This window comes from Pseudomonas triclosanedens (assembly GCF_026686735.1).
GTDB lineage: Bacteria > Pseudomonadota > Gammaproteobacteria > Pseudomonadales > Pseudomonadaceae > Pseudomonas > Pseudomonas triclosanedens.
This window is the reverse complement of sequence record NZ_CP113432.1, coordinates 5,169,154-5,226,147: the sequence shown is the minus strand read 5'-3', so window position 1 is coordinate 5,226,147 and position 56,994 is coordinate 5,169,154. Positions and strand designations below refer to the sequence as shown.

50 protein-coding genes, 2 tRNA genes and 1 rRNA gene (1 of these 53 only partly in view) are annotated in these 56,994 nt (G+C 62.1%); 28 read left to right on the top strand and 25 right to left on the bottom strand.

From position 1 onward, the window contains the following. From infB to OU419_RS24170, 8 genes are all read left to right on the top strand, one after another. Positions 1-426: the 3' portion of a translation initiation factor IF-2 gene (gene infB / locus OU419_RS24205; protein WP_254472555.1), read on the top strand. Its footprint begins 2,097 nt before the window's first position; only the last 426 of its 2,523 coding nucleotides appear in the window; its start codon lies beyond the left edge, outside the window; its stop codon occupies positions 424-426. A 208-nt stretch (positions 427-634) separates the two neighbouring features. Then, positions 635-1,024 (top strand): 30S ribosome-binding factor RbfA, encoded by a 390-nt coding sequence (gene rbfA, locus OU419_RS24200; RefSeq protein WP_254472556.1) that lies wholly within the window; start codon positions 635-637, stop codon positions 1,022-1,024. A gap of 3 nt (positions 1,025-1,027) precedes the next feature. Beyond that, positions 1,028-1,942: a tRNA pseudouridine(55) synthase TruB gene (gene truB, locus OU419_RS24195; RefSeq protein ID WP_254472557.1), complete on the top strand. Its 915-nt coding sequence runs from the start codon at positions 1,028-1,030 to the stop codon at positions 1,940-1,942. Positions 1,943-2,040: 98 nt separating this feature from the next. After that, complete coding sequence (gene rpsO / locus OU419_RS24190; protein ID WP_017518939.1) at positions 2,041-2,310, top strand: 30S ribosomal protein S15; 270 nt, start codon at positions 2,041-2,043, stop codon at positions 2,308-2,310. Positions 2,311-2,479: 169 nt separating this feature from the next. Continuing rightward, on the top strand, positions 2,480-4,585 hold the full coding sequence (gene pnp / locus OU419_RS24185) for a polyribonucleotide nucleotidyltransferase (RefSeq protein ID WP_254472558.1): 2,106 nt from the start codon (positions 2,480-2,482) through the stop codon (positions 4,583-4,585). Positions 4,586-4,681: 96 nt separating this feature from the next. Further along, positions 4,682-6,097 (top strand): hypothetical protein, encoded by a 1,416-nt coding sequence (locus tag OU419_RS24180; RefSeq protein ID WP_254472559.1) that lies wholly within the window; start codon positions 4,682-4,684, stop codon positions 6,095-6,097. A 199-nt stretch (positions 6,098-6,296) separates the two neighbouring features. Next, a complete protein-coding gene (locus OU419_RS24175) occupies positions 6,297-6,647 on the top strand; it encodes a BON domain-containing protein (protein ID WP_254472560.1) in 351 nt (116 codons plus the stop codon). A gap of 25 nt (positions 6,648-6,672) precedes the next feature. Beyond that, on the top strand, positions 6,673-6,870 hold the full coding sequence (locus OU419_RS24170) for a CsbD family protein (RefSeq protein ID WP_254472561.1): 198 nt from the start codon (positions 6,673-6,675) through the stop codon (positions 6,868-6,870). 58 nt (positions 6,871-6,928) lie between these two features. On the opposite strand, the gene OU419_RS24165 is transcribed toward OU419_RS24170, so the two are convergent. From OU419_RS24165 to OU419_RS24130, 8 genes are all read right to left on the bottom strand, one after another. Beyond that, the gene (locus OU419_RS24165; protein WP_254472562.1) at positions 6,929-8,383 is read right to left on the bottom strand and encodes a rhomboid family intramembrane serine protease; all 1,455 of its coding nucleotides are present in this window, start codon (positions 8,381-8,383) and stop codon (positions 6,929-6,931) included. 57 nt (positions 8,384-8,440) lie between these two features. Further along, positions 8,441-8,740, bottom strand: coding sequence for a DUF2845 domain-containing protein (locus OU419_RS24160; protein WP_254472634.1), 300 nt, complete (start codon positions 8,738-8,740; stop codon positions 8,441-8,443). Between the two features lie 2 nt (positions 8,741-8,742). After that, complete coding sequence (locus tag OU419_RS24155; RefSeq protein WP_254472636.1) at positions 8,743-9,039, bottom strand: DUF2845 domain-containing protein; 297 nt, start codon at positions 9,037-9,039, stop codon at positions 8,743-8,745. Continuing rightward, entirely contained in the window at positions 9,039-12,152 is a 3,114-nt protein-coding gene (locus tag OU419_RS24150) for a DUF748 domain-containing protein (RefSeq protein WP_254472563.1), read from the bottom strand. The genes OU419_RS24155 and OU419_RS24150 overlap by 1 nt, the downstream gene beginning before the upstream one ends. Positions 12,153-12,250: 98 nt before the next feature. After that, positions 12,251-12,865: a response regulator transcription factor gene (locus tag OU419_RS24145; RefSeq protein ID WP_254472564.1), complete on the bottom strand. Its 615-nt coding sequence runs from the start codon at positions 12,863-12,865 to the stop codon at positions 12,251-12,253. 189 nt (positions 12,866-13,054) lie between these two features. Beyond that, positions 13,055-13,933, bottom strand: coding sequence for an oxygenase MpaB family protein (locus OU419_RS24140; RefSeq protein WP_254472565.1), 879 nt, complete (start codon positions 13,931-13,933; stop codon positions 13,055-13,057). An 83-nt stretch (positions 13,934-14,016) separates the two neighbouring features. After that, positions 14,017-15,954, bottom strand: a complete 1,938-nt coding sequence (acs, locus tag OU419_RS24135) for an acetate--CoA ligase (RefSeq protein WP_254472566.1) — start codon at positions 15,952-15,954, stop codon at positions 14,017-14,019. 61 nt (positions 15,955-16,015) lie between these two features. Next, positions 16,016-17,107 carry a DJ-1/PfpI family protein gene (locus OU419_RS24130; RefSeq protein ID WP_254472567.1) on the bottom strand — a complete coding sequence of 364 codons (1,092 nt, stop codon included), beginning with the start codon at positions 17,105-17,107 and terminating at the stop codon, positions 16,016-16,018. 99 nt (positions 17,108-17,206) lie between these two features. Here OU419_RS24130 and OU419_RS24125 point away from each other — a divergent pair, with 99 nt between their 5' ends. Continuing rightward, the gene (locus OU419_RS24125; protein ID WP_254472568.1) at positions 17,207-18,181 is read left to right on the top strand and encodes a GlxA family transcriptional regulator; all 975 of its coding nucleotides are present in this window, start codon (positions 17,207-17,209) and stop codon (positions 18,179-18,181) included. A 42-nt stretch (positions 18,182-18,223) separates the two neighbouring features. Here OU419_RS24125 and pgi read toward each other — a convergent pair whose 3' ends face one another. From pgi to dksA, 11 genes are all read right to left on the bottom strand, one after another. Further along, the gene (gene pgi / locus OU419_RS24120; protein ID WP_254472569.1) at positions 18,224-19,888 is read right to left on the bottom strand and encodes a glucose-6-phosphate isomerase; all 1,665 of its coding nucleotides are present in this window, start codon (positions 19,886-19,888) and stop codon (positions 18,224-18,226) included. An 87-nt stretch (positions 19,889-19,975) separates the two neighbouring features. Further along, entirely contained in the window at positions 19,976-20,356 is a 381-nt protein-coding gene (panD, locus tag OU419_RS24115; RefSeq protein ID WP_254472570.1) for an aspartate 1-decarboxylase, read from the bottom strand. 120 nt (positions 20,357-20,476) lie between these two features. Next, on the bottom strand, positions 20,477-21,328 hold the full coding sequence (panC, locus tag OU419_RS24110; protein WP_254472571.1) for a pantoate--beta-alanine ligase: 852 nt from the start codon (positions 21,326-21,328) through the stop codon (positions 20,477-20,479). Next, positions 21,325-22,125, bottom strand: coding sequence for a 3-methyl-2-oxobutanoate hydroxymethyltransferase (gene panB, locus OU419_RS24105; protein WP_254472572.1), 801 nt, complete (start codon positions 22,123-22,125; stop codon positions 21,325-21,327). The genes panC and panB overlap by 4 nt, the downstream gene beginning before the upstream one ends. Positions 22,126-22,269: 144 nt before the next feature. Further along, complete coding sequence (gene folK, locus OU419_RS24100) at positions 22,270-22,755, bottom strand: 2-amino-4-hydroxy-6-hydroxymethyldihydropteridine diphosphokinase (RefSeq protein ID WP_254472573.1); 486 nt, start codon at positions 22,753-22,755, stop codon at positions 22,270-22,272. Further along, entirely contained in the window at positions 22,752-24,158 is a 1,407-nt protein-coding gene (locus OU419_RS24095) for a polynucleotide adenylyltransferase PcnB (RefSeq protein WP_254472574.1), read from the bottom strand. Before OU419_RS24095 ends, folK begins: the two co-directional genes overlap by 4 nt. Positions 24,159-24,920: 762 nt before the next feature. Then, entirely contained in the window at positions 24,921-26,357 is a 1,437-nt protein-coding gene (locus tag OU419_RS24090) for a sigma-54-dependent transcriptional regulator (RefSeq protein WP_254472575.1), read from the bottom strand. 26 nt (positions 26,358-26,383) lie between these two features. Next, positions 26,384-29,335 (bottom strand): sensor histidine kinase, encoded by a 2,952-nt coding sequence (locus tag OU419_RS24085; protein ID WP_254472576.1) that lies wholly within the window; start codon positions 29,333-29,335, stop codon positions 26,384-26,386. Beyond that, positions 29,319-29,495, bottom strand: a complete 177-nt coding sequence (locus tag OU419_RS24080; RefSeq protein ID WP_015478907.1) for a hypothetical protein — start codon at positions 29,493-29,495, stop codon at positions 29,319-29,321. The genes OU419_RS24085 and OU419_RS24080 overlap by 17 nt, the downstream gene beginning before the upstream one ends. A gap of 85 nt (positions 29,496-29,580) precedes the next feature. Next, on the bottom strand, positions 29,581-30,468 hold the full coding sequence (gene gluQRS, locus OU419_RS24075; RefSeq protein WP_254472577.1) for a tRNA glutamyl-Q(34) synthetase GluQRS: 888 nt from the start codon (positions 30,466-30,468) through the stop codon (positions 29,581-29,583). 70 nt (positions 30,469-30,538) lie between these two features. Further along, positions 30,539-30,982 carry an RNA polymerase-binding protein DksA gene (gene dksA, locus OU419_RS24070; protein WP_015478905.1) on the bottom strand — a complete coding sequence of 148 codons (444 nt, stop codon included), beginning with the start codon at positions 30,980-30,982 and terminating at the stop codon, positions 30,539-30,541. Positions 30,983-31,316: 334 nt separating this feature from the next. Between dksA and OU419_RS24065 the strand changes: the two genes are divergently transcribed. Both OU419_RS24065 and sfsA read left to right on the top strand, forming a co-directional pair. After that, positions 31,317-32,489, top strand: coding sequence for a pyridoxal phosphate-dependent aminotransferase (locus OU419_RS24065; protein WP_254472578.1), 1,173 nt, complete (start codon positions 31,317-31,319; stop codon positions 32,487-32,489). After that, the gene (gene sfsA / locus OU419_RS24060; RefSeq protein ID WP_254472579.1) at positions 32,489-33,196 is read left to right on the top strand and encodes a DNA/RNA nuclease SfsA; all 708 of its coding nucleotides are present in this window, start codon (positions 32,489-32,491) and stop codon (positions 33,194-33,196) included. The genes OU419_RS24065 and sfsA overlap by 1 nt, the downstream gene beginning before the upstream one ends. Before the next feature lie 20 nt (positions 33,197-33,216). Here the strand turns inward: sfsA and OU419_RS24055 are convergent, their stop codons facing one another. Both OU419_RS24055 and OU419_RS24050 read right to left on the bottom strand, forming a co-directional pair. Continuing rightward, positions 33,217-33,546 (bottom strand): Rieske (2Fe-2S) protein, encoded by a 330-nt coding sequence (locus tag OU419_RS24055; protein ID WP_254472580.1) that lies wholly within the window; start codon positions 33,544-33,546, stop codon positions 33,217-33,219. 84 nt (positions 33,547-33,630) lie between these two features. Next, positions 33,631-35,841 carry a TonB-dependent hemoglobin/transferrin/lactoferrin family receptor gene (locus OU419_RS24050; protein ID WP_254472581.1) on the bottom strand — a complete coding sequence of 737 codons (2,211 nt, stop codon included), beginning with the start codon at positions 35,839-35,841 and terminating at the stop codon, positions 33,631-33,633. Positions 35,842-36,018: 177 nt separating this feature from the next. Here OU419_RS24050 and OU419_RS24045 point away from each other — a divergent pair, with 177 nt between their 5' ends. Genes OU419_RS24045 through OU419_RS24025 form a run of 5 tightly spaced genes read left to right on the top strand, consistent with a single transcriptional unit; the run spans position 36,019 to position 40,686 of the window. Then, positions 36,019-37,083, top strand: a complete 1,065-nt coding sequence (locus tag OU419_RS24045) for a hemin-degrading factor (RefSeq protein WP_254472582.1) — start codon at positions 36,019-36,021, stop codon at positions 37,081-37,083. Positions 37,084-37,092: 9 nt separating this feature from the next. Next, positions 37,093-37,986, top strand: coding sequence for a heme/hemin ABC transporter substrate-binding protein (locus OU419_RS24040; RefSeq protein WP_254472583.1), 894 nt, complete (start codon positions 37,093-37,095; stop codon positions 37,984-37,986). A gap of 50 nt (positions 37,987-38,036) precedes the next feature. Further along, positions 38,037-39,020, top strand: a complete 984-nt coding sequence (locus tag OU419_RS24035) for a FecCD family ABC transporter permease (RefSeq protein WP_254472638.1) — start codon at positions 38,037-38,039, stop codon at positions 39,018-39,020. Continuing rightward, entirely contained in the window at positions 39,020-39,787 is a 768-nt protein-coding gene (locus tag OU419_RS24030; RefSeq protein WP_254472584.1) for a heme ABC transporter ATP-binding protein, read from the top strand. The genes OU419_RS24035 and OU419_RS24030 overlap by 1 nt, the downstream gene beginning before the upstream one ends. A gap of 11 nt (positions 39,788-39,798) precedes the next feature. Continuing rightward, on the top strand, positions 39,799-40,686 hold the full coding sequence (locus OU419_RS24025) for a ChaN family lipoprotein (RefSeq protein ID WP_254472585.1): 888 nt from the start codon (positions 39,799-39,801) through the stop codon (positions 40,684-40,686). 520 nt (positions 40,687-41,206) lie between these two features. Here OU419_RS24025 and OU419_RS24020 read toward each other — a convergent pair. The 3 genes from OU419_RS24020 to OU419_RS24010 all read right to left on the bottom strand — a co-directional run bounded on the left by OU419_RS24020 (position 41,207) and on the right by OU419_RS24010 (position 44,146). Next, entirely contained in the window at positions 41,207-42,007 is an 801-nt protein-coding gene (locus OU419_RS24020; RefSeq protein ID WP_254472586.1) for a Crp/Fnr family transcriptional regulator, read from the bottom strand. Positions 42,008-42,111: 104 nt separating this feature from the next. Continuing rightward, the gene (locus OU419_RS24015) at positions 42,112-42,384 is read right to left on the bottom strand and encodes a TfoX/Sxy family protein (protein ID WP_254472587.1); all 273 of its coding nucleotides are present in this window, start codon (positions 42,382-42,384) and stop codon (positions 42,112-42,114) included. A 199-nt stretch (positions 42,385-42,583) separates the two neighbouring features. After that, the gene (locus tag OU419_RS24010) at positions 42,584-44,146 is read right to left on the bottom strand and encodes a bifunctional aminoglycoside phosphotransferase/ATP-binding protein (RefSeq protein ID WP_254472588.1); all 1,563 of its coding nucleotides are present in this window, start codon (positions 44,144-44,146) and stop codon (positions 42,584-42,586) included. Positions 44,147-44,350: 204 nt separating this feature from the next. On the opposite strand from OU419_RS24010, the gene mrcB reads away from it, so the two are divergent. From mrcB to OU419_RS23995, 3 genes are read left to right on the top strand one after another with little or no spacing between them, the layout of a single operon-like run. Next, positions 44,351-46,675, top strand: coding sequence for a penicillin-binding protein 1B (gene mrcB, locus OU419_RS24005; RefSeq protein WP_254472589.1), 2,325 nt, complete (start codon positions 44,351-44,353; stop codon positions 46,673-46,675). Between the two features lie 16 nt (positions 46,676-46,691). Continuing rightward, on the top strand, positions 46,692-47,471 hold the full coding sequence (locus tag OU419_RS24000) for a tetratricopeptide repeat protein (protein ID WP_254472590.1): 780 nt from the start codon (positions 46,692-46,694) through the stop codon (positions 47,469-47,471). Continuing rightward, positions 47,471-47,800, top strand: a complete 330-nt coding sequence (locus tag OU419_RS23995; RefSeq protein ID WP_254472591.1) for a YqcC family protein — start codon at positions 47,471-47,473, stop codon at positions 47,798-47,800. The genes OU419_RS24000 and OU419_RS23995 overlap by 1 nt, the downstream gene beginning before the upstream one ends. Positions 47,801-47,816: 16 nt before the next feature. Here the strand turns inward: OU419_RS23995 and OU419_RS23990 are convergent, their stop codons facing one another. Next, a complete protein-coding gene (locus tag OU419_RS23990) occupies positions 47,817-48,260 on the bottom strand; it encodes a DUF4124 domain-containing protein (RefSeq protein ID WP_254472592.1) in 444 nt (147 codons plus the stop codon). Positions 48,261-48,663: 403 nt separating this feature from the next. On the opposite strand from OU419_RS23990, the gene OU419_RS23985 reads away from it, so the two are divergent. The 9 genes from OU419_RS23985 (at position 48,664) to OU419_RS23945 (ending at position 56,925) form a co-directional block, all read left to right on the top strand. Further along, positions 48,664-50,394 carry an acetolactate synthase 3 large subunit gene (locus OU419_RS23985; RefSeq protein WP_254472593.1) on the top strand — a complete coding sequence of 577 codons (1,731 nt, stop codon included), beginning with the start codon at positions 48,664-48,666 and terminating at the stop codon, positions 50,392-50,394. Positions 50,395-50,396: 2 nt separating this feature from the next. Then, a complete protein-coding gene (ilvN, locus tag OU419_RS23980; RefSeq protein ID WP_254472597.1) occupies positions 50,397-50,888 on the top strand; it encodes an acetolactate synthase small subunit in 492 nt (163 codons plus the stop codon). Positions 50,889-50,931: 43 nt separating this feature from the next. Further along, entirely contained in the window at positions 50,932-51,948 is a 1,017-nt protein-coding gene (ilvC, locus tag OU419_RS23975; protein ID WP_254472599.1) for a ketol-acid reductoisomerase, read from the top strand. A gap of 151 nt (positions 51,949-52,099) precedes the next feature. Beyond that, entirely contained in the window at positions 52,100-52,921 is an 822-nt protein-coding gene (gene pssA, locus OU419_RS23970) for a CDP-diacylglycerol--serine O-phosphatidyltransferase (protein WP_254472601.1), read from the top strand. A gap of 57 nt (positions 52,922-52,978) precedes the next feature. Continuing rightward, positions 52,979-53,989 carry a protein-methionine-sulfoxide reductase catalytic subunit MsrP gene (gene msrP / locus OU419_RS23965; protein ID WP_254472603.1) on the top strand — a complete coding sequence of 337 codons (1,011 nt, stop codon included), beginning with the start codon at positions 52,979-52,981 and terminating at the stop codon, positions 53,987-53,989. Continuing rightward, the gene (gene msrQ, locus OU419_RS23960) at positions 53,989-54,597 is read left to right on the top strand and encodes a protein-methionine-sulfoxide reductase heme-binding subunit MsrQ (RefSeq protein WP_254472605.1); all 609 of its coding nucleotides are present in this window, start codon (positions 53,989-53,991) and stop codon (positions 54,595-54,597) included. The genes msrP and msrQ overlap by 1 nt, the downstream gene beginning before the upstream one ends. A gap of 546 nt (positions 54,598-55,143) precedes the next feature. Then, positions 55,144-56,679: ribosomal RNA gene (locus OU419_RS23955) — 16S ribosomal RNA — on the top strand. Between the two features lie 64 nt (positions 56,680-56,743). Further along, positions 56,744-56,820: transfer RNA gene (locus OU419_RS23950), tRNA-Ile, on the top strand. Between the two features lie 29 nt (positions 56,821-56,849). Further along, positions 56,850-56,925, top strand: a tRNA-Ala gene (locus tag OU419_RS23945). Positions 56,926-56,994: the final 69 nt, after the last annotated feature.

Below are 56,994 nucleotides of genomic sequence, written 5' to 3'. Positions count from 1 at the left end.
CGTGCCGACGCTGGTGCGCGCAAGATCGTCGAGGCCGAAGGCCTGGACATGCGTTACTACAACGTGATCTACGACATCATCGAAGACGTCAAGAAGGCCCTGACCGGCATGCTCGGCAGCGATGTTCGCGAGAATATCCTGGGTATCGCTGAAGTGCGTGACGTGTTCCGTTCGCCGAAGTTCGGCGCGGTCGCCGGCTGCATGGTCACCGAGGGTCTGGTGCATCGTAACCGCCCGATCCGTGTACTGCGCGACGATGTGGTCATCTTCGAGGGTGAGCTGGAATCCCTGCGTCGCTTCAAGGATGACGTCTCCGAAGTCCGTGCCGGCATGGAGTGCGGTATCGGTGTGAAGAGCTACAACGACGTCCGCGTCGGCGACAAGATCGAAGTATTCGAGAAAGTCGAAGTCGCTCGTACTCTGTAAGGGGTAGCGAGCGTGAACGCAGCGCCCGGGCCAGCTTTCCAGCTGTCCCGGGCGTTTGCCGCTTATACGGATTCACCTTTAGCTGTATGACCCGCTGGGAGTCTTGCCGTGCAGAAGCACAGTGTTGATTCCCCTGCTCGGTTATTCGCTCGAATTGGAGTCCGTATCAAATACCGGGGCCGGTGGCTCGGGTAAGCAGGTTAGGAAAATGGCCAAAGAGTACAGCCGTACCCAGCGTATCGGCGATCAGATGCAGCGCGAACTGGCGCTGCTGATCCAGCGCGAGATCAAGGATCCGCGCCTGGGTCTGGTAACTATCACCGGCGTGGACGTTGCACGCGATCTTTCCCATGCGAAGGTGTTCGTGACCGTGATGGGGCAGGATGACAACGCCGCGGTGGTGAAGCAGAACACTGACATTCTCAACGATGCAGCAGGCTTCCTGCGCATGCAGTTGGGCAAGGCGATGAAGCTGCGCACCGTCCCGCAATTGCACTTCAGCTATGACGCGAGCATTCGCCGTGGCGCGGAGCTGTCGGCCCTGATCGAGCGGGCGGTGGCGGAAGATCGCCGTCATGGCGGCGACTCCAAGGAGTAAGGCGTGGCCCAGGTGAAACGAATTCGCCGTGCGGTCAACGGCGTTCTGGTGCTCGACAAGCCTCGTGGCATGAGCTCCAACCAGGTCCTGCAGAAGGTCCGCTGGTTGCTCAACGCAGAGAAGGCTGGCCACACCGGCAGTCTCGATCCGCTGGCTACCGGGGTGCTGCCGTTGTGTTTCGGTGAAGCTACCAAGTTCTCCCAGTACCTGCTCGACGCCGACAAGGCGTACGAGACCGTGGCTCATCTGGGTGTCACGACTACCACCGGCGATGCCGAGGGCGAGGTGGTCGAGCAGCGTGATGTGACCGTCGGTCGGGAAGCGATCGAAGCCGTGCTGCCGCGCTTCCGTGGCGACATAGAGCAGGTGCCGCCAATGTATTCGGCACTGAAGAAGGATGGCCAGCCTTTGTACAAGCTGGCTCGTGCAGGAGAGGTAGTGGAGCGCGAGGCGCGTTCTGTTACTATTGCGCGCTTGGATTTGCTCGCCTTCGAGTCGCCCTGCGCGACACTGGCCGTTTCCTGCAGTAAGGGCACCTACGTTCGCACCTTGGTCGAAGACATCGGTCGCGAACTTGGATGCGGTGGCCATGTTGCCGCGCTGCGCCGGACACAGGCCGGCCCCTTCCAGTTGAGCCAGTCGGTGACGCTGGAGGAACTCGAGAAAGTTCACGCCGAGGGTGGCAATGAAGCCCTCGACCGCTTCCTGTTGCCAGTGGACGCTGGCCTGGAGCATTGGCCGCTGCTGCAGTTGTCTGAGCACAGTGCCTATTACTGGCTGCATGGTCAGCCGGTGCGCGCTCCCGAGCTGCCGAAATTCGGCATGCTGCGGGTGCAGGATCACGAAGGTCGTTTCATCGGTATCGGTGAAGTGACCGACGACGGGCGCCTGGCGCCGCGTCGACTGATTCGGTCTTAAGGCCGAAACCGAGGGTGGCTGTCAGCAGGCACGGTCACTCCTCTTATTATGAACACAGGGAGAAGTCCCTGGCCTGTTACCTCAGAGGAAGCCCCATCATGGCACTGAGCGTCCAAGAAAAAGCCCAGATCGTTAACGAGTACAAGCAAGCTGAAGGCGACACCGGTTCCCCGGAAGTGCAGGTTGCACTGCTGTCCGCCAACATCAACAAGCTGCAGGACCACTTCAAGGCCAACGGCAAAGACCACCACTCCCGTCGTGGCCTGATCCGTATGGTTAACCAGCGTCGTAAGCTGCTGGACTACCTGAAGAGCAAGGACACCTCTCGTTACAGCGCCCTGATCGGTCGCCTGGGCCTGCGTCGCTAAGACGGCAAGCCTGAAGTGGGAAGCTGGGAGTCCGGAGTCGATGAGCGGTGCATACCGCTCGTCGGCTCTGGCTCCCGGCTTTCTCGCTTCTACAGGGAATGAATTCGGGTCCGACTCCCGACATTTCCACGATTTCCCCCAAGGCAACTAAAGAGAAGGTAGATAAACCGTGAACCCGGTAATCAAGAAATTCCAGTTCGGTCAGTCGACCGTAACCCTCGAGACTGGCCGCATTGCCCGCCAAGCCACCGGTGCCGTTCTGGTCACCATGGACGACGTCACCGTGCTCTGCACTGTCGTCGGCGCCAAGCAGGCTGACCCGAGCAAGAGCTTCTTCCCGCTCTCCGTGCATTATCAGGAGAAGACCTACGCAGCCGGCCGCATCCCCGGTGGCTTCTTCAAGCGTGAAGGTCGTCCTTCCGAGAAGGAAACCCTGACTTCGCGCCTGATCGACCGCCCGATCCGCCCGCTGTTCCCGGAGGGCTTCATGAACGAAGTGCAGGTAGTCTGCACCGTCGTTTCCACCAACAAAAAGTCCGATCCGGACATCGCCGCGATGATCGGCACCTCCGCCGCCCTGGCGATTTCCGGCATTCCGTTCGCCGGCCCGATCGGTGCTGCCCGTGTGGGTTTCCACCCGGAAATCGGTTACATCCTCAACCCGACCTACGAGCAGCTGCAAAGCTCCAGCCTCGACATGGTCGTAGCCGGTACTTCTGACGCTGTGCTGATGGTTGAATCCGAAGCCGACGAGCTGACTGAAGACCAGATGCTGGGCGCTGTGCTGTATGCCCACGAAGAGTTCCAGGCCGTTATCCGCGCCGTGAGCGAACTGGCCGCCGAAGCTGGCAAGCCGACTTGGGAATGGACCGCTCCGGCCGAAAACACCGCACTGGTCAATGCCATCAAGGCCGAACTGGGCGAGGCCATCTCTCAGGCCTACACCATCACCATCAAGCAGGATCGCTACAACCGTCTGGGCGAACTGCGCGACCAGGCCATTGCCCTGTTCGCTGGTGAAGAAGAAGGCAAGTTCTCCGCTGGCGAAGTCAAAGATGTCTTCGGCCTGCTGGAATACCGAACCGTTCGCGAGAATATCGTCAACGGCAAGCCGCGTATCGATGGCCGCGACACCCGTACTGTCCGCCCGTTGAAGATCGAAGTCGGCGTACTGGGCAAGACGCACGGTTCCTCGCTGTTCACTCGTGGTGAAACCCAGGCTCTGGTCGTTGCCACCCTCGGCACCGCTCGTGACGCTCAACTGCTGGACACCCTGGAAGGCGAGCGCAAGGACGCCTTCATGCTGCACTACAACTTCCCGCCCTTCTCGGTAGGCGAGTGCGGCCGCATGGGTAGCCCGGGCCGTCGTGAAATCGGCCACGGCCGTCTGGCCCGTCGTGGCGTTGCCGCCATGCTGCCGTCGCAGGAAGAGTTCCCCTACACCATCCGCGTCGTTTCCGAGATCACCGAATCCAACGGCTCCAGCTCGATGGCTTCCGTGTGCGGCGCCTCCCTGGCTCTGATGGACGCCGGTGTGCCGGTTCGCGCTCCGGTCGCGGGCATCGCGATGGGTCTGGTGAAGGAAGGTGACAAGTTCGCCGTCCTGACCGACATCCTGGGTGACGAAGATCACCTGGGCGACATGGACTTCAAGGTCGCCGGTACCGACAAGGGCGTTACCGCCCTGCAGATGGACATCAAGATCAACGGCATCACCGAAGAGATCATGGAGATCGCCCTGGAGCAGGCTCTGGAAGCTCGCCTGAACATCCTCGGCCAGATGAACCAGGTCATTGCCAAGCCGCGCGCCGAGCTGTCGGAAAACGCGCCGACCATGATCCAGATGAAGATCGACACCGACAAGATCCGCGACGTCATCGGCAAGGGCGGCGCCACCATTCGCAGCATCTGCGAAGAGACCAAGGCCTCGATCGACATCGAGGATGATGGCAGCGTGAAGATCTACGGCGAAACCAAGGAAGCCGCCGAGGCCGCCAAGCAGCGTGTCCTGGGCATCACCGCGGAAGCCGAGATTGGCAAGATCTACGTCGGCAAGGTCGAGCGCATCGTTGACTTCGGTGCCTTCGTCAACATCCTGCCGGGCAAGGATGGTCTGGTGCACATCTCGCAGATCAGCGACAAGCGCATCGACAAGGTCACCGACGTTCTGCAGGAAGGCCAGGAAGTCAAAGTTCTGGTGCTGGATGTGGACAACCGTGGCCGCATCAAGCTGTCCATCAAGGACGTTGCCGCTGCTGAAGCCTCCGGCGTTTAAGCAACAGCAGAAAAGAGAGAGGGCCCCTTGCGGGCCCTCTTTTTTTGCCTTGAGAATGCCGCATTCGCCGATCTCGCCTCATGGATGCCACACGAGATGGACAAGCGTTTTTGCCACTATCACAGCGCCCGGCCCGCTACCTGGCAGTGCTTGCCCTGCGAGCGCCATTATGGGGATTGTTGCGTCCCGCTGAATGCCGATGCTCCGGACTACATTCCAGCCTGTCCTCTTTGCCGGGATAACCTGCGCTTTCTCGGCGCCGCCAACACCGCTCAACCGTTCTGGGAGCGCTTACCCAGTTTCTTCGCCTATGCCCTGCAGAGCGGCCCACTATCCTTTGCCGCGTTGCTGGCACTGGCCTGCGTTTTCATGCCCAGCGTGCTCGTGCTCTGGCTGCTGTTGTTCGCGGTCGCCACCAAATACCTGCATGGTGTGATCGAGGCGGCCAGTTTCGGCGGCCATGATGCCCCGAGTCTGATAGAAGCCTTTCGCCTGGACAGCCTGCAGGCGTTCTTCCAGCAGCTCGCGGTATTCATCATCGCGCTGGTTCTGCTCTGGCTGGCTGCGGACTTCCATAACGAAGCGATCTACTGGGCCGTCAACATCGCGATCATGCTGGCGCTGCCGGCGAGCATTATCCGTCTGTCGCTGGACAAGAGCCTCGGCTCCGCACTGAGCCCCGCGGAGATCGGGCAGGTCATGCGCGCGATGGGATGGCGCTACCTGATCCTCTGTGTATTCCTGTTCATCCTCTGGCAATCGCCGACCTACGTTGGCTGGTTCCTCTCCAATGGTCTGCCGCGAGTGGTGATGGTGCCGGTGGTAGCGTTCCTGAGCGGTTATTTCGGCGTGGTCATGTGCGCCATGATGGGATACGCAGTATTCCAGTATCAGGGCGAACTCGGTTATGTGATGGCCGGGGACGAGGGGCCGGCAGGGTTCGCCGCTCCCGAATGGCGCCGGCGCAAGGCGCTCGCCGAGGCGGAGGTCCGGGTCAAGGAAGGGCAGAGCGGCGTAGCGCTGGAGATTCTCCTGGAGGCGCTGCGCGAAGGCGCGCAGGATCTCAAGCTGAATGAGCGCTATCACCAATTGCTGTTCTCCGTGAACGCTCGAAGCGAATGCCTCAAGCACCTTCCGCATTACCTGCCCCTGGCTGCGCGACTGAACCCCCAATTGGCCGTCGCTGCGTTTCTCAATGCACGCCAATTGCAGGCGGATTACCTGCCGGACGACCCGGCTGTATGCGAGCGCATCGCCGAAACTCTCCTGGAGCGCCACAAGGCGCGGGAAGCCCTTGGCCTGCTGCGGAACCTGCACAAGCGCTTCCCCGACTATCCCGGTATCCCCCGGGCTTACCTGTTGGCGGCCAGGGGCTTCTCAGAGGAACTCGGGCAGGTCGAGCCAGCGAGGCAACTGCTGATGTTCATCCGCCAGCGATACCCGGCTTTCGAGCAGATGGGCGAGGTGGTGCAACTGGAAGCGGTGTTGGCCAGGCTCGGCAAAGGCGGCTGATCCAGCTCTTGCAAATTGCACGGTGCATAATGCCTGGCTGTGCAATCTGCATGTTCAGCGTTGTCCTGAAATTTTTATAACTCATTGTTTTTAATATGTTTTATTGAAATTAAAAAACTGGCACAGGGCTTGCGATATTCCTGATGAAACTGCCGCCAGGAACCGGTAGCAGCTTTCCAACAATTCAGGAGAAACCGTCATGAAACATCGCTTCAGCAAACTGGCCCTTGCCGCTGCCACCGCAACCGCCCTGAGCTTCTCGTTCGCCAATTCGGTGTTCGCCCAGCCGACGACGCTGGCTGCGAACGATACGGTCCAGAAGACCGAAGAGGCGGTTTCCGACACCTGGATCACCAGCAAGGTGAAGTCCATGCTGATCGCCAACAAGGACATCAGCGGCACCAATATCAAGGTCGAGACCAACAAGGGTGTGGTTTCGCTCTCCGGTGATGTGAAGACCGACGCCGAGCGCGAGTTGGCGATCAAGACCGCCGAAGGTATCAAGGGCGTGAAGGCTGTTTCCGCGGACGGTCTGAAGTCCGTCGAGTAAGTCTGGTGCGCCCAGGAGGATCGTTATGAATTCCGATGTTATCAGCGGCAAGTGGAAGCAACTGTCCGGCACTCTCAAGGAGAAGTGGGGGAAGCTGACTGACGACGACCTGCAGGCGGCGGACGGACATGCCGAGTATCTGGTCGGCAAGCTCCAGGAGCGCTATGGATGGACTCGTGAGCGTGCCGAGGAAGAAGTCCGGGAGTTCAGCCGCCGGCTGTAGCTGCTGTCACTGGGACGCTCAAGGCCCCGCCGGGCATGACTCGGCGGGGCCTCGTTGTTCATGGCGCCAGATGCTGCTGATAAACGGTGATCTGGCGTGTCGGCTCGGCGCCGGGGAAGTGTCGGTTGAGGAAGCGCGACATCTCGGCGACTGCGTGGTTTTCGCGGCGGGCTCCCAGGCGTTTGGCGAGCTGGAGAGTGAGTTGCGGCAATTGCTCGGGGAGTTGACCTGACTCTGCCAGCCTACGCCAGCAACCGAGGGCGCGCGCAGAGTCGTCCAGGGACAACAGTTTGCGGAGCAGGTGCAGCTGGATGGCCGGATGACACAATAGTCGCTGGCCGAGTGCGGCGCTTTCGTCGGCCAGCCGGCTGACCAGGCTATCGGCCTCCTGGCTGCGTGGCAGGGCGAAGAGCTGCTTGAGCACTGCGCTCATCAAGGTGCGGTCCTGGCGTGCGGTGGCCACGTTGTACAGGCATTCGATCAGCGCCAGGCGGCCCGGGTAGAGGGTAAGCAACTCGCAGCCGCGTGTCGCCGCCTGATCCAGCGCAAAGCGGCCAATCTGGTCGTTCAGGCCGTCCAGGGCGCGCTTGAACGCAGCGTCCGGGTCTTCCTTGTCGAGATATGCCCGGTCGACACGCAGGCGGCCGAAATGGCGTGGCATCCAGACAGCGACGAACCCCGATACCAGGCCGCCGATGTGGGCGTAGTAATTCACATGATCCGCGGCGCGGATCAGGCCGAAAAGCTCCTTGCCAAGCCACAGTGGCAATATCCATAACGCCGGGGCGCTGAAGTAGCCCAGTAACGGCCCCAGCCAGTAGAAGAAGCGGATACGACGCAGGCCATAGACGCCGATATACATCCCCATCAGCCCGGAAATGGCGCCGGACGCGCCGACGCCTGGCACCCAGGCCGGGTCCAGCAGCCACCAGAGCAGTCCCGAGCACAGACCGGACAGCAGGTACAGGCCAAGATACATCCAGCGTCCCAGGGCGATCTCCAGGGCGAAGCCGAAGACAAACAAGAACACCATGTTGCCGGCCAGGTGCCAGAAACTGCCGTGGAGGAACATCGAGCCGACCAGGCCCTCGACGGTGAAGCGCGCGGGCACGAAGCCGAAGCGCAGGCTGCTCAGTCGGTCACGTGCGCTCTCAGCCTTGGCGCGTGCTTCCTGCCAGGCTGCGTCCTGCTGGTAGGCCGGCAGGCTGCGCAGTTCATGGCCGAACTCGAGATCGCTGAGGATCGCCCATGCCAGTTGTGGGCGCGGCAGGCTCTCCACCGCCTCGCGCTGCCCTTGTTCGATACGTTCGCGGCTTTGCAGGGAGGCGCTGAACAGTGGGCGTTCGCGGCTCAGCAGGCTCTGAGCGAGATAGACATCCACCGCGTGCTCGCGGCGCTGGGTGTCTCCGCCCTGGTAGCCGAAGTAGATGAGGACATTAAGCACGATCAGCAGGAGCGTGACGACTGGAGGCTTTTTCCAGTCCAGCGGGTGTTCGGCGGGTACGATGATCATGAGCAACCGGTCCTTGGCGCGGAGATGCCGCAGACTAGCAGCGGCAGGGGAGGGATGTCAGTTGCTGCGTTTGCTCTGGATGGTGGTGAGGCGATTGCCTTCGAAACGGACGAAATAGAGCATGCCGTTCCACGGCCCGTAGATCCATTCCTCGACAGCCACCTCGCTGCGCTGTCCCCAGTCGCCGACCACCTGTCTGTAGCCGAGGAACGAACGATCAACCGGCTCGCCACAGCGGTCGAGCACTTCGCTGGTGAGATTGCCGGTGCTGATCAACTTGCTGTTGCAGCGCAGGCTTGCCGCTTCGGCCTGTCCGGCCAGCGGGATCAGCAGCGCCACCGTGACGAATGATCGGATACTCAATTGCGCTTGAACTCGATGCTTTTCAGCCGGTTGGCCTCGAAAGTGAGGATGTAGATAGTGCCGTTGCGCGGTCCGTAGACCCATTCCTCGACACGGTACTCGCGATGATCGTAATCGCTCAGGGTATAGCCGACCTCGTCACGATGTTCGGGTGGCCCGCATTTCTGCTCGACCTCCCACGCCCGGTCGCCGGCGCTTATCAGCGCGCTGCCGCAGCGCATGCTCTCTGCCTGCGCCACGGAGGCACAGAGCAGCAGCGCGCCGGTAATCACGGCTTTCATGGCTCGGCACATCATTCGCTGTCCAGGTGCAGTTGAGTCGCTACCTTGCCACCCTCCTCCGCTTCACCCAGGTTGACGTCGATCAGATAGACACGGTCGTCGCCCAGTCCGCCCTTGGATACCAGATAGTCCTTGATCTGGGTGGCCCGCTGCTGCCCGAGTTTGCGCAGCAGTAGCTGGCTGTCTTTCCAGGAGTCAAGCACTGCCTGGTGCAGCTTCTCGGTGCGCTCGTCCTTGCTCAGCTCTTTCCACTCATCCGGCGGCTGCTTCTTCAGACGGCTCCGATAGATTCCCTCCAGCAATGCCGGTTGCAGATTCTCCGGCACTTCGAGCTTGCTCGCATCGCTCGGTACCTTGTCGCCCCGGCGTTGCAGCATGCTGTAGTAGTTCTTGCGGAATTCCTCCTGCAGGCGCCTTTCAGCCAGCAGTGGGCCATCGCTGCTGGCGGCACTGACACCTTCGACTTCCAGCTTCAGTGCTGGCCGTTGCTTGAGGGCGTCGGCCAGCTTGTCCAGGTTGCCCTGGGCGGCGGAGTCCAGCTCGCTGGAACCGGGAGCGAACATCACGTTGCTCAGGTCCGGGCCTTCGCCTCCGGCGAGCCCTGCGATGAACTTGAAGGGCGCCTGAACCGCACGTACCACCAGGTTGCGCAGCGTTTGCCAGACGATCGGCATCACGCTGAACTGCGGGTTGTTCAGGTCGCCTTCGACCGGCAACTGGATGTCGATGTTGCCGTTGGCGTCCTTGAGCAGGGCGACCGCCAGCTTGACTGGCAGGTCGACGGCATCTGGGCTGTCGACCTTTTCGCCCAGTTGCAGGTGCTCCACCAGCACCTTGTTGTCGGCTTTCAACTTACCTTGGGTAATCTGGTAGTGCAGGTCCAGATTTAGCCGCCCTTTGCGGATGCGATAGCCGGCGAACTTGCCCGAGTAGGGGGTCAGGGTAGTCAGTTCGACGCGCTTGAAGCTGGTGGCGATGTCCAGCTTTTCCAGCGGCGAGAAGGGATTCAGGCTGCCCTTGATGGTGACCGGGGCGTATTTGTCGACCTTGCCTTTGATATCCACGGTGGCGGGCACAGGATTTCGGTTGTCGAGGGTGCCGATTTCCCCGCTCAACTGCTGGATGGCAGTCGCGAAGTCCGGGCGCAGGGTCAGGTCGGCGAAGTTCGCCGAGCCGTTGTTCACCTTCACGCCTCCGATATGGATACCCATCGGCTTGCCGCCGCCCGCGTTACTGCCACTGCTGGCCGACGAAGATGACGAGGCCGGCTGCGGGATGATCAGCTCGCTGACGTTGGTGGAGCGGTCCTCGTTGATGATGAAGCGCGCATACGGCTCTTCCAGCGAAACGCTCTGGATCGACAGGCTGTCGCCGTGGCGGTAGGCAAGGCCGTTCAGCGTGAGCTTGGTCCATTTGACGAAGTCGCGATTCTTCAGCGTGTCGAGAGTATGCAGTTGGGTCACTTGAGCACTGCCGTCGATGCCGAAGGCCAGTGGCTCGGTGTTCTTCAGGTCGACATTGAGATCGCTGGCGAGTAAGCCGCTGCGCAGTTCCAGGCGAATGAAGGGGTCGATATAGGACTGTGCGACGCGCAGGTCGATGTCGCGGGTGGCGACCTTCAGCTTGGCATTGATCGGCTGGAGATTGACCTGACCGCTGGCTTCGATCTGTCCGCGCTGCCCCAGGCCGGTCTTGAGCTTGAGCAGCAGGGGTGAGGTGCGCAGGCTATCGACGTTCTGCAGATCGAGGTCCAGCGGGCCAATTTCCAGCGCGACCGGCTTTGCTGGGGCGCGGTCCGCCAAGTGCGCCTTGTAGCCACGCAGTTGGGTATCGCGCAAGACCACGTGCCAGGCTTTTTCCGGCTCGGCCGGGGCGCTGGTTGCAGGAGCCGGCTCCTTGGCCGGAGTTTCACCGGCACCGGACTCCCGGTTCTTGGTGGCCGGCGCTTGTGCCCCTGTCTCTGCAGGCTCTGCGTTGGCAGGCGCCGGGGCAGCCTTGTCTGGCGAATTCTGCGTTGCGGCAGGTGAGGGTGTCTCCGGCTCGGAGGCGGCCTGCCGTTCGGCGGGCTCGGAGGTTGGCTGCGCCTGAGAAGCCTGCTCCTGCGGTCGCTTGAAAGGTTTGAAGTTGGCGAACAGCTTCTGCCAGTCGAGCTGGCCGTCCTTCTCACGCGCGGCCCATGCCTCAAGACCCTGGCTGCGAATCTGGCCGACCACGACTTCACGCTCGGCCAGGTCGAGCGTGGTATCGGCGACGTCGAGGCTTGCGAGGTTGGCCAGGGGCTTGCCGTCAGGGGACTTCAGGCTGAGGTCGTACAGGTTCACGGCAGCCTTGTCGAGCAGCAGTTGGGTGCCTTTGGAGAGATCCAGGCGATAATCCGAGGATACGCTCAGGGTTCCGCTCTCCAGGCTCAGCGGTGCGTTGTCGCGCACATAGGGCCACCACGCCTTGAGGGGGACGCCCTGGAGAGAGAGGCTGCCACTGGATGTGAGCGGTATCAGGCTGAGGTCACCCTGCCAGTCGAGCTTGCCACCATGCGGGCCGGTGGCAACCAGCGTCATCTGCGCGCCATCGTCCGGCAGCGTGCTGAGGTTGTGCAGTTCGAAACCCATCGGGTCGAACAGGAATTCCACAGGCTCGCTCGGACGTCGATCGAGGAAGTGCAGGCTTCCTCCGGCCAGGCGAATGCGGTCGATTCTCAGCGGGAAGGGCTGGCTGGGCTCAGCCTGCGCGGGGGCCGGCTGGCTGGGCGGCAGCTTGAATAGCTGCGTCAGGTTCAGCGTGCCGTTCTCGGCGAACAGCAACTCGGTGTGAGGCGCATCCAGCTCGATGTCGGCTAAGTGCAGGTGGCGCTTCCACAGGCTGTCGATTTCCAGATTGGCATACAGACGCTTGAAACGTACCTGCTCCTCTCCATCCTGGCCCAGATGCAGGCCCCAGAGGGTCAGTTCGAGGCTGAACGGGTTCAGCTCGATGCGCTCCAGCCGCGCCGGGATGCTGGCGTACTGCGCCAACTGCTGGTTGGCGACGCGCAGAGCGATGCCGGGAAGAATCAGGAAGCCCAGCAGGCAGTAGAAGAGGAATAGCAGCAACAGCGCGCCGATTGCGCGTTTCAGTCCTTTGGGCATGGCGGGTGTCGTTTCCGTCGTGACGTGCCATTGGAGTATGGCACGGCTGGGCGATTACGAACGCACGAATGCCCTAACGGGCCTTGTACGGTCGGAGATCAGTCATTCAGTCGATGGGTGCGGGCGAACTCCACCAGATCGACCACGCTTTCCAGATTGAGTTTCTCCAGGATCCTGGTTTTGTACGTGCTGACGGTCTTCTGGCTGAGGAACAGCTCTTCGGCGATCTCCTTGTTGCTCATGCCGCGTACCAGGCTGCGCAGGACCACCAGTTCGCGCGGGGTGAGGGCGGCGACAGGGTCGTTATGGCTGGTGACGTGGAGGGATTTCTCCGGGAAGCAACGATATCCGGCGACCAGCATGCGGGCGGCATTGAGGATGGCGTTGGTGTCCTTGTTCTTGCTCACGAAGCCGTGGGCGCCGGCGGCCTCGACTTTGCCGGAGAACAGGCGCTCATCCTGGGAGCTGAGCACCAGCAGACGGATGTTCTCGTCGAAGATATGGATGCGAGCGAGGAGGTCCAGGCCGTCCATGCCTGGGAGGTTGAGGTCGAGAATCACCAGGTCGGGACACTCCTTGCGTACGGCGTCCAGCCCACCATGACCGTCGGCAGCCTCGCGAACCACTTCGAATTGCGAATCCTGTTCGAGCAATGAGCGGATCGCCAAACGCATCGCTGGGTGATCTTCGATCAGCACGACACGCTTACTCATATTTCACTCCCAAGTCTGGTCACAGTCGGCGCGTAGACGTTGAAGATAGCTCAGATGTTCTGTCGATTACGGAATAATCCTAGAACCGCAACTAGAACCTTGCTCAAAGTCAACAATCGTTTTTTCGTTGCGATACGCGGGACTAAAGACTTGTCCGTTCAGATGATTTCTGCATATTCAGGTCTGAGATCACCGGAGCGGAGGCAACCCCATACGCCGTCGGGCGCGGTGCAGCGAGCCGTTGCGCACCGCCCAGCGCAGTAGCGGCACACTGCGTTTCACGCTGGCGCGGACCAGTTGGCGCTGCAGGCTGCCCAGGCTCAGGCCGAGCTGGTCGGCGGCCCATTCCGGCAGCAGGTCGATGCCGGCGCGCATCATCAGCACGCCGAACGGCTTGGCCAGGAAACTGGGGGCGGGGGCGTTGAACAGCACTTGCACGACTTCCCGGGTGCGTTCGTCATACAACAGTTGCGGGCGCATGTTCTGCAGGTAGTCGGCGACCTGGCGGCGCGAACGCGGCACATTGCGCGCGCCAAGGCGCTCGGCGATCAGGGCGATTTCGTCGTAGTAGCGATCCTGCTCGGCGCCGGACAGATCCGGATTCAGGTAGCGCAGGTGGGAGGCGAGAAAACTGCTGACTTCGGCCACGTGGACCCAGGTCAGCAAGTCCGGATCATTGGCTGAGTAGTGTGTGCCGTCGGGTAACGTGCCGTGCACACCATCGTGGATGCGCCGCACACGCTCGATCAGCTTTTCGGCGTCCCCCCGCGAGCCATAGGTGGTTGCGGAGATGAACTGCCCTGTGCGGCGCAGGCGGCCGAGCATGTCGGCGCGGAAGTTGGAGTGGTCCCATACGCCGCCCAGTGCGGCCGGGTGGAGCATCTGCAGCAGAAGGGCGCTGATACCGCCGATCAGCATCGAACTGAAGTCGCCGTGAACTTTCCAGCACGTCGAGTCCGGGCCGAAAAGACCGGGATCACCCTTGGGAGACTCGAAGTCGACTCCGCCCAGGGCGAGGCCGGTCAGGCTGAGCACCTGGCTTTCGATATGACGGCGAACGGTTTCCATTGCGGCGAGCAGGCCTCGGGGCAGGGACGGCAGATCTGGATCCTAAACCTAGCATCTTTGTGCCCGAGGCCTGAAGCGCGCAATCAGCGATTGAGGCGATTGTCGATCAGCCCCTGCACGACGCTCGGATCGGCCAGGGTCGAGGTGTCGCCCAGGTTATCCAGCTCGTCGCAGGCGATCTTGCGCAGGATGCGGCGCATGATCTTGCCCGAACGGGTCTTCGGCAGGGCGGGCGCCCATTGCAGCATTTCCGGCTTGGCGAAGCTGCCGATTTCCTTGCTCACCAGGGCCAGCAGCTCCTGCTTGAGTGCATCGCTGGGTTCGACGCCGTTCATCGGCGTGACGAAGGCGTAGATGCCCTGGCCCTTGAGGTCGTGCGGGTAGCCGACTACGGCGGCTTCCGCCACCGCATCGTGCAGCACCAGCGCACTTTCCACTTCTGCGGTACCGATGCGGTGGCCGGATACGTTGATCACATCGTCCACGCGACCGGTGATCCAGTAGTAGCCGTCTTCGTCACGGCGCGCGCCGTCCCCGGTGAAGTAGTAGCCGGGATAGGGTTTGAAATAGGTGTCGATCATCCGCTGGTGATCACCGTAGACACTGCGAATCTGGCTCGGCCAACTGGCCTTGATCGCCAGCACGCCGGAGCCGGGGCCATCGATTTCCTTGCCGCGCTCGTCGAGCAGCACTGGCTGCACGCCGAAGAACGGGCGTGTCGCCGAACCCGGCTTGAGCGCCGTGGCGCCTGGCAGCGGGGTAATCAGGATGCTGCCGGTCTCGGTCTGCCACCAGGTATCGACGATCGGGCAACGTTGCTCGCCGACCACGTGGTAGTACCATTCCCAGGCTTCCGGGTTGATCGGCTCGCCCACCGAGCCGAGCAGGCGCAGGCTGGCGCGGGATGTCTTGCGCACCGGCTCCTCGCCCTCGCGCATCAGCGCGCGGATGGCGGTGGGGGCGGTATAGAAGATGTTCACCTGATGCTTGTCGATGACCTGCCAGAAGCGCGAGGCGTCGGGGTAGTTGGGTACGCCTTCGAACATCAGGGTGGTAGCGCCGTTGGCCAGCGGGCCATAGACGATGTAGCTGTGTCCGGTTACCCAGCCGACGTCGGCGGTGCACCAGTAGATGTCGCCGTCGCGGTAGTCGAACACGTACTTGTGGGTCATCGCCGCGCCCAGCAGGTAGCCGCCGGTGGTGTGCAGAACGCCCTTGGGTTTGCCTGTGGAACCGGAGGTGTAGAGGATGAACAGCGGGTCTTCGGCATCCATCGGCACCGGTGCGCAGTCTTCGCTGACGCCGCGCAGCGCCTCGTGGTACCAGAGGTCGCGCCCTTCGACCCACGGAATATCGCCCTGGGTCCGCTCGACCACCACCACGGTCGATACGTCCGGGCAGTCCTGCAGTGCCTTTTCCACGTTCTTCTTCAGAGGGATGTACTTGCCGCCACGCACGCCCTCGTCGGCGGTGATCACGGTGCGGCAGTCGGCATCGAGAATGCGGTCGCGCAGCGCGTCGGGGGAGAACCCGCCGAACACCACCGAGTGGATCGCGCCGATGCGCGCGCAGGCGAGCATGGCATAGGCCGCTTCCGGGATCATCGGCATGTAGATGCAGACGCGGTCGCCTTTCTCCACGCCTCGGCTCTTGAGCACGTTGGCCAGGCGGCAGACATGGCTGTGCAGCTTGCGGTAGGTAATGTTCGCGGATTCCGCGGGGCTGTCGCCCTCCCAGATGATCGCTACCTGCTCGCTACGGGTTTCCAGATGGCGGTCGATGCAGTTGTAGGTGACGTTCAGTTGGCCGCCCTTGAACCAGGTGGCCTGGCCGCGAGCCAGGTCGCCGTGGTGGACGGAGGACCAGGGTTTGAACCAGTCGAGGAAGGCAGTGGCCTGTTCGCCCCAGAACGCATCGGGGTTTTCCACCGATTGCTGGTAGAGACGCAGGTAGGCGTCGTTGTCCAGGTAGGAGCGCTGGCGCGTCGCTTCCGGCACCGGATGAAGGCTGATCTCGTACATGGCGGATCCTTGTTGTTGTGAGCCCAGATGCCCACAAGGGTGCATCCAAGCCCAGGCAGGTTCAAGGGTTGTCCCTGTTGTTTCGACGCGCCTCGGGCTTGCTTCGTTCAGATGGCTGGTATTCCAGTTGGGCAGCGACCAGCTCTGCCGTCGCCAAGCCATAGCGCTCGCCGATACTCTGTATCGCTTCGTCCAGCGCGTCACTTGCGCTGGTGGCGTCGCCGGGCATTGGAGTCGCCGAGGAGTCCTGCACATCGGGCAGGAAGGTCAGCCCGTGGCGGCTGATGACCGGCCCTGCGGCGCTGGCGCTGACTTCGGTACGGAAACTGCGCGCCCAGGCATCGGTCTTCAGGGCGAGGACTGCTTCGTCCAGGCCGGGTTGCAGGGGGACGTCGAGCGTTTCATGGCGCCAGAAGGCCGCGTAATTGCCGGCGATGGTCATGTAGTCGCGGGCGCCGAAGGCGAACTGCCTGCTGTCGTGCCGGGGAGACCAGTCGGCCAGCCCGATAGCGCTGCCCAGCTCTGCGGCCCTTCCGGCACCGGCAATAGCTTCGACCACGGCCAGCGTTGCGGGAATCGCGGCGCTGACGCCGGAGGTAGTCATCACCTTGCCGTCTACCACGTAGCGGCGATTCTCCACCCAGCGAGTCTCGGGAAAGTCTTCCCGGCGTTGCTGCAGCGAGTACCAGTGGCCGGTCGCGCGTCGCCCGCGCAGTTGCCCGGCCTGCCCCAGCGCCAGCACCCCGTCACAGATGCCGACCAGGGTGGCGCCGTGTTTCGCCTGGCTTCTGATGAAGGCGAGCAGGCGAGGATCGTCGCTCTCATGCACTGCGGGCACTATCAGGTAGTCCGCCCCCTGTGGATAAAGCCGCTGGAATTCCTCCACCGTGGCCTGTGCGCGGATCGTCAGCGCCGGCATCAGGTGCAGCGGCCCGGCCTCGGTAGATAGTGCGACCACCTCGGCGATGCCGGCCTGGCTGAGAAGACCGAAAGGCACCAGATAGTCCACCAGCTCGGTCATGCGATTTTCTCCGACCACCGCGATTACCGGCTTGTCCCGGTCGAAGCGTGCCTGATAGGGCGGCAGGTGGTCGTTATCGGCCCACACCGGGGAATGGATGATCAGCAGGGTCAGCAGCAGAGGAGTTCGCATGGTCGGTCTCCGAGGGTGGAAGACCATCTTGAGCCTTGCGCGCCTGTCGCAAATGACAACAATCGGTGAATACCTGCCAAAGCCATTCGAGTATCGACCATGACGACGCATCGAGTTCTGCTAGTGATTTTTGCGGACTTTCAGCTACTGGATGCCACCGGCCCGGCCGAGGTTTTCGCGGCGGTGGCGGAGCACCTGCCGCTGCGGGGGGATCATGTGGGGTATCGGTTGCAGGCGGTTTCCCCGGATGGCGGGTTGATGCGCTCGAGCACCGGGCTCGAGCTGATGACCGAGGCGTTGCCGGAGCCGCCGTCGGTTGCCGGCTGCACAGTGCTGGTCGCCGGTGGATACGGGGTGCAGAAGGCAATGTCGCAGGGCGCGTTGGCACGTTGGCTTGCGGCGGTGGAGCCCCATGCGCTGCGTTGCGGAGCTATCTGCACAGGAGCCTTTCTGCTGGCGCAGGCCGGCTTGCTGGAGGGGCGGCCGGTGGTGACACATTGGCGTTACGCCGCGTTGTTGCAGCGGATGTTCCCCGGGCTGCGTGTTTTGGAGGATGCCTTGTTCGTGCGTGACGGGCGCATTTACAGCTCCGCCGGCGTTACGGCGGGTATGGACCTGAGCCTGAGCCTGGTGGAGGAGGATCACGGCCGGGAAGTATCGTTGCAGGTTGCCAAGGGTCTGGTGATGTACTTGCGACGTCCCGGCGGGCAGCGTCAGTTCAGTGCGGAGCTGCTGATGCAGCAGGCGCCGGAGGACGGGCCGCTGGAGCGCCTGGTGCGCTGGTTGAGGGAGCATCTGCACGAGCCGCTGGATGTCGAAGATATGGCCGCGTGGCTGGCGATTTCTCCCCGCACGCTGCACCGGCATTGTCAGGGCGCGCTGGGGATCACGCCGGCGAAACTGCTGTTGCAACTGCGGCTGGATGCGGCCTGTCGGCTACTGGAGGGAGGCGGCTCTTCGCTCAAGCGGGTCGCGCTGCAGAGCGGGTTTGCCAGCGAGTACAACCTGCGGCGCGCCTTCGTCCAGGTGCTGGGCGTTACGCCCGGAGAATATCGGCAGCGCTTCTGTCGATGAGAGCGGGACGGTTGCGTGGCCACGCAGCCGTCCCTGTTGGCATCAGCCGCGATGGCGTCCGCGGAAGAAGTCGATCAGGCCCTGCGTGGAGGCGTCTTCGGCGATGCTTTCCTCGCTGCCGACCAGGCGTCCGTAGACGGCCTTGCCCAGTTCCTTGCCCAGCTCCACGCCCCATTGGTCGAAGGCGTTGATGCCCCAGAGGATGCTCTGCACGTAAACCTTGTGCTCGTACATGGCGATCAGGGCGCCCAGGCGCCGCGCGCTGATGCGCTCGAGTACCAGGGTATTGCTCGGTCGGTTGCCAGGGATCACCTTGTGCGGCGCCAGGCGCTGCACTTCGGCCTCGTCCAGGCCTTTGGCACGCAGTTCGGCCTCGGCCTCTGCGCGGGTCTTGCCGACCATCAGCGCCTGGCTCTGCGACAGGCAGTTGGCGTACAGCCACTGGTGGTGGTCTGCGACCGGGTTGTAGCTGGATACCGGAACGATGAAGTCTGCCGGGATTAGGTGGGTGCCCTGGTGCAGCAACTGGTGGTAGGCGTGCTGGCCGTTGCAGCCGACGCCACCCCATATCACCGGGCCGGTACCTGCCGAGACCGGCGTGCCATCCTGGCGAACGCTCTTGCCGTTGGACTCCATATCCAGTTGCTGCAGGTGGTCGGTGATGTTTCGCAGATAATAGTCGTAGGGCAGGATCGCGTGACTGCGCGAGCCCCAGAAGTCGCCGTACCAGACACCGAGCAGGCCCAGCAGTACGGGGATGTTGCGGTCGAACGGCGCGGTGAGGAAATGCTGGTCCATGCTGTAAGCGCCGGAGAGCAGTTCCTTGAAGTTGTTGATGCCCACGGACATGGCGATCGGCAGACCGATGGCGGACCACAGTGAGTAGCGGCCACCGACCCAGTCCCACATCGGGAAGACATTCTCTTCGCGGATACCGAACGCAACCGCTGCTTCCTTGTTGCTGGAAACGGCGATGAAGTGGCGGTACAGCTCTTCTTCCTTGCCGCCCTGGGCCAGGTACCAGGCGCGCGCGGCCTGGGCGTTCTTCAGCGTTTCGAGGGTGCCGAAGGACTTGGACGAGACAATGAACAGAGTGGTCTCGGCGTTCAGGCGGCTGGTCAGCTCACGAAACTCGCTGCCGTCGATGTTCGCCAGATAGTGGCAACGCACACCCTTCTGGGCGAATGGCAACAGGGCCTCGGAAACGAGTTGCGGGCCGAGGAACGAGCCGCCGATGCCGATGTTCACCACATCGGTGATCGGCTTCTCGGTATAGCCGCGCCACAGACCGTTGTGCACGTAGCTGACCAGTTCGGTCATCTGGTGCAGTACGCGGTGAACTTCGGGCATCACGTCTTTGCCGTCCACCTTCACCTTGTCGCCGATGGGGCGGCGCAGCGCAGTGTGCAGCACCGGGCGGCGCTCGGAGGCGTTGATCACGTCACCCCGGAACATGGCCTGGATGGCCTCGCCCAACTGGGCTTCCTCGGCCAGCTTCACCAGCAGGTCGAGAGTGTCCTGGCGAATGAGGTTCTTCGAGTAGTCGAGGAACAGGCCACAGGCGCTGAGAGAGAAACGCTTGAATCGCTCCGGGTCCTGGGCGAATGCCTCACGCATGGTGAAGTTCTGCAGCTCCTGACGGTGGGCGGCCAATGCCTGCCAACTCGCCAGTCGGGTGGCGTCCAGCGGAGTGAGGTGGTGTTGCATGACGTACCTTCGGGTGTGACGTGCGTGTTTGAATGTGTGGCTCTCGACCTTGAAAGAAGCCCGGAGGTTCCGGGCTTTTTTCGGGGATCAGGCCAACTGGACCGGGATCGCGTTGCTGGTATGGCTGAGTTCGTTGCCGGGCGCCATGTACAGCATGCGAGGCTTGTAACCTTCCAGCTCGGCGGCGCTGAACTGAGCGTACGCGCAGATGATCACCCGGTCACCCACCTTGGCCTTGTGCGCGGCGGCGCCGTTGACGGAAATCATCCGCGAACCTTCTTCACCGCGAATGGCATAGGTGGTGAAGCGTTCGCCGTTGTCGACATTGTAGATCTGGATCTGTTCGTACTCGCGGATACCGGCGAGATCGAGCCACTCGCCATCGATGGCGCAGGAACCCTCATAGTCGAGCACGGCATGGGTAACTTCGGCGCGGTGCAATTTGGCTTTGAGCATGATGCTCTGCATGGACGTGGCTCCTCTTCTTCTGGTGCGGGAGTGCGGGGCGAGTATGCCCGAGCACCGAAAGTCGCTCAAGGCCGCGGCTGGCGCGGTCTCGAGGCGAATTTTCGGGTTTGGGGCAGGGAATTAGTCGATCTGGAAGGCGAGGTTGTCGATCAGGCGGGTGGTGCCGAGGAAGGCAGCGACCAGGATGACCAACTGATGGTTCTCTGCGCTGGCGGGGCGCAGGCCGGCTGATTCGCGTATTTCCAGGTAGTCGACGCGCAGGCCGGCCTGTTCGATCTGCTGGCGCCCCTGAGCGAGCAGCGCCTCGTAGTCGCGCGTCCCGCCGCGAACCTGCTCGGCGAGCTGCTTCAGCGTGCGGTAGAGCACCGGCGCGGTAGCACGCTGGTCGGCGCTCAGATAGCCGTTGCGCGAGGATAGCGCCAGGCCGTCGTCGGCGCGCACGGTGGGCTCGCCGAATACCTGGAGCGGCAGGTTGAGGTCGCGCACCAGCTTGCGGATCACCGCGAGTTGCTGGAAGTCCTTCTCGCCGAACAGGGCCATGTCCGGCTGCACCATGTTGAAAAGCTTGCAGACCACCGTCGCGACACCATCGAAATGGCCCGGACGGCTACCACCGCAGAGCCCTTCGGATACACCGGTAACGTGCAGGCGGGTCTGGCCGTCCATGCCGTCGGGGTACATCTCTTCCACGGTGGGAGCGAACAGCAGGTGGCAACCCGCTTCCAGCAGCTTCTGCTGATCAGCGGCGAGGGTGCGCGGATACTTGTCGAGGTCCTCGCGGGGACCGAACTGCAGCGGGTTGACGAAGATACTGGCGACCACGAAGTCGGCGCGCTGGCCGGCCTTGGTCACCAGGGCAGCGTGGCCGGCATGCAGGTTACCCATCGTCGGCACCAGCGCGATGCGCTTGCCTTCGCTGCGAGCGCGGGCGACGGCGGCACGCAGCTCGCGAACTGTCTTTACCGTGTTCATGACGAGAATCCGTGTTCCGGGCCGGGGAAGGTGCCGTCCTTGACCGCACGGACATAGGCGCTCATCGCCGAGGCGATGTCGGGCTGGCCTTCCATGAAGTTCTTCACGAACTTCGGCGAACGGCCGGTCAGCGACAGGCCGAGCATGTCGTGCATCACCAGTACCTGGCCGTCGGTGCCAGCGCCAGCGCCGATGCCAATCACCGGGATCTTCACCGCTTCGCTGATCTCCCTGGCAAGGGCCGACGGCACGCACTCCAGCAGCAGCATGGCTGCGCCGGCCTGCTCCAGGGCTATGGCGTCGGCGCGCAGTTGGCGGGCCTGGGATTCCTGGCGTCCCTGGACCTTGAAACCGCCAAACAGGTTGACCGATTGCGGGGTGAGGCCGAGGTGAGCGCATACCGGTATGCCCAGTTGGGCCAGGCGCACGATCGGCTCTGCGAGCCATGCGCCGCCTTCCAGCTTGACCATGTGGGCACCGGCCTGCATGACCTTCACCGAATCGCGCAGCAGCAGATCGAGGGAAGTGCCGGACTCGAACGGCAGGTCGGTGAGAATCAGGGAGCCCTTGTTGCCACGTTTCACTGCGGCGGTATGGTAGGCCATGTCATCGATGGTGACCGGGAGCGTGCTGTCGTGTCCTTGCAGCACCATGCCGAGGGAGTCACCGATCAGCAGCACTTCGGCACCGGCCAGGCTGGCGACGTGCGCGAAAGTGGCATCATAGGCAGTCAGCATTGCGATCTTTTCGCCGCTTTGCTTGAGACCTTGCAGGGTGGTCAGGGTGACATCAGGCATGAAAGTGTCCTCAGTTCTGCGCCGGGCAGGGGCAAACGGGCACCTATAGTCCGGATGGGGGGAGCCGAAGTCAATTGCAGGTGTTACCGGACTGTTACGGCGTTACTGCCAGTGCGCTCCACGCTACGGGAGCGCCCGGAAGGCTCAGGATAGCCGCTCGAGCCCGCTGAATGGGCAGGCAGCGAGCAGATCGGCGAGCGTCCGACCGTCGGGCAGCGTCAACGCCGGAGCCAGGTCCGCCAGCGGATAAAGCACGAAGGCGCGAGCATGCATGTGGTAGTGCGGTACGCGCAGGCGCGGTTCGTCGATCAGGCGCTCGCCGAACAGCAGGATGTCCAGATCCAGCGTTCGCGGGCCCCAGCGTTCGTCCTTGCGTACGCGGCCCTGTTCCAGTTCTATGACCTGCAGGGCGTCGAGCAGTGCCAGCGGTGCAAGGTCGGTGTCCAGGGCTGCCACGGCATTGACGTAGCGCGGCTGGTCCGGCGGCCCGAGCGGGTCGCTGGCATACAATGGAGACACACCGGCCAGCGTGGTGCCGGGCACCAGTTGCAGGGCCTTGAGCGCCGCTTCGAGCTGCTGGCGCGGCTCGGCCAGGTTGCTCCCCAGGCCGATATAGACGCGCTCGCTCATTCGTTACCGGTGCCTTCGCCACTGTTGCGCGGGCTGCGGCGGCGACGGTTGCTGCCACCGCGACGGCGTTTGCGCGGTGCACCGCTGCTTTCGTCCTGGCTGGAGAGGTTGCGGATCATGCCGCGGCGCTCGCCATCGCTGGCTTCCTGGTAGTCGGTCCACCAGTCGCCCAGGCCGCCGGTTTCCTCGCCGGCGCTTTCGCGCAGCAGGAGGAAATCGTAGCCAGCGCGGAAACGGGGATTTTCCAGCAGCAGGTCGGCTTTCTTGCCATGACGGCGTGGCAGGCGTTCCTGCATGTCCCAGATTTCGCGGATCGGGATGGTGAAGCGCTTGGGCACCGCGGTGCGCTTGCATTGTTCGATGATCAGCTCGTGGGCTGCTTCCTGCATCGCCGGGATCGGTGGCATGCCTCGGTCCTGCAGTTTCAGCACGCGGGCCGGCAGTGCGGGCCAGAGCAGCGCTGCGAACAGGAACGCGGGTGTTACCGGTTTGCCCTGGCGGATACGCGCATCGGTGTTGGCCAGGGCCTGGCGGATGAGCTTGCCGGCGTACTCCGGATTACGCGCCAGGGCTTCGGCGCTGGCTGGGAACAGCGGGGCGAACAGGCCGTAGTCGTTCAGCAGTTCGAAGGTGCGCTCGGCTTTGCCGCTCAGGAGTAGCTTGAGCACTTCGTCGAACAGGCGTGCCGAGGGGATTTCGTTGAGCAGGTGTGCCAGCCGACGGATAGGTGCGGCGCTGTGCTTCTCGATCTCGAAGTCCAGTTTGGCTGCGAAGCGAACTGCGCGAAGCATGCGCACCGGATCTTCCAGGTAACGCTGCTCGGGGTCGCCGATCAGGCGCACCAGGCGATTGCGGATGTCGTGCACGCCGTGGGCGTAGTCGAGGATGCGCTCGCCGGTTACGTCGAAATACAAGGCGTTGATGGTGAAGTCACGGCGCTGGGCGTCGTCTTCCAGGGTGCCGTAGACATTGTCGCGCAGGATGCGGCCGGCCTCGTTGCGGGAGGCGTGGGCGCTGTCGGTGTCATCGTCGCTGACCGGATGGTTGGCACGGAAGGTGGCGACCTCGATGATCTCGCGGCCGAAGTGAACGTGAACCAGCTTGAAACGGCGGCCAATCACTCGCGCGTTACGGAATTCGGCGCGAACCTGCTCTGGCGTAGCGCTGGTGGCGACATCGAAGTCTTTCGGCGCAATGCCCAGCAGCGGGTCGCGTACGCCGCCGCCGACGATGTATGCCTGGTAGCCGGCCTTCTGCAAACGCTCTACGACGCTCACCGCATTCCTGCTGAACTGATCCCGCCGCAGGGAGTGCTGCTGGTTGCCAAAAACTTCCGGAGTAGTGCGGACAGCGCGCTGGCGGCGCAGTGGGGATCGGATGGACTGGATCAGCTTTTTCAGCATGTGTGCACTATCGGAAATGAATGTATGGGGTGAAGAATGCAGGCGCCGGGCGCCCCTTGCGATGGGGGCTTCCGCGAGCAGATACCGGCTGTATTCTGCCGCCTGGAAACAAATGGCAGCAATTGAAGTGCCTTCTGCGCCGCGGCGATTCTAGCATCGTGGGGTGGGATGGTGAACGAACGAGGTGAAAAGGGACTTGCGGAGAGTGGTGCGGAGGATGTAGCGAAAGCTACTGGGGGAGCCGAAGCTCCCCCCCAAAAGTAGGTGCGTGCTTTGTTTTTATTATGATGCCGGGCTTGTTGTTTTTGTTTGTTGACCCGTCCCTCGAAGCCAGTTGCTTCGGGGAAGCTCCCAATAAGGGATCCAATAGCAAACGGATTGCTTTGGTCGCTGAGCAAGCGATGATCTTGCGATCCAACCAGTCCTCGTGCTGCCTTCAAGCAGTTTTATTCTTCTCTGACTGGTTGCGGGATTGCTCCCGACGGCTACTCTTCTCCAAAAGAATCAGTTAGCTGCGCCTCCGCGATTTTGTTTTTGTTGTGCTGGAGTCGTTTCGTCTTGTTCTTATTTTGAGTTTTCGTGCTTGTTATTGTTGTTGTGCCAATAACAAAGCAGATGCCGTGCCAACTTTTGCAAATCCTTATTTTTCAAGGGCTTGGCTGATTACGGGGTTGGCCGGCAGGCACAAAAAAGCCGGGCCTTCGTTACCGATGAACCCGGCTTTTGTTACGGAGGATGTCTCCGGTAACAATAGGAATATGCTTATGAGTCTGCGGAAGCGCCTGATTTTCTGCGCGGAATACCCAGGCGCTGGCGACGTTCCCACAGGCATTTGCGGCTGATACCCAGCTTGCGGGCCAGTTCGGTCTCGGTCATGTGGTCCTGATGCTCGAGGACGAAATGCTGGAAGTAATCCTCCAGTGACAGATCCTCGGTGGGCTCGTGGTTACTGGCGTTGCCGTTGGTCGGTCGTGCGTCGACCTCATCCACGAAGTCGTCTTCCAGATCATCCAGCTCGATGTCGATACCCAGCAGGTCGGCGGGAATCTCCTGACTCTCGCTGAGGATCACCGCACGCTCGATGGCATTCTCCAGTTCCCGCACGTTACCCGGCCACGGGTAGTGGCGAATGGCCTGTTCCGCGTCGTGGGAGAAGGTCAGTGCCTGGCGCCCCATCTGGGAGCACTGGCGCGCCAGGAAGGAGCGGGCAATTTCCATGACGTCCGCGCCACGCTCGCGCAGCGGCGGCAGTTTCAATGAGATGACGTGCAGGCGGTAATAAAGGTCTTCGCGGAACTGGCCGGTCTTGGCCAGCATCTTCAGATCGCGGTGGGTTGCAGCGATCAGGCGCACGTCGACCTTCTGCGACTGCACCGAGCCTACCCGGCGAATCTCGCCTTCCTGCAGCACGCGCAGCAGGCGCGCCTGGGCCTCGAGCGGCAGCTCGCCGATTTCGTCGAGGAACAGCGTTCCGCCGTCGGCGGCTTCCACCAGGCCTGCACGGCCTGCGCTGGCGCCCGTGAATGCGCCTTTCTCATGGCCGAACAGTTCGGATTCGATGAGGGTTTCCGGAATCGCGGCGCAGTTCACCGAGATCAGCGGCGCCTTGGTGCGCTTGGATAGATTGTGCAGCGCGCGGGCGACCAGTTCCTTGCCGGTACCGGACTCGCCCTGGATCAGTACATTGGAGTCGGTCGGCGCGACCTTGCGGATCTTGCTGTACAGCTCCTGCATAGGCGGGCAGGAACCGATGATGCCGATCTCGCCGTCGGCCGGGGCGGTGTTACCGCTGCTGCGTTCGGCCGCCTTGGCGTTACCGCGTGGCTCGGCCGGAGCGTTACGCGCTTCCTGGCGATCCTTGAGGATGCGTGCCACGGCCTGGAGCATCTCGTCGTGGTCGAATGGCTTGGCGATGTAGTCCACCGCGCCCATTTTCATCGAGTCCACCGCCGAGCGCAGGCTGGCGTAGCTGGTCATGATCAGCACCGGCGTGCCCTGCGCCAGCTTGATCAGCTCGGTGCCGGGGGCGCCAGGCAGGCGCAGGTCGCTGACGATCATGTCGAACGACGGGATGCTGTAGCGCTCCTGTGCCTCCTGCACCGAGCCAGCTTCGCTGACCTGGTACTGGTTCCGCTCGAGCAGCCGTCGCAGGGCGGAACGGATGATGGTTTCGTCTTCGACGATGAGGATATGTGCCATGTATTCAGCTCTCTCGACGTGCTCGTTTACTGCTCGGCCGTCGGGCCAGGATGCCGCGGCAAAGTGACGCTGATGCGGGTACCGCATTCGCGTTCGGGGTCAGCCGGGCTGTCTATGGTGATTTGCCCATAATGCTCTTCCACGATCGAATAGACCAGCGCGAGGCCGAGGCCGGTACCCTTGCCCGGGTCCTTGGTCGTGAAGAAGGGTTCGAACAGTCGATCGATGATCGACTTGGGAATGCCGCTACCTTCATCCTCGACGATCAGATCGACGGTCTGCTCGGACGCCTCGGTGCGCACTCGGATCGCGCCGTTGGGCGGCGAGGCGTCGCGGGCGTTGGAGAGCAGGTTGATCAGAACCTGGGCCAGGCGCTGGGGGTCGCCTTCGACCCAGTGGCCCGGATCGCACAGGTTGAAGAACTGCACGTCCACGCTGCGCCGGTTCAGTGACAGCAGGCCGATGGCTTCCTGCGCCACGTCGGCCAGGCACACCGGCTCGGCTGCAACCTGCTTGCCGCCGGCGTGGGCGAAGCTCATCAGCGACTGGACGATCCGCGACACGCGCTTGGTCTGTTCGAGTATCTGCCCGCTGATCTCTGTCAGTTCGCTGTCGCCTTCGCGCTCTTCCCGAAGGTTCTGCGCAAGGCAGGCGATGCCGGTGATAGGGTTGCCGATCTCATGGGCGACCCCGGCGGCGAGGCGGCCGATGGACGCCAGGCGTTCGGAGTGGATCAGCTTGTCTTCCAGCGACTGGGTTTCCGTGAGGTCTTCCACCAGCAGCACCAGGCCGCTGTTACCGGGGGCGAGGGGTTCTTCGATCGCTGCCTTGTGCAGGTTCAGCCAGCGGGTCTGGCCGTCGATGTTCAGGCGTTGCTTGTGCAGGTGTTCGTCTGGCGCGTCGATGAAGCCTTCCAGCAGTCCCTTCCAGGGATCGGGCAATGCGGCCAGCCGCGAGCCGACTACGCGCTGTGCACTAACGCCGGTCAGCTCTTCGATGGCGCGGTTCCACATGAGGATTTCCTGGTCCTTTGCCAGCGAGCACACGCCCATCGGCAGGTCCTGCAGGGTTTGCCGGTGGTAGCGGCGCAGGGTGTCGAGCTCTGCGGCGAGGCCGGTGAGGCGGGAGTGGTAGTCCTCCAGCCGGCTCTCGATGAAGTGGATGTCCTCGGTGACGTAGCTTTCGCTGCTGGCCTTGTAGGGCAGGAAGTTCTCCACCATATCCTGCGCCACGCTTGGCCCCATCAGGCCGGAGAGGTTGGCCTCGATGCGGTCGCGCAGACGACGCAAGGCATAGGGGCGGCGCTCGTCGAACGGCAGGTGCAGGTCGCGTAGCGCCTGTTCGACCTCGCGTTGCGCAGTCTTGGCGCCCAGCGGCTTGGCCAGTTGACTGGCGAACTCCTGAGGGGATACGGCGATCAGCTCGCGGCGTTGGGGGCGGCGCACATTGTCCACTGCGCAGGCTTCGGCGGCGCCTTTCTCTTCATCGCTGGCCTCTGTGAACAGCGACACCAGGGTAAACACCAGGACGTTGGCCGCTAGTGAGGCCAGGGCCGCAAGGTGCCAGGTGGTGTCGTCGAGGATGTACATGGAGTCGAACAGCGGCAGGTAGATGCTCTGCATGTTCGCCACCAGCGGAGTGAGCATGGTCGCTCCCCACACCAGCATGCCCGCCACCAGCCCGGCGATGAAACCGCGACGGTTCGCGGCCGGCCAGTACAGCACCGCCAGCGCGCCGGGGAGGAACTGTAGGGTCGCGACGAAGGAGACGATGCCCAGGTTGGACAGGTCCTGCTCGGCACCCAGCAGCAGATAGAAGGCATAGCCGGCCATGATGATCGCGGCGATCAGCGCGCGTCGCGTCCACTTCAGCCAGCGATAGATGTTGCCTTCCGCCGGCGGCTGGTAGAGCGGCAGCACGAGGTGGTTGAGTACCATGCCCGACAGCGCGAGGGTCATCACGATGATCAGGCCGCTGGCGGCGGAGATGCCGCCGATGAATGCGGTCAGCGCGAGCGCCGGGCTGTCCACCGAGATGCCCAGGCCGAGGGTGAAGTATTCCGGGTTGGTCGACGCTCCGAGGTGCAGGCCGGCCCAGAGGATCGGTGGCACCGCCAGACTCATCGGCAGCAGGAACAGCGGCAAGCCCCAACTGGCGCTGAGCAGCGAGCGCGGGTTGAGGTTCTCGGTGAAGGTCATGTGGTACATGTGCGGCATCACGATGGCCGCGGCGAAGAACACCAGCAGCAGCGTCCGCCACGGCCCCTCGGCCAGTGGCGTGTGCAGGGTGCTCAGCGCTTCCTGGTTCTGCAGCAGCCAGATTTCCAGGCCATCGGGCCCGCCGAACACGCCGTAGAGCGCGAATAGGCCGATGGAGCACAGGGCTACCAGCTTGACCAGCGACTCGAAGGCGATCGCCATCACCAGGCCTTCATGGCGTTCGCGGGTGGCGATGTGACGCGCGCCGAAGAGGATGGCGAACAGTGTGATCAGCGCGCAGAACGCCAATGCCGCTCGATTGGGTTCGGACTCGCGGGTGAGGATGCTGATCGAGTCGGTAACCGCCTGGATCTGCAGCGCCAGCATCGGCAGTACGCCGATCAGCATGAACAGCGTGGTCAGCGCGCCGGCCCAGGTGCTGCGGAAACGGAAGGCGAACAGGTCGGCCAGTGACGATAGCTGGTAGGCGCGGGTTATGCGCAGGATCGGGTAGAGCAGCACCGGCGCCAGCAGAAACGCACCGGAGACGCCCAGATAGATCGCCAGGAATCCGTAGCCGTACTGGTAGGCCAATCCAACTGTGCCGTAGAACGCCCAGGCACTGGCGTACACGCCCAGTGACAGGGTGTAGATCAGCGGGTGGCGCACTAGCCGGCGGGGCACGAAGCCGCGTTCGGTGATCCAGGCGACACCGAAGAGAACCATCAGGTAGGAGGCGCTGATCAGGATCAGCTGGGTAAGGCTAAAGCTCGTCAGCATCGCGCTGGCTCTGCAGGATGAAGGTGACGACGATCAGGATCAGCCACAGCAGGTACGGGCGGTACCAGGCGCCGTGGGGATCGATCCACCAGTCCATGATGGCCGGCGAGAACAGGTAGATGCCCACGACCAGGAGCAACACCAGTCGGTAGATGTACATGTCGTCTCTCTCGTTGTTCGGCGGGCAGGCTACAGGCTGGGCACAGTCGACGGCAAGCCGGGCGCCGAAGGGGCTTTGCGCAAGCTCAGAGGCGTGCGTCCTCCATTGTCAGCGTATGCGGAATGCGCGCGGCAGCCCAGTGCGCAATGCCCCAGCCGAGCACTTCGCATGGCGTGGCGCGGGCAAGCTCGGCGGGCGGCGTCTGCCCGAGCGCCCGGAGTGCGCGCACCAGCAGCGGTGCGGCCTGCTCCGGCTGGAGCGGTGGCGAGCGATAGGATTTGCCCAGCTTGTGGCCGTCGGGCTGAACGATCAGCGGTACGTGCAGGTAGCGCGGGGCGCGGACGCCGAGCAGTTCCTGCAGGTAGAGCTGGCGCGGCGTGTTGTCCAGCAGGTCGGCGCCGCGCACGATATCGGTAACACCCTGCCAGGCGTCGTCCAGCACCACCGCCAGTTGATAGGCGAACAGCCCGTCGCGGCGACGGATGATGAAGTCACCAACGTCCCGCCCCAGATGCTGGCGGAACTCGCCCTGCAGCCGGTCGTTGAAGGTGTATTCGAGCTCCGGCACGCGGATGCGGATGGCAACCTCGCCGTGCCAGTCGTGCTGGGCATTGCGGCAGGTGCCTGGATAGATGCCATTGCTGCCCTCGAGCTGCTTGCGCGAGCAGGTGCAGGCATAGGCCAGGCCGCTGCGCAGCCATTGCTCCACCTGGGCTGCGTAGGCCTCGCCACGATCGCTCTGACGCTCCACCGCGCCATCCCATTCGAAGCCATAGCGCTCCAGGGTCTGCAGGATCGCCGCCTGGGCGCCGGGCATTTCGCGTGGCGGATCGAGGTCTTCCATGCGCACCAGCCAGCGGCCCTTCACGGCGCGTGCATCGAGATAGGACGCGACCGCGGCCACCAGCGAACCGAAGTGCAGGTAGCCGCTGGGAGTGGGTGCGAAGCGACCGACGTAGCTGGAGGCGGGCATGGCTTGGCGTCTCTTTCTTGCACACAAACGAAACGGGGCGCCGCAGCGCCCCGTTCGGGATGAACCGGACTCAGGAGCCCAGTTGCTTTTCCTTGATTTCCGCCAGGGTCTTGCAATCGATGCAAAGAGTAGCGGTGGGGCGGGCTTCCAGACGGCGGATACCGATCTCGACGCCACAGGAATCGCACCAGCCGTAGTCGTTGTCTTCGATCAGTTGCAGGGTCTCGTCGATCTTCTTGATCAGCTTGCGCTCGCGGTCGCGGGCGCGCAGCTCGAGGCTGAACTCTTCTTCCTGGCTGGCGCGGTCGGCCGGGTCCGGGAAGTTGGCCGCTTCGTCCTGCATGTGATGCACGGTGCGGTCCACCTCTTCCATCAGCTCAACTTTCCATTTGTTGAGGATGGAGGTGAAGTGCGCGCGCATGCGATCGCTCATGTACTCCTCGCCCTTGGTTTCCTGGTAGGGCTCGAAGCCACGAATCAGTTGGCTGCTCTGTTGTTTTGCTTTGGTGGGCATGGATGACCGCCTCTCACTCTCGCTAATCCTCTCGCGGATGGTCCCTCTCCGGCACTGCCGGCCCCGCGCTCGCAAGCGGGCGAACTTACCAGAACGATAACCGTGATGCTACTCCCGGTTGTCGAGCCTGTTGTCGCACGCACATGACCTGGTGACCATCGGGTCGACTCGATGGCGCTGGCTATCGGGATTTCTGCAAACCTGGGCATGTTCGTTCGCATTTCGCGACCGAAACATACATTTTCCGGGGATGCCACTCCCTCTTCGGAGGCTCCCCTGCATCAATGGGTGGCCTGTTAGAATCGCCACCTTGTCGCAAAGTTCGGAAAAAATCATGGCTACTTCCTTCAGCGCCCGCAGTCGCGCCATCGAGCCCTTCCACGTCATGGCCCTGCTGGCGCGCGCCAACGAGTTGCAGGCGGCGGGCCACGACGTCATTCACCTGGAGATCGGCGAGCCGGATTTCACCACCGCGGCGCCGATCATCGCCGCGGGCCAGGCCGCGCTGGCCAACGGGCATACCCGATACACCGCGGCCCGTGGCGTACCGGCCCTGCGCGAAGCGATCGCCGGTTTCTATGCCGATCGCTATCGGCTGTCGATCGACCCGCAGCGCATCCTCATCACGCCTGGCGGCTCCGGCGCGCTGCTGCTGGCCAGCAGCCTGCTGGTGGATCCGGGCAAGCACTGGCTGCTGGCCGATCCGGGCTATCCGTGCAACCGCCACTTCCTGCGCCTGGTGGAAGGGGCTGCGCAACTGGTGCCGGTCGGGCCGGAGAGCCGCTACCAGCTCACGCCCGGCCTCATCGAGCGGTACTGGGATCATGACAGTGTAGGCGCTCTGGCGGCATCACCGGCGAATCCTACCGGTACGCTGTTGCACAAGGATGAACTTGCCGCGCTGTCCGCCGCGCTGAAGGCGCGTGGCGGTCACCTGGTGGTCGACGAGATTTACCACGGCCTGACTTACGGTACTGACGCTGCAAGCGTGCTGGAAGTGGACGATGATGCCTTTGTCCTCAACAGTTTCTCCAAGTATTTCGGCATGACCGGCTGGCGCCTGGGGTGGCTGGTGGCGCCGCTGGATGCCGTCGGTGAGCTGGAGAAGCTGGCACAGAACCTCTATATCAGTGCGCCAAGCATGGCGCAGTACGCCGCGCTGGCCTGCTTTGCGCCAGACACCCTGGCGATCCTCGAAGAGCGCCGCGCCGAATTCGCTCGCCGTCGCGACTACCTGCTGCCGGCCCTGCGCGAACTGGGCTTCCGTATCGCGGTGGAGCCGGAGGGTGCCTTCTATCTGTATGCGGACATCAGTGCCTTCGGTGGCGATGCCTACGCGTTCTGCCAGCATTTCATCGAGACCGAGCACGTCGCCTTCACGCCGGGCGTGGACTTCGGCCGCCACCAGGCCTCCCATCATGTGCGCTTCGCCTACACCCAGAGCGTCGAACGCCTGCAACAGGCGGTAGAGCGAATCGCCCGCGGCTTGAAGAGCTGGCATCCCTGATGCGTTTCGAGCCGGCACTGGAAGAAGCGCGCCTGATCAAACGTTACAAGCGTTTCCTCGCCGACATTGAAACCGCCAGCGGCGAGCGGCTGACCATCCACTGCCCGAATACCGGCTCGATGCTCAATTGCATGAGCGAAGGCTGCCGGGTGTGGTTCAGTCGCTCCGGCGACCCCAAACGCAAGCTGCCGGGCACCTGGGAACTGGTGGAAACGCCCCAGGGGCGGCTGGCCTGTGTGAATACCGGGCGGGCGAACCGGATCGTGGAAGAAGCGCTGTTGGCTGGAGTTGTAACGGAGTTGGCTGGCTTCGACGAGTTGCGCCGTGAAGTTGCCTACGGGCAGGAGAAGAGTCGTGCGGATTTCCGGCTGATGTATGCCGAGAGACCGGTCTATGTCGAAGTGAAGAGCGTAACCCTGGGCTTCGACGGTACGGCGGTCGCTGCCTTCCCGGACGCTGTCACCCTGCGTGGCGCCCGGCACCTGCGCGAGCTGGCTGCCCTGGCGCGCGAAGGCATGCGCGCGGTGCTGCTGTATGCGGTGAGCCTCTCGGGGATCGAGGCGGTGCGGCCGGCGAAGGAAATCGACCCAGGCTACGCCTCTGCCCTGGCCGAAGCGCATGAGGCGGGCGTCGAGGTGCTGGCGTACGGGGCCCGCATCGATACACGGGAAATCTGCCTGGCGCAGCCGCTGAAGGTACTTCTGTAGCAGAGCCTGGTGCTGTCGGGCTAGAGCTCGCCCGCCTCGTCCAGCCAGATACCCCGCTCGTCCTCATGGCACGGTAACGCATCCAGCGCATCGCCCAGGCAAGGCCCCTGGATACATTCGCCGGTTTCGATCAGGAACAGCGCGCCGTGGTGGCCACACTGCAACAGGCGGCCGCTGGCGTCGAGGAAGCGCTCGGCGTCGTAACCCAGCGGAATTTCCCGGTGCGGGCAACGGTTGCGATAGGCGAAGGCACGCCCTTGGCGGCGTACGACGAACAGATTCAGGCCTTCGGCCTCGAAGCCCCGGCTCTGGCCTTCGGCCAGTTCATCCGGGGAGCAGAGCAGGATCATCCGGGCTTCTCCATCCAGGGCGGGCATTATCCGCGCCCGGAGGGAGAAACCGGAAGAGGGTGCACATCCTTGTGCTGAAGAGGGTCAGATCTCCCAGATCAGGTTGGCCGCTGCATAACGGCCTGGCTGGGTGTAGCGATCCAGGCTGGGGCTGTTCTCGGTGAGGCCGCGCACATCGCCCCACTGCCAGTATTTCTTGTCGGTAAGGTTGAAGAGGCCGGCGTTGAGGGTAAGGCCGTCGGTGACCTTCACCCAGGCGCTCAGATCCAGCAGTCCGTAGCCGCCGGGTTTGTACTGGTTGGGGATTTCTGTGTCGTCGACGTTGTGCTTGGCCTGCACCAGGGTCCACGTCAGCTCGCTGCCGAATAGTCCGTTGGGTGAATCATACCCCAGACCGAATACTCCTTTGAGCGGATCGACACTATTGATCGGCTCGTCGGTTTCCTCATCCTTGCCCCTGGCGTATGACACCGCGCCGCGCAGAGAGGTGCCGTTGGGAAGGCCGAACGCCTGGTTCAGGTCGATGTCACCGCGCGCTTCGGCGCCGTGGATGGTGACCTTCTCGAGGTTGGTGTACTGATAGGTCAGGCGGTTGTTACCGGTAGGATCGCTGGGTAGTACCACCTGTTCGATGAAATCGTCGTAGCGGTTGTAGAACAGCGCTACGCCGAAGCTGCCCATGTCGTATTTGCCGCGCAGGCCGATCTCGTAGCTGTCGCTGGTTTCCGGTTTGAGATCGGTGTTGGCGATGGTCTGGTAGCCGACTGCGGAGTTGATGAACTCGCCGAAGATGTCGACCGGCTCCGGCGCGCGGAAGCCTGCGGCGTATTGAGCGTAGACGCTATGGTGATCGTCCAGGCGGTAGGTCGTACCGAACTTGGGCGACAGCGCGTGATCGCTGAAGTTGGACGGAGCCTTGTCCAGCGGGTTGCTGTTCAGGTAGCGCTGGCTGACCTCCGGTTTCATCTCATAGTAGTCGTAGCGCAGGCCGGGCAGCAGGGTCCAGCGGCCGATCTCGATGCTGTCCTGGATGAATGCGGCGTACTCGTGGGTGCTCGGGTCCGGGAAGTCACTGAGCGGGAAGGTTTCGCTACCGAAGCCAGGCGGTACCGGTTGGCCGCTGCTCTGGTAGGTCTCGCTGCCTTTGCGCAGGTCCTTGCTTTCCAGGCGCTTGAGGTCGAAGCCGTAGATCAGGTGGTGGCTGGTGCCGGCCAGCTCGAAATGCTTGTCCAATTGCGAGTTCAGACCCCAGAGGGTTTCTTCGTACTTCGAGTCGCGGGTGCGGTCGCGCAGGCGGCCGGCGCTGAAGCGCTCCTGGTAGGTCTTCTGGCGGATCTCGCTGTCCTGGTAATTGAGTTGCCACTGCATCTGGTCGGCGACTGCGCTATCGAGCAGGAAGCGGTGGGAGAGACTGATGCGTTCGCGGTCGGTGCCGTCTCTGGCGTCAGAGGTGCGCGTCGTGCCGGTGGTGCTGTATTCGTTGAGCAGGCGGGTGTCGGCGTTTTCGTTGTAGCGCTCGTAGGCCAGTTGCAGACGGCTGCCTTCGGCATAGTCCCAGCCGACCTTGGCCAGGAGGTTCTCGGTGTTGAAGTCCACCGGGTTGGCTTCGCCGCGCGCGCTGCCGATGCCGTTGCTGCCACCGAACGTCTCGGTCTCGTGGCCATCGCGGCGGCTGATGGTCAACAGTCCGTCCACCGGGCCCTGGCGGCCAGCGAAGGTGGCGCTTTTCAGCCAACTGTCATCGGAGCCGTCGAAGCCGGTCTTGAAGCGCGCGTAGTAATCCTTGCCGTCCTGCAGGTAATCAGCGGCGTCCTTAGTCATGAAACTCACGGCGCCGCCCAGTGCGTCACTGCCGTACAGCGAGCTCGCCGGGCCCCGAAGTATTTCAACTCGTTTCACAGTGTCCAGGTCGATGTAGTCGCGTCGTGCGTCCATGAACGGGCCGAAGGCGAAGGAGTTGGGCACCGCGACACCGTCCACCTGGGTCAGCACCCGGTTGCCGCCGATGCCGCGGATGGTGAAGCCGGACAGCCCGAAGCGGCTACCGCTGCCGCTCACCGAAACGCCCGGCTCATAGCGCACCAGTTGCTTGATGTCGTTGGCATTGTCGCGGTCGATGTCCTGCGCGGTCTGCACGGTCACGGTGCTCGGCACGGCATCGACGGGTTGTTCGCTACGGGTGGCTGAGACAGTGGTTTCTCCGAGGGAAATAGCGTTGTGCGCCAGCGCGAGAGAGGGGCTCAGCAATAGCAAGGCCAGCCATGAGCGGCGAGCGAAAGGCGGTGTGATCGACATGGGAGCACCTGTTTTTCTTGGGGATGGCACAAGGCCGTCTGGAAATTCGGCGCTGACCTTAATCCTCTATAAATCTAAATGCAAATTATTATCAAATAGATTTATTGAGTGTGTTATGGCACAGTTCGTCTATGCCGCACGATGCGGCCGGTTCCCTACCAAGTGAGGATTTCTGCGATGACTACCCCGAGCCCGACGTCTCTGCCGGCCCCTGAGCTTTACCGTGCCTGGCAGGCATTGCGCGCCGAGCAACCGCGCTTGCGTGCCCGCGACGCCGCAGAGCGCCTGGAAGTGAGCGAAGCCGAGCTGACCGCCAGCCGCCTGGGCGTGGATGCCGTTCGCCTGCGCCCCGATTGGTCAGCCCTGCTGCCGGCACTGGGCGAGCTCGGGACGATCATGGCGCTGACTCGCAATGAACACTGTGTCCATGAACGGAAGGGGCCGTACCAGGAAGTGACTGTGTCGGCCAACGGCCTGATGGGGCTGGTGGTTTCTGCGGATATCGACCTGCGCCTGTTCCTCTCCGGCTGGGGCAGTGTGTTTGCCATCAGCGAAGAAACCGCCCACGGTACTCAGCGCAGCATCCAGGTGTTCGATCGCCAGGGTACGGCGGTGCACAAGGTGTTTCTCACCGAGAACAGCGTTGTCGAAGCCTGGGCGCCTCTGGTCGAGCGCTTTCGCGCCGATGAGCAGAGTGATCGGCTCGACTTCCAGCCGGCTGCGCCCAAGGCGGTGCCGCTGGCCGACGAACAGATCGATGTGGCCGCCTTGCGCAGCGGTTGGGCCGCGCTGAAGGACACTCACCACTTCTTTGCCTTGCTGAAGAAGCACAAGGTCGAGCGCACCCAGGCCCTGCGCCTTGCTGGCCGCGATTGGGCCGAGCAACTGGATACCGCTGAACTGCCGCGCATGCTGGAGAAGGCAAGCGAGCGTCGTCTGCCGATCATGATTTTCGTCGGTAATGCCCACTGCATCCAGATTCACACCGGCACCGTGGATAATCTGAAGTGGCTGGACGACTGGTTCAACGTTCTCGATCCGCAATTCAACCTGCATCTGAAAACCTCCGGCGTGCGCGAACTGTGGCGAGTGCGCAAGCCCAGCAGTGATGGCGTGATCACCAGTTGGGAGGCCTTCGACGCTAATGGCGAGTTGGTGCTTCAGGCGTTCGGCGCGCGCAAACCAGGCGTGCCGGAACTGCAAGAGTGGCGCTCGCTCGCCGAATCCTTCCCAGCGCTCTGAGGACCGACCATGACTGCGCGTCCTCTGTTGATCGGCCTGTTCACCGGTCTGTGCCTGGCCGCCAGCAACCTGGCGGCGGAGACCCTGCCTAAGCGCTGGATCAGTGCCGGCGGTTCGCTCAGTGAGTGGGTGGTAGCCCTGGGGGGCGAGTCGCGCCTCGTCGGTGTCGATACCACCAGCCTGCATCCCGCTAGTCTCGCGGTGCTCCCAAGGATCGGTTACCAGCGCCAACTGGCTGCCGAGGGCATTCTTGCGCTGAAACCGGACATTCTGCTCGGCAGTGAGGAGATGGGGCCGCCGCCGGTGCTGCAGCAACTGCGCGCAGCCGGTGTGCGTATAGAGACGCTTTCGGCGAAGGCTGATGCGCAGACCGTACGGGACACCCTTCTGCGCCTGGGCAAGCTCCTGGGCGCCCCGGAGCAGGCGAAACAGATGGCAGAGCACTTCCAGTCGCGTATCGCCGTACAGCAAGCCCGGGTGACTAAGGCCCAGGCGACACAAGCCGCGCCGGGCGTGGTCCTGCTGGTCGGGCAGGCCGGTGGCAATCTGCTGGTGGCCGGCCAGGAAACCTCCGGCGACTGGATGCTCAGGCATGCCGGTGGGCGTAACCTGGCCGGCCACAAGGGATACAAGGCGCTGTCGAGCGAAGCGCTGACGGCACTGGACCCGCAGGTGATCGTGCTGGCTGATCGCAGCCTCGACGGCGATGCCGCGCGCACCGCACTGACTCGACAGAATCCCGCCCTGTCGGCGACTCGCGGAGTGCGCGAAGGGCGCGTGGTGATACTCGATCCGACCCTGCTGGTGGGGGGGCTCGGCCCCCGCGTGCCTGATGGGTTGGCCAGTCTGTCCCGCGCCTTTTATCCTTCCGCGCAAGCTTTGAACTCGGAAGGTCATCCTTGACTCGGATCGTTGCTGCTCGTCCGCTGTTCCTGTTCCTGGGTTTTCTCCTGCTGCTGGTGCTCTGGCTGTCCCTGGCTCTCGGGCCGGTGAGCCTGCCGCTGGGCGATACGCTGCGGGCGCTGGCTCGCCTCTGCGGTCTGCCGGTGTCCGGCGATGGGCTGGGGCAGGCCGAGCTGATCGTCGGCCAGATCCGCTTGCCGCGCACCCTGCTGGGTGTGGCGACCGGCGGGGTTCTGGCCTTGGCTGGTGTGGCCATGCAGGGATTGTTTCGCAATCCGCTGGCCGACCCCGGCCTGATCGGTGTCTCCAGCGGTGCCGCTCTTGGCGCGGCCATCGCCATCGTCTTCGGCGCGTCTATCGGCGGCCTGCCGGATGCCTTTGCGCCCTACCTGCTATCCGCCTGCGCATTCGCTGGCGGCCTGGCCGTCACAGCGTTGGTCTATCGGCTGGGACGGCACAACGGCCAGACCAGCGTGGCCACCATGCTGTTGGCGGGAATTGCACTCACCGCGCTGGCCGGGGCGCTGATCGGTCTGTTTACCTACCTGGCCGACGACGCCACGCTGCGCACCCTGACCTTCTGGAATCTTGGCAGCCTGAATGGCGCCAGCTATCCGCGGCTGTGGCCGCTTCTTCTGATCACGTTGCTGGTGGCTTCCTGGCTGCCGCGTCGGGTCGATGCACTGAATGCGTTGCTGCTGGGCGAGTCCGAGGCGCGTCACCTGGGCTTCGATGTCGAGCGGCTGAAGGTTGAGCTGATTCTCTGCACGGCGCTGGGTGTCGGGGCGGCGGTTGCCGCTGCGGGGATGATCGGCTTCATCGGTCTTGTGGTTCCGCACTTGCTGCGTCTGATCGTTGGGCCGGATCACCGGGTGTTGCTGCCTGCCTCGATGTTCGGCGGCGCTATCCTGCTCTTGCTGGCCGATCTCGTGGCGCGCCTGGCGCTGGCTCCGGCGGAGTTGCCGATAGGTATTGTCACCGCACTGATTGGTGCACCGTTCTTCCTTTTCCTGCTGATACGAGGGCGTTCCTGATGCTGACGGCAGACAACCTGCTGGTGAAGCGCGGTGCACAGATCGTCTTGCAGGAGGTCAGCTTGGCGTTGCAGCCGGGCGAGGTGCTCGGCGTACTGGGGCCTAACGGAGCGGGCAAGAGTACGCTGCTGGGGGCGCTCAATGGCGAGTTGACGCTGGCGGGTGGGGCGGTCCGACTCGATGGTCGTCCCCTGGCCGACTGGCAGGGCACGGAACGGGCGCGTCGGCTGGCGGTACTGCCCCAGTCGTCGACGCTCAACTTCGCCTTTACCGTCGAGTCGGTAGTGGGTTTTGGCCGCCTGCCCCACGAAAGCGGACGCCAGCGTGACCGAGAGATCATCGAGGCGGCGCTGGACGCTGCGGATGCCTCTCACCTGGTCGGGCGGAGTTATCTGGCGCTGTCGGGTGGCGAACGCCAGCGCGTGCATCTGGCGCGCGTGCTGGCGCAACTCTGGCCCGGTGGTGCGGAGCAGGTGCTGTTGCTGGACGAGCCGACCTCGGCGCTCGACCCATTGCATCAACACACCACGCTACAGGCCGTACGTGAGTTCGCCGATCATGGCGCGGCGGTGCTGGTGATCCTGCACGATCTGAATCTGGCCGCGCGCTATTGCGACAATCTGCTGCTATTGCACCAAGGGCGCCCGCACTTGCAAGGCGTGCCGGCTGAAGTGCTGCGTGCCGAACCATTGAAAGCGGTCTTCGGGCTGGAGGTGCTGGTTCAACAGCATCCAGAGCGCGGCCATCCGTTGATCATCGCGCGATGAGTGGAGTTCCTGTGAAGCACTTGCTGATTCCTCTATTGGCGTTTCTGGCTGCGTGCCAGAGCCAGGTTTCCGTTCCGCCACTGCCGGTCTGGCAGAGCCCGGAGGGGCGGGATAGTGCAGAGTTGGGTGTCATTCGCGATCTGCGCAACGGTAAGCGGTTGACGCCTGAGCAACTTCTGGATCGGCTGACCGTCGCACCGCGCGTGCTGGTAGGCGAGAAGCATGACAATCCGGACCATCACGCCCTGGAGTTGTGGCTGGTGCGTGCCCTTGCGGAGCGCCGGACGGACGGCAGCGTGCTGCTGGAGATGCTCAACCCGGAGCAGCAGGAGCGGGTAGCAGTCGCTCAAGCGGCTGCAGCCAACGGAGAGGCGCCAACCGATCTGATCGGCGCGCTGGCCTGGCAGAAGGGCTGGGACTGGTCGCTCTACGGCCCCTTGGTGAGCTGGCTGGTGAAGCAGCCCACGCCGTTGCTGGCGGCGAACCTGGATCGTAGCGAGATCATGCGGATCTACGCCGAGCGGCCGACCTTGGAGGGCGCGCGCTCGACGACCGATGCTGTGCGCGCAGCCTTGCTGGATGATATTCGCGAATCACATTGCGGCCTGCTACCGGATAGCCAACTCCCGGCGATGCTGGCGGTACAGCAGCAGCGCGACCGGCGCATGGCGGAACGCTTGAAAACCGCACCGGAGCCGGCGTTGCTGATTGCCGGCGGTTTCCATGCTCGGCGCGATCTTGGTGTTCCACTGCACCTGCAGGACTTGGGCGTAGGGGAGGGCGTGAAGGTGCTGATGCTGGCAGAAGTCGGCAAGACCGTGATTGCGCAACAGGCGGATTACGTCTGGTACACCCCGGCACTGCCGCCGACCGACTACTGCGCAGTGTTACGCAAGTAGCCTGGAGCGGAGAGACGAACGGGGCCGACGGCCCCGTTTTCATTTGCCGGATATTTCGCCGGGCAAAAAAAGACCCGGCAAAGTGCCGGGTCGAAACCGTGATTAGCCTGATGAGGAGATAATCTGAAGAGTCCGACTGCATGGTCTCTTGAGCTTATCCAGCTGGCCTCGCAGCCAGTTGGTTAATAATAACCATTACCATTTGAGAGTCAACGCCTTTTTATACGTGGTGATCGATGGTTAGGAGTCGTTGCCCTTGGCGGAAAACGCGGGGCAAAAAAAAGACCCGGCAAAGTGCCGGGTCGAAACCGTGATTAGCCTGATGAGGAGATAATCTGAAGAGTCCGACTGCGTGGTCTCTTGAGCTTATCCAACCAGTCTCGCGACCAGTTGAGTTAATAATAACCATTATCATTTGTGAGTCAACAGCTTTTTGAAATTTCTTGCGCACAGGTGTGTGGCGGGAGGTGAAAACGAAGAACCCGGCGCAAGGCCGGGTTCCTGGTTTCTCAAGGATGGCCTATGCCGGCTGGCGTTGCAGGCGCAATTGGGTGACTTCCTTGTTCAGCAGATCGATCCGGCGTGCCATGCCTTCGATAAGGCTGTGAGCGATGCGTGGGTTACTCTGCATCAGGCTGAGGAACTGGTCCTTCGGAATGACCATCACCGTGCATGGCTCGCTGGCGATCACTGTCGCGCTGCGCTTCTCGCGGGTGAAGACGGCCATCGCACCGAAAATCTCGTCTTTTTGCACATCGCCGACCTTCTGGCCATCGACGAAGGCTTCGGCATGACCTTCGATGATGATGAAGACGTGCTCGGCATCATCGCCCTGCTGGATCAGTTGGGCGCCCGCGGCGAAGTGCTGGAAACCGGTGGCAGGGCGGATATCCGGCTGCTTCAGGTGCGCGAGGGCATCGGAAAGTAGCGCGGTATGGCCGATCAGGTAGTGGAGGAACTGCTCCTGGCGGTGCTCATCGTCATGGATGTGGCGGAAGACGTCGCTGCGCGAATAGGGGATCAGGCACAGGGGCTCCTCGCTGACGTAGCGGCAGGGCGGCAGATCGATGCCCTGGCGCAGGCCGATCAGGTCGCCTTCCTGCAGATAGAACAGCGGGCGCTCGTCGACAAGGGCGTGTACCAGGCCATTCTCGACCAGGAACAGGTGCTTGCCGGGCAGTTCGGTCTCGAGGTCGTCGGAGCGTTCGAGACGGATCGGTTCGCCGCAGGGTTCCAGGCCCGCCAGCAGCTGTGCCGGAATGCCCTGCAGACGGTTGATCAGCTGATCGGCATAGGCAGGTTGTTCACCGAGTAGGTACATGGCCGTAATTCCTTGAAATGGCGGCGGTCGAGGGCGCACGAAGGGCCCTGAAACCATAAGCGGACGGCCATCTTACGTAAACACCTTCCCGAAAAGCATGTGAGCTAGCTCTTGTTCCTCGTTGGAAAAGTCTCAAGCTCGCCTAAGAGCGCAGCCTTGTGCCCAGGAGGGAGGTCATTCCAATGCACGTCGAGCAGGGCGCCCTCGATTGCATACAGCAGTACTTTCGAGGCGCGGAAGCCGCGTGCCCTGACCGCTCGGTAGGCACCTACGGCGCCGAGTCGACGGAGATCGGATGCGTTGTGAATGCCCACAGCGTGCAGCCATTGGGCGGAGGTCTTGCCGAGGTTCTTCAGATGCAGCAGTTCGTCGTTCATCGTCGGTCCTTGCGATGCGGCACGATGGGGCGTCGGGATTACAAGGCCGTGAACTGCTCGTAGCGGCCGGGCATACATAGGGAAGTGTAGCGGCCAGTGGGAAAAGCGTGGCTTTGTGACATCGTCTCGATGCTGCGAGACGTTTATCGCGCCGTGGCCGGAGTCGCCTTCCTGGCGAAACCGGCCGTCGACGGGCCGATCAGAGGCCAGGCAGGCGCTGGCGAATGCTGGCTATCAGGGCGTCCAGACTGGCGGCGTCCGGGGTGTCGACGCGTTTGCTGTGCTGCTGCTCTTCGTCGCTGAGCGGCTCGCGGCTGGCTTGCTGCGCGCGGATGATGGCCAGCGTGGCGTCCGACGGGTCGGTGCCCTCGCTCTGGCGCTGGCTCAGCCAGCCGGCGATCACGCTTTCCGGCGCATGGCAGTCGAGGATCAGGAAGGGAACGCCGGTTTCTTCGGCCATCTTCCAGGCTGCCGTACGCTGTTCGCGCTTGAGGAAGGTCGCGTCGAGCACCACCGGGTAGCCGGCGCGCAGGATGTCCGCCGCCAGTGCGTTGAGGCGTGCGTAGGTTTCGGCGGTGGCATCGGCGTTATAGATGCCGGCCTGGTGCTGGCCGATCTGTTCGGCCTGCTGCTCGCCGAACAGCCGTTTGCGCTCGACGTCGGAACGCAGGCGAATGGCGCCCAGGGCTTCGACCAGGCGCAGGGCTACCTGGCTTTTGCCAACGGCGGACACGCCAAGTGTCACGGCGAGGAAGCGCGATGGGATGGCGCTGTAGCTTTCCGCCAGGTTGGCATAGTTGCGGTACTGGCGCAGGGTTGCTGCCTTTTGTACGGCGTCGGTCTGGTGCGCCAGGCTGAACAGCGCGATCTTGGCGCGAACCAGAGCACGGTAAGCCTTGTAGAAGTTCAGCAGCTCCAGGGATTGGTAGTCTCCGGTGCATTCCAGGTACTGGCTGACGAAGCGGCGCGAAAGGCATTTCAGGCCGCGGTCTTCCAGGTCCATCGCGAGGAAGGCGTAGTCGGCGGTAACGTCGGTGAAGCGGAACGGTTCGTTGAACTCGATGCAGTCGAACAGTACGACCTTGCCGTCGATGATGGCGGCGTTGCCTAGGTGGATGTCGCCGTGGCATTCGCGGATGAAGCCGTTGGCCTTGCGCGCTTCGAAGACGGCGTAAAGGCGTTCGAAGCTGGACTCGGCCCAGGCTTCGAGGGCGTCGAGCTGCAGCAGGTCGGCCTTATCAGAGAGCATCGGGCGGATCTGCTCGAAGTTCTGCCGGACCGGTGCCATGCAGGTTTCCGGGGTGCCGAGCGGGTGCTCGACCGGCACCTGCGGCGTACGCTGATGGAAGTCGGCGATCTGTTTCGCCAAGCCGTCGATATGCGCCGCGCCGAGTTCGCCGCGGGCCTGGACTTCGCTCAACAGTTGGCTCTGCGGGAACTCCCTGCATTTGATCATGTATTCGATGGCTGGGCCGTCGCCGCCAACTTGCGGGGCGCTTTCGCTACCTGTGATCGGCAGCACGTCGAGATAGAGACCGTCGGTGAGGCGCTGGTTGAGGCGCAGTTCCTCCTCGCAGAAGTGCTTGCGTGCGGCGAGGTCGGTGAAATCGAGGAAGCCGAAGTTGACGGGCTTCTTGAGCTTGTAGACGTAGGAACCGGTGAGCAGGACCCACGAGATGTGGGTTTCTATGACCCGGAAGCCTTCGACTGGATGAGGGAAGAGCGCTGGGTTCTGCAGCGCAGCGATCAGGGTCTGGCTCACGTTATGTCCTTGTCTGTCTATTTTGAGAGGCTGGCATTATGGCCGCTGGGTCCGACGGTGCAAACACCGGACGGCAACCAATCCGCGTTGGCGCGGTCGAAGCACGACATTTGCCGGGCGCTTGCGTACCAGCCGATGCGTGAAACCGGATGCCGCCTGGATGGTGTCTGTCTCCTGTGGATAAAGTACGTATAATGCGCCGCCATGACGCGTCCCCGATCTTCTCGTTCTCGTAAAAAAAGCGGCAAATCGTCGCCGGCCATGCGCAAATGGCTGGGCTGGGCTTTCAAGCTCAGCCTGGTCGGTCTCGTGGTGCTGGCCGGTTTTGCCGTATACCTCGATGCGGTTGTCCAGGAGAAGTTCTCCGGCAAGCGCTGGACCATTCCTGCCAAGGTCTATGCACGACCGCTGGAGTTGTTCGTCGGCCTCAAGCTGGGGAAGGATGACTTCCTGCGTGAGCTCGATGCCCTGGGCTATCGTCGCGAAGGCGCGGTGAACGGTCCTGGCGCCGTGTCGATTTCCGGCAATTCCGTCGATCTCAATACCCGTGGTTTCCAGTTCTATGAAGGCGCCGAGCCTGCGCAGCGTATTCGTGTGCGCTTCTCCGGCGACTACGTGGCGGGCCTGAGCCGTGCGAATGGGGGCGACCTGGCGGTTGCCCGCATGGAGCCGCTGCTGATCGGTGGCCTGTATCCCGCGCACAACGAAGACCGCATCCTGATCAAGCTGGATCAGGTTCCGCCGTACCTGATCGATACCCTGGTGGCAGTGGAAGATCGAGATTTCTGGGAGCACCACGGCGTTTCGCTGAAGTCGATCGCTCGCGCTGTGTGGGTCAACGCCAGTGCCGGGCAACTGCGCCAGGGCGGCAGTACGTTGACTCAGCAGTTGGTGAAGAACTTCTTCCTGACCAACGAACGCAGTCTCTCGCGCAAGCTCACCGAAGCCATGATGGCGGTGCTGCTGGAATTGCACTACGACAAGCGCGAGATCCTCGAAAGCTACCTGAACGAGGTGTTCCTCGGCCAGGATGGCCAGCGCTCGGTGAACGGCTTTGGTCTCGCCAGCCAGTACTTCTTCAGCCAGCCGCTGTCCGAGCTGAAGTTGCCGCAGGTGGCGTTGCTGGTGGGTATGGTCAAGGGGCCCTCCTATTACAATCCGCGACGCAATCCGGAGCGAGCGCTCGAGCGCCGCAATGTGGTGCTCGACGTGCTGGCCGAGCAGGGGGTGATCACGCCTGAGGAGGCCGCTGCCGCCAAGCAAGCGCCCCTGGGCGTCACTCGTCAGGGCAGCATGGCCAATGGCTCGTATCCGGCCTTCCTCGACTTGGTGAAGCGTCAACTGCGTGAGGACTATCGCGAGGAAGACCTGACTGAGGAAGGTCTGCGCATCTTCACCAGTTTCGATCCGATTCTGCAGATGAAGGCCGAAACCGCAGTCAGCGAAACCTTCAAGCGCCTCGAAGGTCGCAAAGGTGTCGCCGAGACTGAAACCGCGATGGTCGTGACCAATCCGGAGACGGGGGAGGTCCAGGCCTTGATCGGCAGCCGGGATCCGCGCTTCGCTGGGTTCAACCGCGCCATCGATGCTGTACGTCCAATCGGTTCACTGGTCAAGCCGGCGGTCTATCTGACCGCGCTGGAACGACCCAGCCAGTACACGCTGACCAGCTATATCCAGGACGAGCCGTTCTCCGTGAAGGGCAAGGATGGGCAGGTCTGGCGACCGCAGAATTACGATCACCAATCGCGTGGCACCATCTTCCTATACCAGGGGTTGGCCAATTCGCTGAACCTGTCCACTGCAAGGCTTGGATTGGATCTGGGTGTGCCGAATGTGCTCAAGACCCTGGAGCGCCTGGGCGTTTCGCCCAACTGGCCGGCGTATCCATCGATGCTGCTGGGTGCGGGCGCGCTGAGCCCGATGCAGGTCGCGACCATGTATCAGACCATTGCCAGCGGTGGGTTCAATACGCCGTTGCGCAGTATTCGAAGTGTGCTGGCGTCCGACGGTCAACCACTCAAGCGATATCCGTTCCAGGTCCAGCAGCGCTTCGATCCGGGAGCGATCTACCTGGTGCAGAACGCCATGCAGCGTGTGATGCGCGAAGGTACCGGGCGTTCGGTCTATAACCAGTTGCCAGCGTCCCTGACCCTGGCGGGCAAGACCGGGACGACCAATGACTCCCGTGACAGTTGGTTCTCCGGCTTCGGCCAAGATCTATTGGCAGTTGTGTGGATCGGCCGTGACGACAATGGCAAGACGCCGCTCACTGGTGCGACGGGCGCGCTGCAGATCTGGACCAGTTTCATGCGCAAGGCCAATCCTCTGCCGCTGGATATGCCCATGCCGGACAACGTAGTGCAGGCGTGGGTCGATCCGCACACCGGCCAGGGAAGCGATGCCAGTTGCCCGGGCGCTGTGCAGATGCCTTATATTCGAGGGAGTGAGCCGGCTGCTGGCGCTGGTTGCGGAAACCAGGCACCTGCCAATGAAGTCATGGACTGGGTGCGCGGTTGGCTGAATTGAGACGAGAGGATTGCAAGTGAGAAAAGCTTGGTATGCGGCGTCGGCAAGCCTGGTGCTTCTGGCCGGTTGTTCGACCCCGCAGCATGGCGCGATTCCGGTACAGGACTCGGGGACTTCGGTGTCTTATCAGGAGCAGGTCGGTGGCCGCAGGGCTCAGGCTGCCGCCGTGCCGGGCGCTGGTCAGAGCATTCCGCAAGGTGACTCCGGCGTAACGGTGATGGTCCCGCAGGATGCAGGCGCTGCACCGATCCAGACGTTCCCGGCACAGACCGGTGCGGCGCCGATCTCGACTGCGCCAATTGGCAGCGGCTCCACGTATGCGCAGCCTCCGGTTTCTACTACGGGCAGCATCACCTCCGCTGGTGGGTTCCAGCAGCAGACCTATCAGCAGCCGGCATACCAGGGCGGTGCCGCGCAGCAAGGGCCGTCGGGGATTCCTTCGAGTAATACCAACCTTGCGGCTGACGAACAGCTGGATGGCCCAGTGCTTGCGCTGCTGACCACTGCCTCCCAGCAGCAGGGCGGTGGTGACCTGAACGGCGCCGCGGCGAGCCTGGAGCGTGCGCAGCGTATCGCGCCGCGAGAGCCGCAGGTTCTCTACAAGCTGGCGCAAGTCCGCCTGGCCCAGGGCGATGCCGCCCAGGCCGAGCAGGTGGCTCGTCGTGGCTTGTCGCTGGCCAATGGCCGGCCGACGATGCAGGCCAGCCTCTGGGATCTGATCGCCAAGTGTCGTGAGCAGCAGGGGGATGCCTCGGGCGCCGCCGAAGCCCGGCAGCGCGCGAAGGTGACGCTTTGATGGACAGTCGCGTGCCGGCCATTGCCGATCAACTGCTGCTGATCGAGCGCCTGCTGCGCGAGCTTGATTTATGGGGTGCGGAGATGCCGTCGCAAGAGGCGTTGTCCAGCCTCGAGCCATTCTGCGTGGATACGCTGGCGCTGGAGGAGTGGCTTCAGTGGATTTTTCTGCCGCGCATGAAGCAGATTGTCGAAAGCGACGGGCAGTTGCCTTCGGCGTCCGGCATCCGGGCTATCGCAGAGATGGCCTACGTGAGCGAAGGCGAGCGGATGCGGGGATTGCTGGAAGCGCTCGGCGAATTCGACCGGCTGATTGCCGGGGAGGCCTGAGCGCTTTCGAGGAGGGTCAGTTGCAGTTCTCTTGGATGTCCTTCTCGCTTTTTGCGATCCGCTCCTGACGTTCCTCTTCGGTGATGCGCCGAACCTGTCCGTTTTCTTCCACGCGAACGCGCGGGTTGTTCTTGAGCTGCGCCAGGTTCTCCCGAAGCTGCGTACAGCGCTGGGCGCGATCGGCTTCCTGCTGCGCGACTTCCTGCTTCACTTTCTCGTCGACGGCCTTCTGCTTGTCGTCCGTACTGGAGACTGGTGCTGGCTTCGGGGCGGCGGGCGGCGGGAACTTCGTCTTGGGCTGGGCAGTGTTTGTGTTGACGTTGGATGCCTCGACACCCTCCGGCGGCTGGGCACCAAAATGCGTGATGCCTTGGGCGTCGACCCATTTGTAGACCTGCGCGGCCATCACGGTCGGGGCCAGAGCGAGCAGCAGGCTGCCCATGAAAATCGTCCGTCGCATGCGTTGTCGATCCTTGGGATGCGGAGTCTGTGGGTAACTATAACCAAATCGCCGGCTTATTCACTCAGAGAAAGTTCACATCCCGGCTTCATCCAAAGCCATATATGGCTTGACTTGAGGCCACTGAATCAGAAGAATCCAAGGTTCGCTGCAGTGGGCCGGCCGCAAGCTGGTTTTACTCGGCAGACAAGAGGTGCTACCCGCGCCGCAAAGTTTCACCCTGTTTCGCGTTACCTCGCGCTGGGTGGAGGCTCTCCGTAACACACCAGGAGCGTCTCCAGGTTCTGCTCATATCGGCAGTCGACGTAGCCGGCGATCACATTCGCCCATGTCTGCCGGGCAGCCATCCAAGTCGGTCCCCCACGTCGGGGGTGTCCGTATATAGCGTTCTAGAGGTGACAACGTGGAACTTTTATCCGGCGCTGAAATGGTCGTCCGCTCGTTGCGTGACGAAGGCGTTAAGTACATCTATGGGTACCCGGGCGGTGCCCTCCTGCATATCTACGACGCTCTCTTCAAAGAGAACGAAGTAACCCATATCCTGGTTCGCCACGAACAGGCCGCCACGCACATGGCGGACGGGTACGCGCGTGCCACCGGCAAGCCGGGCGTGGTGCTGGTGACTTCCGGTCCGGGGGCGACCAACGCCGTTACCGGCATTGCCACCGCCTACATGGACTCGATCCCGATGGTGGTCATTTCCGGCCAGGTGTCGAGCAATATGGTCGGTACTGACGCGTTCCAGGAAACCGACATGGTCGGTATCTCGCGCCCGATCGTGAAGCACAGCTTCATCATCAAGCATCCGTCGGAAATTCCCGAGGTCATTAAGAAGGCCTTCTATATCGCCCAGTCCGGCCGTCCCGGACCGGTGGTCATCGATATTCCGAAGGATATGGGCGATCCGACCCAGAAGTTCGAATACAACTACCCGAAGAAAGTGAAGCTGCGCTCCTACAGCCCGGCGGTTCGTGGCCACTCCGGCCAGATCCGCAAGGCCGCCGAGATGCTGCTGGCCGCCAGGCGCCCGATCATCTATTCCGGTGGTGGCGTGATCATGGGCAATGCCGCCGAGCCGCTGACTGAGGTGGCGCGCATGCTCAATGTGCCGGTGACCAACACCCTGATGGGGCTGGGTGGTTATCCGGGCACTGATCGCCAGTTCGTCGGCATGCTCGGCATGCACGGCAGCTACACCGCGAACCTCGCGATGCACCACGCCGACGTGATCTTTGCTGTCGGCGCGCGCTTCGACGATCGCGTGATCAACGGCGAGACCGCCGCCAAGTTCTGCCCGAACGCCAAGATCATCCATGTCGACATCGACCCTGCCTCGATCTCCAAGACCGTGAAGGCCGATATTCCCATCGTTGGCCCGGTGGACAGTGTCCTGACCGAGATGGTCGCGATCCTCAAGGAGATTGGCGAGACTCCAAACAAGGAAGCTCAGGTCGCCTGGTGGAAGCAGATCGAAGAGTGGCGCGGTAGCCGCGGTCTGTTCCCGTACAGCATGGGCGACGGCAGCATCATCAAACCGCAGACCGTCATCGAGACTCTGTGCGAGGTCACCAACGGTGACGCCTTCGTTGCGTCTGACGTGGGCCAGCACCAGATGTTCGCGGCACAGTACTACCGCTTCAACAAGCCCAATCGCTGGATCAACTCCGGTGGCCTGGGCACTATGGGCTTCGGTTTCCCGGCCGCGATGGGCGTGAAACTGAATTTCCCTGATGCCGATGTCGCCTGCGTGACCGGTGAAGGCAGTATCCAGATGAACATCCAGGAGCTGTCCACCTGCCTGCAGTACGACCTGCCGGTGAAGATCGTCAACCTGAACAACGGTGCGCTGGGCATGGTCCGCCAATGGCAGGACATGCAGTACAACAGCCGTTACTCGCACTCCTACATGGAATCGCTGCCTGACTTCGTCAAGCTGGCTGAGGCGTATGGCCACGTTGGCATGCGCATCACCGACCTGAAAGACCTGAAGCCGAAGATGGAAGAGGCGTTCGCAATGAAGAACCGCCTGGTCTTCCTCGACATCCAGGTCGATACCAGCGAGCACGTCTACCCAATGCAGATCCGCGGCGGTGCGATGCGCGACATGTGGCTGAGCAAGACGGAGCGTACCTGATCATGCGACACATCATTTCTCTGCTGCTGGAAAACGAACCCGGCGCGCTTTCCCGCGTTGTTGGCCTGTTCTCGCAGCGCAACTACAACATCGAAACCCTGACGGTCGCTCCCACCGAGGATCCGACGCTGTCGCGTCTGACCCTGACCACCGCTGGTCAGGATGAAGTCATCGAGCAGATCACCAAGAACCTCAACAAGCTGATCGAGGTGGTAAAACTGGTGAATCTCTCGGAAAGCGCGCACATCGAGCGCGAGCTGATGTTGGTTAAGGTCAAGGCTACCGGCGCTCAGCGTGCCGAGGTCAAACGCACCACCGATATCTTCCGCGGGCAGATCGTCGATGTCACCAGCAGTGTCTATACCGTGCAGCTGGCTGGCACTAGCGACAAGCTGGACAGCTTCATTCAGGCCATCGGCACCGCGTCGATCCTCGAAGTTGTCCGCAGTGGCGTCACCGGTATTGCCCGTGGCGACAAGACTCTCAGCATCTGATTTGAATACGGCCCACGAGGCCAACTGACAGGGGATTACCCAAATGCGCGTTTTCTACGATAAAGACTGTGACCTCTCCATCATCCAGGGCAAGAAAGTTGCCATTATCGGTTACGGTTCCCAAGGGCACGCCCATGCCTGCAACCTGAAGGACTCCGGCGTCGACGTAACCGTCGGCCTGCGCGCGAACTCTTCTTCCGTTGCCAAGGCCCAGAACCACGGTCTGAAAGTAGCCGAAGTGGCTGAAGCCGTTGCTTCTGCCGATCTGGTCATGATCCTGACCCCGGACGAGTTCCAGGGCCGCCTGTACAAGGACGAGATCGAGCCGAATCTGAAGAAGGGCGCGACTCTGGCCTTCGCTCACGGCTTCTCCATCCACTACAACCAGGTCGTTCCGCGCGCTGACCTCGACGTGATCATGATCGCGCCGAAGGCTCCGGGCCACACCGTTCGCTCCGAGTTCGTCAAGGGCGGCGGCATTCCTGACCTGATCGCTATCTACCAGGACGCTTCCGGCAATGCCAAGAACGTCGCCCTGTCCTACGCCTGCGGCGTTGGCGGTGGCCGTACCGGCATCATCGAAACTACCTTCAAGGACGAAACCGAAACCGACCTGTTCGGCGAGCAGGCTGTCCTGTGCGGCGGTTGCGTCGAGCTGGTCAAGGCTGGTTTCGAAACCCTGGTCGAAGCCGGTTACGCTCCCGAAATGGCTTACTTCGAGTGCCTGCACGAACTGAAGCTGATCGTTGACCTCATGTTCGAAGGCGGTATCGCCAACATGAACTACTCGATCTCCAACAACGCCGAGTACGGCGAATACGTGACCGGTCCGGAAGTAATCAACGCCGAATCCCGTCAAGCCATGCGCAATGCTCTGAAGCGCATCCAGGACGGCGAATACGCGAAGATGTTCATCACCGAAGGTGCGGCCAATTACCCGTCGATGACCGCCTACCGCCGCAACAACGCCGCTCACGGCATCGAAGTAGTTGGTGAGAAGCTGCGCGCGATGATGCCGTGGATCGCTGCCAACAAGATCGTCGACAAGACCAAGAACTAAGGTCTTTCGCGACAAACGAAGAAACGCGGCGCTTGCCGCGTTTTTTCGTTCTTGGGTGTTGATCTGGTATAAAGCGGGGGCGCCGGGCCCGTCCGCGCATTTGCGCACCCCCGGAAAATCTCAGCCTCAATGAGTTCTCAAGGAATTGTCCATGAGTGAAGGTCACGAGGAGCCGAACAAGGCTTCCGACACCGAAAGCCTCCTGCCCATCGATGAGCATATCGAAGAAGGGCATGATGCCGACGGTCGCAAGGTGCGCCATCGCGGCATCTATCTGTTGCCCAACCTGTTCACCACTGCGGCGCTGTTCACCGGTCTGTACGCCATCATCAATGCCATGAGTGGCGACTTCTCCAATGCCGCCATCGCGATCTTTGTCGCAATGGTCCTCGATGGTCTCGATGGCCGCGTGGCCCGATTGACCAATACCCAGAGTGCGTTCGGTGCCGAATACGATTCGTTGTCCGATATGGTTGCTTTCGGCGTGGCGCCTGCGCTGGTCGCCTTCGAATGGGCGCTGAGCAGCCTGGGCAAGGTCGGCTGGATGGTCGCCTTCATCTATGTTGCGGGGGCGGCGTTGCGTCTGGCTCGCTTCAATACTCAGGTCGGCAAGGCTGACAAGCGCTTCTTCATCGGCCTGGCCAGCCCGGCTGCAGCTGCGCTCGTTGCTGGCACGGTGTGGGCGTTCGCTGATTTCGATATCCAGGGTGCCAAGGTTTCGCTGCTTGTGGCGCTGATGGTAGCGGCCGCCGGTATGCTGATGGTCAGCAACATCAAGTACTACAGCTTCAAGGACCTGGACCTGCGAGGTCGGGTGCCCTTCGTGGCGATCCTGGTGGTAGTGCTCGCCTTCGCCGTGGTCTTCACTGATCCGCCGCGTATCCTGTTGTTGCTGTTCCTTGCCTACGCAGCCTCTGGTCCGGTGCAATACTTGCTCCAGTTGCGTCGTCGCAAGCAGCCGCCCGCGGTGTAATTTCTTCCGGGCTCCGCAGTCTATTGGCGCATACAGCCAGTCGTTGCGGAGCCCGTCATGCTGATCAAGTTGTCCCGCCATTCCGATTGCCACGAATCGGAAGTTACGCCCGAATCGCTCTACCTCTCTCGTCGCCGTTTCATGGGGGGCGCATTGGCTGCCGCTGCTGCGTCCAGCCTACCTCGCCTGAGTTTCGCGGAGCAGGGGCGTTATGCCGATGTCTCTGAGGCGTCCACACCTTCCTGGCTGAGCGAAAAGCTATCCGCCACACGCTGGGATGCTGTCACTGTGAAGGGGGAGGCCATAACTCCTTTCAAGGACGCGACGACCTATAACAACTTTTATGAGTTCGGTCCCGATAAGGGGGATCCCGCTATTAATGCCGGTGTGCTCAAGACTGAGCCTTGGTCGGTTCTCATCGATGGCGAGGTGGGAAAACCCGGTAAGTACGCACTGGAAGACTTCCTCAAGCCGTACATGCTTGAGGAGCGCATCTATAGGTTGCGCTGCGTCGAAGCCTGGTCGATGGTGATCCCGTGGATTGGCTTCCCGCTATTCGAACTGATTAAGCGAGTTGAACCTACTGGCAAAGCCAAGTACTTGCGCTTCGAAACCCTCGTGGATCGCCAGGATATGCCGGGGGTGCGGTCCAACTTCGCATTGATCGACTGGCCTTACGTTGAAGGGTTGCGGATGGATGAGGCGATGCACCCTCTGGCCATTCTCGCGGTCGGTATGTATGGGCGGGTGTTGGCCAATCAGAATGGCGCACCGCTAAGGCTGATCGTGCCGTGGAAATATGGTTTCAAGGGGGCCAAGTCCATCGTGCGCATCAGCTTCGTCACGGAGCAGCCTAAGACCACCTGGCAAAGTCTCGCTCCGGATGAGTACGGCTTCTATGCCAATGTGAATCCCACTGTTGATCATCCTCGCTGGACGCAGGCGCGTGAGCGGCGACTGCCCAGTGGGCTATTCAGTCCCAATGTTCGTCCCACCCTCATGTTCAACGGTTATGCCGATGAAGTCGCGTCGCTTTACACGGGTATGGACCTGAGGAAGGACTACTGATGCGCTATCCATTCTGGCGTTGTGCTGTTTTCTTGGTTGCATTGCTGCCTCCGCTCTACTGGCTGTATCAGGCGTGGATCTTTGCCCTGGGGCCTGATCCGGGCAAGGCTTTGGTCGATCGACTAGGACAGGGGGGCTTGATTCTGCTGCTCGTGACCTTGGCGATGACGCCGCTGCAGAAGTTGACTCGCTGGGGTGGGTGGATACAGGTCAGGCGCCAGTTGGGCCTCTGGTCCTTCACCTATGTAGTGCTGCACCTGAGTGCGTACGCCGTGTTCATCCTGGGGCTGGATATGGGGCAGTTGGCCATTGAGCTGCGCAAGCGACCCTATATCATCATCGGCTTCGTTGCCTCCCTGATGCTTCTTGTGATGGCCGTGACCTCCAATCGGTGGAGTATGCGTAGGTTGGGAACCGCCTGGAAGAAACTGCATCGCCTGATATATGTCATCCTTGCTCTGGGGTTGTTGCATATGCTGTGGGTCGTACGTTCCGACTTGGAGCGTTGGGCTATCTACGCCGCGTTGGGAGTGTGCCTGATGCTGTTGCGGCTACCGCGGATTGCTCGGCAGCTACCTCTGTTGCGCAGTAGATTCGCGATGCGCTGAAAATTCTTTCAGAAATGTGTTGACGGGCGTTTTCAAGTCCCTATAATGCGCACCACTCCCAGCGACGAAGCGCTGAAAGAGCTTGAAAATCAAGCACTTACAAAGCATCGAAGTCGGGAGTGGTGGTCCGGCAGGCGATTCGCTTGCCACTCTCCGCGGGCTGCTTCGGCGGCGAGCTGAAAGGAAGATCATCGAGGTGCTTGACAGTGATTTTGAACGCTGTAGAATGCGCCTCCCGCTGGTGAGAAGGCTTCCTTCTCCGAAGCGCAAGCGGTTGAGTAGAAAAGAAAATTTTCGAAAATAACGCTTGACGAAGTAAGAGGTTGCTGTAGAATGCGCGGCCTCGGTTGAGACGAAAGAATCAACCAACTGCTCTTTAACAAGTTGAATCAAGCAATTCGTGTGGGTGCTTGTGATGTAAGACTGATGATCGACTGATTATCAGCATCGCAAGTAACACTCGTGAATTCGAGAGTTTTAGCTCTTTAATTAGAGCATGCGATTGCTGAGCCAAGTTTAGGGTTTTCTCAAAACCCAAGCAGTATTGAACTGAAGAGTTTGATCATGGCTCAGATTGAACGCTGGCGGCAGGCCTAACACATGCAAGTCGAGCGGATGAAGGGAGCTTGCTCCTGGATTCAGCGGCGGACGGGTGAGTAATGCCTAGGAATCTGCCTGGTAGTGGGGGACAACGTTTCGAAAGGAACGCTAATACCGCATACGTCCTACGGGAGAAAGCAGGGGACCTTCGGGCCTTGCGCTATCAGATGAGCCTAGGTCGGATTAGCTAGTTGGTGGGGTAAAGGCCTACCAAGGCGACGATCCGTAACTGGTCTGAGAGGATGATCAGTCACACTGGAACTGAGACACGGTCCAGACTCCTACGGGAGGCAGCAGTGGGGAATATTGGACAATGGGCGAAAGCCTGATCCAGCCATGCCGCGTGTGTGAAGAAGGTCTTCGGATTGTAAAGCACTTTAAGTTGGGAGGAAGGTCAGTAAGTTAATACCTTGCTGATTTGACGTTACCAACAGAATAAGCACCGGCTAACTTCGTGCCAGCAGCCGCGGTAATACGAAGGGTGCAAGCGTTAATCGGAATTACTGGGCGTAAAGCGCGCGTAGGTGGTTTGGTAAGATGAATGTGAAATCCCCGGGCTCAACCTGGGAACTGCATCCATAACTGCCTGACTAGAGTACGGTAGAGGGTGGTGGAATTTCCTGTGTAGCGGTGAAATGCGTAGATATAGGAAGGAACACCAGTGGCGAAGGCGACCACCTGGACTGATACTGACACTGAGGTGCGAAAGCGTGGGGAGCAAACAGGATTAGATACCCTGGTAGTCCACGCCGTAAACGATGTCGACTAGCCGTTGGAATCCTTGAGATTTTAGTGGCGCAGCTAACGCGATAAGTCGACCGCCTGGGGAGTACGGCCGCAAGGTTAAAACTCAAATGAATTGACGGGGGCCCGCACAAGCGGTGGAGCATGTGGTTTAATTCGAAGCAACGCGAAGAACCTTACCTGGCCTTGACATGTCCGGAACCTTGCAGAGATGCGAGGGTGCCTTCGGGAATCGGAACACAGGTGCTGCATGGCTGTCGTCAGCTCGTGTCGTGAGATGTTGGGTTAAGTCCCGTAACGAGCGCAACCCTTGTCCTTAGTTACCAGCACCTCGGGTGGGCACTCTAAGGAGACTGCCGGTGACAAACCGGAGGAAGGTGGGGATGACGTCAAGTCATCATGGCCCTTACGGCCAGGGCTACACACGTGCTACAATGGTCGGTACAGAGGGTTGCCAAGCCGCGAGGTGGAGCTAATCCCATAAAACCGATCGTAGTCCGGATCGCAGTCTGCAACTCGACTGCGTGAAGTCGGAATCGCTAGTAATCGTGAATCAGAATGTCACGGTGAATACGTTCCCGGGCCTTGTACACACCGCCCGTCACACCATGGGAGTGGGTTGCTCCAGAAGTAGCTAGTCTAACCGCAAGGGGGACGGTTACCACGGAGTGATTCATGACTGGGGTGAAGTCGTAACAAGGTAGCCGTAGGGGAACCTGCGGCTGGATCACCTCCTTAATCGAAGATCTCAGCTTCTTCATAAGCTCCCACACGAATTGCTTGATTCACTGGTTAGACGATTGGGTCTGTAGCTCAGTTGGTTAGAGCGCACCCCTGATAAGGGTGAGGTCGGCAGTTCGAATCTGCCCAGACCCACCAATTGTTGTGGTGTGCTGCTGATCCGATAAGGGGCCATAGCTCAGCTGGGAGAGCGCCTGCTTTGCACGCAGGAGGTCAGGAGTTCGATCCTCCTTGGCTCCACCATCTCTAAATCGTCAAAAGCTCAGACATGAATGTTCAGGTTAAGGAACATTGATGTCTGGTCTTTGTACC

Excerpts from the sequence above, each read along its gene's own strand:
- rbfA (WP_254472556.1), top strand. The coding sequence starts at position 635 with ATGGCCAAAGAGTACAGCCGTACCCAGCGTATCGGCGATCAGATGCAG.
- rpsO (WP_017518939.1), top strand. The coding sequence starts at position 2,041 with ATGGCACTGAGCGTCCAAGAAAAAGCCCAGATCGTTAACGAGTACAAG.
- OU419_RS24180 (WP_254472559.1), top strand. The coding sequence starts at position 4,682 with ATGGACAAGCGTTTTTGCCACTATCACAGCGCCCGGCCCGCTACCTGG.
- OU419_RS24175 (WP_254472560.1), top strand. The coding sequence starts at position 6,297 with ATGAAACATCGCTTCAGCAAACTGGCCCTTGCCGCTGCCACCGCAACC.
- OU419_RS24170 (WP_254472561.1), top strand. The coding sequence starts at position 6,673 with ATGAATTCCGATGTTATCAGCGGCAAGTGGAAGCAACTGTCCGGCACT.
- OU419_RS24165 (WP_254472562.1), bottom strand. The coding sequence starts at position 8,383 with ATGATCATCGTACCCGCCGAACACCCGCTGGACTGGAAAAAGCCTCCA.
- OU419_RS24155 (WP_254472636.1), bottom strand. The coding sequence starts at position 9,039 with ATGTGCCGAGCCATGAAAGCCGTGATTACCGGCGCGCTGCTGCTCTGT.
- OU419_RS24150 (WP_254472563.1), bottom strand. The coding sequence starts at position 12,152 with ATGCCCAAAGGACTGAAACGCGCAATCGGCGCGCTGTTGCTGCTATTC.
- OU419_RS24145 (WP_254472564.1), bottom strand. The coding sequence starts at position 12,865 with ATGAGTAAGCGTGTCGTGCTGATCGAAGATCACCCAGCGATGCGTTTG.
- OU419_RS24140 (WP_254472565.1), bottom strand. The coding sequence starts at position 13,933 with ATGGAAACCGTTCGCCGTCATATCGAAAGCCAGGTGCTCAGCCTGACC.
- acs (WP_254472566.1), bottom strand. The coding sequence starts at position 15,954 with ATGTACGAGATCAGCCTTCATCCGGTGCCGGAAGCGACGCGCCAGCGC.
- OU419_RS24130 (WP_254472567.1), bottom strand. The coding sequence starts at position 17,107 with ATGCGAACTCCTCTGCTGCTGACCCTGCTGATCATCCATTCCCCGGTG.
- OU419_RS24125 (WP_254472568.1), top strand. The coding sequence starts at position 17,207 with ATGACGACGCATCGAGTTCTGCTAGTGATTTTTGCGGACTTTCAGCTA.
- pgi (WP_254472569.1), bottom strand. The coding sequence starts at position 19,888 with ATGCAACACCACCTCACTCCGCTGGACGCCACCCGACTGGCGAGTTGG.
- panD (WP_254472570.1), bottom strand. The coding sequence starts at position 20,356 with ATGCAGAGCATCATGCTCAAAGCCAAATTGCACCGCGCCGAAGTTACC.
- panC (WP_254472571.1), bottom strand. The coding sequence starts at position 21,328 with ATGAACACGGTAAAGACAGTTCGCGAGCTGCGTGCCGCCGTCGCCCGC.
- panB (WP_254472572.1), bottom strand. The coding sequence starts at position 22,125 with ATGCCTGATGTCACCCTGACCACCCTGCAAGGTCTCAAGCAAAGCGGC.
- folK (WP_254472573.1), bottom strand. The coding sequence starts at position 22,755 with ATGAGCGAGCGCGTCTATATCGGCCTGGGGAGCAACCTGGCCGAGCCG.
- OU419_RS24095 (WP_254472574.1), bottom strand. The coding sequence starts at position 24,158 with ATGCTGAAAAAGCTGATCCAGTCCATCCGATCCCCACTGCGCCGCCAG.
- OU419_RS24090 (WP_254472575.1), bottom strand. The coding sequence starts at position 26,357 with ATGGCACATATCCTCATCGTCGAAGACGAAACCATCATCCGTTCCGCC.
- OU419_RS24085 (WP_254472576.1), bottom strand. The coding sequence starts at position 29,335 with ATGCTGACGAGCTTTAGCCTTACCCAGCTGATCCTGATCAGCGCCTCC.
- OU419_RS24080 (WP_015478907.1), bottom strand. The coding sequence starts at position 29,495 with ATGTACATCTACCGACTGGTGTTGCTCCTGGTCGTGGGCATCTACCTG.
- gluQRS (WP_254472577.1), bottom strand. The coding sequence starts at position 30,468 with ATGCCCGCCTCCAGCTACGTCGGTCGCTTCGCACCCACTCCCAGCGGC.
- dksA (WP_015478905.1), bottom strand. The coding sequence starts at position 30,982 with ATGCCCACCAAAGCAAAACAACAGAGCAGCCAACTGATTCGTGGCTTC.
- OU419_RS24065 (WP_254472578.1), top strand. The coding sequence starts at position 31,317 with ATGGCTACTTCCTTCAGCGCCCGCAGTCGCGCCATCGAGCCCTTCCAC.
- sfsA (WP_254472579.1), top strand. The coding sequence starts at position 32,489 with ATGCGTTTCGAGCCGGCACTGGAAGAAGCGCGCCTGATCAAACGTTAC.
- OU419_RS24055 (WP_254472580.1), bottom strand. The coding sequence starts at position 33,546 with ATGATCCTGCTCTGCTCCCCGGATGAACTGGCCGAAGGCCAGAGCCGG.
- OU419_RS24050 (WP_254472581.1), bottom strand. The coding sequence starts at position 35,841 with ATGTCGATCACACCGCCTTTCGCTCGCCGCTCATGGCTGGCCTTGCTA.
- OU419_RS24045 (WP_254472582.1), top strand. The coding sequence starts at position 36,019 with ATGACTACCCCGAGCCCGACGTCTCTGCCGGCCCCTGAGCTTTACCGT.
- OU419_RS24040 (WP_254472583.1), top strand. The coding sequence starts at position 37,093 with ATGACTGCGCGTCCTCTGTTGATCGGCCTGTTCACCGGTCTGTGCCTG.
- OU419_RS24030 (WP_254472584.1), top strand. The coding sequence starts at position 39,020 with ATGCTGACGGCAGACAACCTGCTGGTGAAGCGCGGTGCACAGATCGTC.
- OU419_RS24020 (WP_254472586.1), bottom strand. The coding sequence starts at position 42,007 with ATGTACCTACTCGGTGAACAACCTGCCTATGCCGATCAGCTGATCAAC.
- OU419_RS24015 (WP_254472587.1), bottom strand. The coding sequence starts at position 42,384 with ATGAACGACGAACTGCTGCATCTGAAGAACCTCGGCAAGACCTCCGCC.
- mrcB (WP_254472589.1), top strand. The coding sequence starts at position 44,351 with ATGACGCGTCCCCGATCTTCTCGTTCTCGTAAAAAAAGCGGCAAATCG.
- OU419_RS23995 (WP_254472591.1), top strand. The coding sequence starts at position 47,471 with ATGGACAGTCGCGTGCCGGCCATTGCCGATCAACTGCTGCTGATCGAG.
- OU419_RS23990 (WP_254472592.1), bottom strand. The coding sequence starts at position 48,260 with ATGCGACGGACGATTTTCATGGGCAGCCTGCTGCTCGCTCTGGCCCCG.
- ilvN (WP_254472597.1), top strand. The coding sequence starts at position 50,397 with ATGCGACACATCATTTCTCTGCTGCTGGAAAACGAACCCGGCGCGCTT.
- ilvC (WP_254472599.1), top strand. The coding sequence starts at position 50,932 with ATGCGCGTTTTCTACGATAAAGACTGTGACCTCTCCATCATCCAGGGC.
- pssA (WP_254472601.1), top strand. The coding sequence starts at position 52,100 with ATGAGTGAAGGTCACGAGGAGCCGAACAAGGCTTCCGACACCGAAAGC.
- msrP (WP_254472603.1), top strand. The coding sequence starts at position 52,979 with ATGCTGATCAAGTTGTCCCGCCATTCCGATTGCCACGAATCGGAAGTT.
- msrQ (WP_254472605.1), top strand. The coding sequence starts at position 53,989 with ATGCGCTATCCATTCTGGCGTTGTGCTGTTTTCTTGGTTGCATTGCTG.